54 protein-coding genes (1 of these 54 only partly in view) are annotated in these 57,171 nt (G+C 63.2%); 33 read left to right on the top strand and 21 right to left on the bottom strand.

Annotated elements, in window-relative coordinates:
- The 3 genes from JAB6_RS15185 to JAB6_RS15175 all read right to left on the bottom strand — a co-directional run.
- Positions 1-73: the 5' portion of a response regulator transcription factor gene (locus tag JAB6_RS15185; RefSeq protein WP_034750756.1), read on the bottom strand. It extends 587 nt beyond the left edge of the window; 73 of the gene's 660 nt are visible here — the first part of the coding sequence; its start codon is at positions 71-73; its stop codon lies beyond the left edge, outside the window.
- A gap of 31 nt (positions 74-104) precedes the next feature.
- Positions 105-1,619, bottom strand: a complete 1,515-nt coding sequence (locus JAB6_RS15180) for a Do family serine endopeptidase (RefSeq protein WP_070303488.1) — start codon at positions 1,617-1,619, stop codon at positions 105-107.
- A 274-nt stretch (positions 1,620-1,893) separates the two neighbouring features.
- The gene (locus tag JAB6_RS15175) at positions 1,894-2,361 is read right to left on the bottom strand and encodes an Hsp20 family protein (protein WP_070303487.1); all 468 of its coding nucleotides are present in this window, start codon (positions 2,359-2,361) and stop codon (positions 1,894-1,896) included.
- Positions 2,362-2,582: 221 nt separating this feature from the next.
- Between JAB6_RS15175 and JAB6_RS15170 the strand changes: the two genes are divergently transcribed.
- Positions 2,583-2,933, top strand: a complete 351-nt coding sequence (locus tag JAB6_RS15170) for a hypothetical protein (RefSeq protein WP_034783462.1) — start codon at positions 2,583-2,585, stop codon at positions 2,931-2,933.
- 74 nt (positions 2,934-3,007) lie between these two features.
- On the opposite strand, the gene JAB6_RS15165 is transcribed toward JAB6_RS15170, so the two are convergent.
- From JAB6_RS15165 to imuA, 4 genes are all read right to left on the bottom strand, one after another.
- Positions 3,008-3,766: a S9 family peptidase gene (locus JAB6_RS15165; RefSeq protein WP_070303486.1), complete on the bottom strand. Its 759-nt coding sequence runs from the start codon at positions 3,764-3,766 to the stop codon at positions 3,008-3,010.
- Between the two features lie 69 nt (positions 3,767-3,835).
- Positions 3,836-4,540 carry a glutathione binding-like protein gene (locus JAB6_RS15160; protein ID WP_070303485.1) on the bottom strand — a complete coding sequence of 235 codons (705 nt, stop codon included), beginning with the start codon at positions 4,538-4,540 and terminating at the stop codon, positions 3,836-3,838.
- An 81-nt stretch (positions 4,541-4,621) separates the two neighbouring features.
- Positions 4,622-6,109, bottom strand: a complete 1,488-nt coding sequence (locus JAB6_RS15155; protein ID WP_070303484.1) for a DNA polymerase Y family protein — start codon at positions 6,107-6,109, stop codon at positions 4,622-4,624.
- Positions 6,039-6,749, bottom strand: a complete 711-nt coding sequence (imuA, locus tag JAB6_RS15150; protein ID WP_070303567.1) for a translesion DNA synthesis-associated protein ImuA — start codon at positions 6,747-6,749, stop codon at positions 6,039-6,041. Before imuA ends, JAB6_RS15155 begins: the two co-directional genes overlap by 71 nt.
- A 206-nt stretch (positions 6,750-6,955) precedes the next feature.
- Here imuA and JAB6_RS15145 point away from each other — a divergent pair, with 206 nt between their 5' ends.
- Complete coding sequence (locus tag JAB6_RS15145; protein WP_070303483.1) at positions 6,956-8,221, top strand: putative Na+/H+ antiporter; 1,266 nt, start codon at positions 6,956-6,958, stop codon at positions 8,219-8,221.
- 51 nt (positions 8,222-8,272) lie between these two features.
- On the opposite strand, the gene JAB6_RS15140 is transcribed toward JAB6_RS15145, so the two are convergent.
- From JAB6_RS15140 to JAB6_RS15130, 3 genes are all read right to left on the bottom strand, one after another.
- A complete protein-coding gene (locus tag JAB6_RS15140) occupies positions 8,273-10,306 on the bottom strand; it encodes a GNAT family N-acetyltransferase (RefSeq protein WP_070303482.1) in 2,034 nt (677 codons plus the stop codon).
- Between the two features lie 83 nt (positions 10,307-10,389).
- Positions 10,390-11,604, bottom strand: a complete 1,215-nt coding sequence (locus JAB6_RS15135; protein WP_070303481.1) for an MFS transporter — start codon at positions 11,602-11,604, stop codon at positions 10,390-10,392.
- A 308-nt stretch (positions 11,605-11,912) separates the two neighbouring features.
- The gene (locus JAB6_RS15130) at positions 11,913-13,112 is read right to left on the bottom strand and encodes a PHB depolymerase family esterase (protein ID WP_070303480.1); all 1,200 of its coding nucleotides are present in this window, start codon (positions 13,110-13,112) and stop codon (positions 11,913-11,915) included.
- 399 nt (positions 13,113-13,511) lie between these two features.
- On the opposite strand from JAB6_RS15130, the gene JAB6_RS15125 reads away from it, so the two are divergent.
- Complete coding sequence (locus JAB6_RS15125) at positions 13,512-14,105, top strand: PRC-barrel domain-containing protein (RefSeq protein ID WP_070303479.1); 594 nt, start codon at positions 13,512-13,514, stop codon at positions 14,103-14,105.
- A gap of 193 nt (positions 14,106-14,298) precedes the next feature.
- Here JAB6_RS15125 and hrpA read toward each other — a convergent pair whose 3' ends face one another.
- Positions 14,299-18,534 (bottom strand): ATP-dependent RNA helicase HrpA, encoded by a 4,236-nt coding sequence (gene hrpA, locus JAB6_RS15120; protein ID WP_070303478.1) that lies wholly within the window; start codon positions 18,532-18,534, stop codon positions 14,299-14,301.
- A gap of 56 nt (positions 18,535-18,590) precedes the next feature.
- On the opposite strand from hrpA, the gene argA reads away from it, so the two are divergent.
- On the top strand, positions 18,591-19,901 hold the full coding sequence (gene argA / locus JAB6_RS15115; RefSeq protein WP_046685875.1) for an amino-acid N-acetyltransferase: 1,311 nt from the start codon (positions 18,591-18,593) through the stop codon (positions 19,899-19,901).
- 44 nt (positions 19,902-19,945) lie between these two features.
- Here argA and kdsA read toward each other — a convergent pair whose 3' ends face one another.
- A complete protein-coding gene (kdsA, locus tag JAB6_RS15110) occupies positions 19,946-20,791 on the bottom strand; it encodes a 3-deoxy-8-phosphooctulonate synthase (RefSeq protein ID WP_070303477.1) in 846 nt (281 codons plus the stop codon).
- A 219-nt stretch (positions 20,792-21,010) separates the two neighbouring features.
- On the opposite strand from kdsA, the gene JAB6_RS15105 reads away from it, so the two are divergent.
- The gene (locus JAB6_RS15105) at positions 21,011-21,283 is read left to right on the top strand and encodes an oxidative damage protection protein (protein WP_034750797.1); all 273 of its coding nucleotides are present in this window, start codon (positions 21,011-21,013) and stop codon (positions 21,281-21,283) included.
- A gap of 167 nt (positions 21,284-21,450) precedes the next feature.
- Positions 21,451-21,975: a DUF6622 family protein gene (locus tag JAB6_RS15100; RefSeq protein ID WP_070303476.1), complete on the top strand. Its 525-nt coding sequence runs from the start codon at positions 21,451-21,453 to the stop codon at positions 21,973-21,975.
- A gap of 20 nt (positions 21,976-21,995) precedes the next feature.
- On the opposite strand, the gene rpiA is transcribed toward JAB6_RS15100, so the two are convergent.
- On the bottom strand, positions 21,996-22,673 hold the full coding sequence (gene rpiA / locus JAB6_RS15095) for a ribose-5-phosphate isomerase RpiA (protein WP_034750801.1): 678 nt from the start codon (positions 22,671-22,673) through the stop codon (positions 21,996-21,998).
- Positions 22,674-22,880: 207 nt separating this feature from the next.
- Between rpiA and JAB6_RS15090 the strand changes: the two genes are divergently transcribed.
- From JAB6_RS15090 to JAB6_RS14990, 23 genes are all read left to right on the top strand, one after another.
- Positions 22,881-23,249: a response regulator gene (locus tag JAB6_RS15090; RefSeq protein WP_070303475.1), complete on the top strand. Its 369-nt coding sequence runs from the start codon at positions 22,881-22,883 to the stop codon at positions 23,247-23,249.
- Positions 23,250-23,251: 2 nt separating this feature from the next.
- The gene (locus tag JAB6_RS15085) at positions 23,252-23,878 is read left to right on the top strand and encodes a chemotaxis protein CheC (protein ID WP_034750807.1); all 627 of its coding nucleotides are present in this window, start codon (positions 23,252-23,254) and stop codon (positions 23,876-23,878) included.
- Between the two features lie 5 nt (positions 23,879-23,883).
- Entirely contained in the window at positions 23,884-24,843 is a 960-nt protein-coding gene (locus JAB6_RS15080; RefSeq protein ID WP_070303474.1) for a sensor domain-containing diguanylate cyclase, read from the top strand.
- Positions 24,844-24,992: 149 nt separating this feature from the next.
- Entirely contained in the window at positions 24,993-26,660 is a 1,668-nt protein-coding gene (locus JAB6_RS15075; protein ID WP_139143401.1) for a sensor histidine kinase, read from the top strand.
- Positions 26,657-27,358, top strand: a complete 702-nt coding sequence (locus tag JAB6_RS15070) for a response regulator transcription factor (RefSeq protein WP_254671641.1) — start codon at positions 26,657-26,659, stop codon at positions 27,356-27,358. Before JAB6_RS15075 ends, JAB6_RS15070 begins: the two co-directional genes overlap by 4 nt.
- A 242-nt stretch (positions 27,359-27,600) precedes the next feature.
- Positions 27,601-27,747 carry a hypothetical protein gene (locus tag JAB6_RS29345; RefSeq protein ID WP_157814672.1) on the top strand — a complete coding sequence of 49 codons (147 nt, stop codon included), beginning with the start codon at positions 27,601-27,603 and terminating at the stop codon, positions 27,745-27,747.
- An 82-nt stretch (positions 27,748-27,829) separates the two neighbouring features.
- On the top strand, positions 27,830-28,000 hold the full coding sequence (locus JAB6_RS15065) for a Flp family type IVb pilin (protein ID WP_070303472.1): 171 nt from the start codon (positions 27,830-27,832) through the stop codon (positions 27,998-28,000).
- A gap of 95 nt (positions 28,001-28,095) precedes the next feature.
- A complete protein-coding gene (locus tag JAB6_RS28485; protein ID WP_080698528.1) occupies positions 28,096-28,269 on the top strand; it encodes a Flp family type IVb pilin in 174 nt (57 codons plus the stop codon).
- Positions 28,266-29,336, top strand: coding sequence for a phosphatase PAP2 family protein (locus JAB6_RS15060; RefSeq protein ID WP_070303471.1), 1,071 nt, complete (start codon positions 28,266-28,268; stop codon positions 29,334-29,336). Before JAB6_RS28485 ends, JAB6_RS15060 begins: the two co-directional genes overlap by 4 nt.
- Positions 29,333-29,920 (top strand): prepilin peptidase, encoded by a 588-nt coding sequence (locus JAB6_RS15055; protein WP_217494633.1) that lies wholly within the window; start codon positions 29,333-29,335, stop codon positions 29,918-29,920. Before JAB6_RS15060 ends, JAB6_RS15055 begins: the two co-directional genes overlap by 4 nt.
- Positions 29,921-29,960: 40 nt before the next feature.
- Complete coding sequence (locus JAB6_RS15050; protein ID WP_070303470.1) at positions 29,961-30,581, top strand: isoprenylcysteine carboxylmethyltransferase family protein; 621 nt, start codon at positions 29,961-29,963, stop codon at positions 30,579-30,581.
- Between the two features lie 31 nt (positions 30,582-30,612).
- The gene (locus tag JAB6_RS15045) at positions 30,613-31,959 is read left to right on the top strand and encodes an ATPase (RefSeq protein WP_070303469.1); all 1,347 of its coding nucleotides are present in this window, start codon (positions 30,613-30,615) and stop codon (positions 31,957-31,959) included.
- Complete coding sequence (cpaB, locus tag JAB6_RS15040; protein WP_034750816.1) at positions 31,956-32,804, top strand: Flp pilus assembly protein CpaB; 849 nt, start codon at positions 31,956-31,958, stop codon at positions 32,802-32,804. Before JAB6_RS15045 ends, cpaB begins: the two co-directional genes overlap by 4 nt.
- Before the next feature lie 22 nt (positions 32,805-32,826).
- Positions 32,827-34,422: a type II and III secretion system protein family protein gene (locus JAB6_RS15035; RefSeq protein WP_070303468.1), complete on the top strand. Its 1,596-nt coding sequence runs from the start codon at positions 32,827-32,829 to the stop codon at positions 34,420-34,422.
- Between the two features lie 9 nt (positions 34,423-34,431).
- Positions 34,432-34,719 carry a hypothetical protein gene (locus JAB6_RS15030; protein ID WP_034750828.1) on the top strand — a complete coding sequence of 96 codons (288 nt, stop codon included), beginning with the start codon at positions 34,432-34,434 and terminating at the stop codon, positions 34,717-34,719.
- A gap of 46 nt (positions 34,720-34,765) precedes the next feature.
- Positions 34,766-36,316, top strand: coding sequence for a Tad domain-containing protein (locus JAB6_RS15025; RefSeq protein ID WP_070303467.1), 1,551 nt, complete (start codon positions 34,766-34,768; stop codon positions 36,314-36,316).
- A 7-nt stretch (positions 36,317-36,323) separates the two neighbouring features.
- Positions 36,324-36,791 (top strand): TadE/TadG family type IV pilus assembly protein, encoded by a 468-nt coding sequence (locus tag JAB6_RS15020; RefSeq protein ID WP_034750833.1) that lies wholly within the window; start codon positions 36,324-36,326, stop codon positions 36,789-36,791.
- 10 nt (positions 36,792-36,801) lie between these two features.
- The gene (locus tag JAB6_RS15015; RefSeq protein ID WP_051991109.1) at positions 36,802-37,320 is read left to right on the top strand and encodes a TadE/TadG family type IV pilus assembly protein; all 519 of its coding nucleotides are present in this window, start codon (positions 36,802-36,804) and stop codon (positions 37,318-37,320) included.
- 36 nt (positions 37,321-37,356) lie between these two features.
- The gene (locus JAB6_RS15010; protein WP_070303466.1) at positions 37,357-38,508 is read left to right on the top strand and encodes an AAA family ATPase; all 1,152 of its coding nucleotides are present in this window, start codon (positions 37,357-37,359) and stop codon (positions 38,506-38,508) included.
- A 27-nt stretch (positions 38,509-38,535) separates the two neighbouring features.
- Complete coding sequence (locus JAB6_RS15005; protein ID WP_034750845.1) at positions 38,536-39,903, top strand: CpaF family protein; 1,368 nt, start codon at positions 38,536-38,538, stop codon at positions 39,901-39,903.
- A 10-nt stretch (positions 39,904-39,913) separates the two neighbouring features.
- Positions 39,914-40,888 (top strand): type II secretion system F family protein, encoded by a 975-nt coding sequence (locus tag JAB6_RS15000; RefSeq protein WP_034750847.1) that lies wholly within the window; start codon positions 39,914-39,916, stop codon positions 40,886-40,888.
- A 19-nt stretch (positions 40,889-40,907) separates the two neighbouring features.
- Positions 40,908-41,855 (top strand): type II secretion system F family protein, encoded by a 948-nt coding sequence (locus JAB6_RS14995; RefSeq protein WP_034750850.1) that lies wholly within the window; start codon positions 40,908-40,910, stop codon positions 41,853-41,855.
- Between the two features lie 13 nt (positions 41,856-41,868).
- Entirely contained in the window at positions 41,869-42,885 is a 1,017-nt protein-coding gene (locus JAB6_RS14990; protein WP_070303465.1) for a LytR C-terminal domain-containing protein, read from the top strand.
- A gap of 8 nt (positions 42,886-42,893) precedes the next feature.
- Here the strand turns inward: JAB6_RS14990 and JAB6_RS14985 are convergent, their stop codons facing one another.
- Genes JAB6_RS14985 through edd form a run of 3 tightly spaced genes read right to left on the bottom strand, consistent with a single transcriptional unit; the run spans position 42,894 to position 46,019 of the window.
- On the bottom strand, positions 42,894-43,415 hold the full coding sequence (locus JAB6_RS14985; RefSeq protein ID WP_070303464.1) for a hypothetical protein: 522 nt from the start codon (positions 43,413-43,415) through the stop codon (positions 42,894-42,896).
- 57 nt (positions 43,416-43,472) lie between these two features.
- Positions 43,473-44,102: a bifunctional 4-hydroxy-2-oxoglutarate aldolase/2-dehydro-3-deoxy-phosphogluconate aldolase gene (locus JAB6_RS14980; RefSeq protein ID WP_070303463.1), complete on the bottom strand. Its 630-nt coding sequence runs from the start codon at positions 44,100-44,102 to the stop codon at positions 43,473-43,475.
- Positions 44,103-44,105: 3 nt separating this feature from the next.
- Positions 44,106-46,019 (bottom strand): phosphogluconate dehydratase, encoded by a 1,914-nt coding sequence (gene edd / locus JAB6_RS14975; RefSeq protein ID WP_070303462.1) that lies wholly within the window; start codon positions 46,017-46,019, stop codon positions 44,106-44,108.
- Positions 46,020-46,355: 336 nt separating this feature from the next.
- Here edd and pgi point away from each other — a divergent pair, with 336 nt between their 5' ends.
- Both pgi and JAB6_RS14965 read left to right on the top strand, forming a co-directional pair.
- Positions 46,356-48,020, top strand: coding sequence for a glucose-6-phosphate isomerase (gene pgi / locus JAB6_RS14970; RefSeq protein ID WP_070303565.1), 1,665 nt, complete (start codon positions 46,356-46,358; stop codon positions 48,018-48,020).
- Between the two features lie 14 nt (positions 48,021-48,034).
- Positions 48,035-48,931, top strand: a complete 897-nt coding sequence (locus JAB6_RS14965; RefSeq protein WP_070303461.1) for an SMP-30/gluconolactonase/LRE family protein — start codon at positions 48,035-48,037, stop codon at positions 48,929-48,931.
- Positions 48,932-49,171: 240 nt separating this feature from the next.
- On the opposite strand, the gene JAB6_RS14960 is transcribed toward JAB6_RS14965, so the two are convergent.
- A complete protein-coding gene (locus JAB6_RS14960; protein ID WP_034750860.1) occupies positions 49,172-50,125 on the bottom strand; it encodes a chemotaxis protein in 954 nt (317 codons plus the stop codon).
- Positions 50,126-50,688: 563 nt separating this feature from the next.
- On the opposite strand from JAB6_RS14960, the gene zwf reads away from it, so the two are divergent.
- A complete protein-coding gene (gene zwf, locus JAB6_RS14955) occupies positions 50,689-52,161 on the top strand; it encodes a glucose-6-phosphate dehydrogenase (RefSeq protein WP_034750861.1) in 1,473 nt (490 codons plus the stop codon).
- Positions 52,162-52,248: 87 nt separating this feature from the next.
- On the top strand, positions 52,249-53,103 hold the full coding sequence (locus JAB6_RS14950) for an SIS domain-containing protein (protein WP_034750862.1): 855 nt from the start codon (positions 52,249-52,251) through the stop codon (positions 53,101-53,103).
- Between the two features lie 178 nt (positions 53,104-53,281).
- Here JAB6_RS14950 and JAB6_RS14945 read toward each other — a convergent pair whose 3' ends face one another.
- From JAB6_RS14945 to JAB6_RS14925, 4 genes are all read right to left on the bottom strand, one after another.
- A complete protein-coding gene (locus JAB6_RS14945) occupies positions 53,282-55,384 on the bottom strand; it encodes a DUF2235 domain-containing protein (RefSeq protein WP_083292739.1) in 2,103 nt (700 codons plus the stop codon).
- Positions 55,381-56,004, bottom strand: coding sequence for a DUF3304 domain-containing protein (locus tag JAB6_RS14935; protein ID WP_070303458.1), 624 nt, complete (start codon positions 56,002-56,004; stop codon positions 55,381-55,383). Before JAB6_RS14935 ends, JAB6_RS14945 begins: the two co-directional genes overlap by 4 nt.
- Positions 56,001-56,900: a DUF4123 domain-containing protein gene (locus JAB6_RS28480; protein ID WP_083292738.1), complete on the bottom strand. Its 900-nt coding sequence runs from the start codon at positions 56,898-56,900 to the stop codon at positions 56,001-56,003. The genes JAB6_RS14935 and JAB6_RS28480 overlap by 4 nt, the downstream gene beginning before the upstream one ends.
- A gap of 47 nt (positions 56,901-56,947) precedes the next feature.
- Positions 56,948-57,171 (bottom strand): DUF2345 domain-containing protein (locus JAB6_RS14925; protein WP_139143400.1); only part of this gene is annotated, 224 nt, incomplete at its 5' end.

The following is a 57,171-nucleotide window of genomic DNA, read 5'->3' as shown; positions in this document are numbered from 1 at the left end:
AATGCTCGGCGCGCAGCAAATCGAGCACCACCTCGCCGATCATCGTATCGTCTTCTACCAGCAATAAGCGCATGGCTTGCCTCTCTATCTCGTTACTCTTGTTTTCAGCCCAAACGCACCGGAATAAAAATCTTGTCGGGTCCCCGCTGTATCAGCAAGGCGACCGACTTGGCGGATTTTTCCACCACGTCGCGCACCTGCTCGACCGTGTTGACGGGACGGCCATTGACCGACAATAGCACGTCGCCCGGCTGCACCCCTGCGTTGGCGGCAGCACCGCCAGCGTCTTCCACCAGCAGGCCGGCGCTGATGCCCGCCTCGCGTTTTTCATCCGATTGTAACGGACGCAGGGCCAGGCCCAGCTTTACCTTGCCAGCGGCGCTGTCGCTCTTCGCCACGTCGGCCACCTTGTCGGCCGCATTGCCCAAGGTTGCCGTCAGGCTGACGATCTTGCCGTCACGCCAGACATCCATCGTGATCTTGTCGCCTGGCAAGGACGTGCCCACCAGCGCCGGCAAGTCCGCAGAGCCGATGATGCGCTGGCCATTCACCTTGCGCACCACATCGCCAGATTTCAGGCCCGCCTTGTCGGCCGGGCTGCCCCGCTCCACGTTGGCGACCAAGGCGCCTTCCGGCGTGGCCAGCTTGAACGAGTCGGCAAAGCCCTGGTTCACTTCCTGCACCGTCACGCCCAGCTTGGCGTGGCTGGCCTTGCCCGTGGCGACGATCTGGTCCTTGATGCGGCCGGCCAAGTCGATCGGGATGGCGAACGACAGGCCCTGGAAGCCGCCCGTCTGGCTGTAGATCTGCGAATTGATGCCGACCACTTCGCCGCGCGTGTTGAACAGCGGGCCGCCCGAGTTTCCGGGGTTCACTGCAACGTCCGTCTGGATGAACGGCACATTGCTGTCGTCGGGCAGGGAACGCCCCTTGGCGCTGACGACGCCGGCCGTCACCGTGCTGTCGAAGCCATAAGGAGAACCGATGGCCAGCACCCACTCGCCTACTTTCAGGTCGCTCGAATGGCCGAGCGGCACGACGGGCAGGTTGTTGGCGTCGATTTTCAGCACGGCGATATCGGTCTTCGGATCCGTGCCCAGCACCTTGGCGCGGAATTCGCGGCGGTCGTTGAGCTTGACGGTCACTTCGCGCGCATCGCGCACCACGTGGGCGTTCGTCATGATGACGCCGTCGGGACTGACGATGAAGCCGGAACCAAGGCCATGCGTGGGCACGTCGCGGCCACCGCGCTGCCCGCCTTGCGGCCCCTGGAAGCGGCGGAAGAATTCGAAGAACGGGTCGTTGCCGAAGTCGTCATTGCCGGCTTGGGCCGAGGGGTCGTAAGCCACCTTGGTGCTGCCCGTCACGCTGATATTGACGACGGCCGGGCTGTTGCGCGCGGCGATCTGGCTAAAGTCGGGCAAGGCCACCAGCGGCGCGCTGGCGGCGGGCGCCACGGCGGCAGCCACGGGGGTGCCTGGGGCAGCGGCAGCGGCATTCGCGCCGGCATTGTTCTGATGCACCACCATGGCGCCACCGGCGCCCAGCACACCGATCGCGGCCAGCGCGGCTACGGTGCGTTTGATTTTCAGGGATGCGGTATTCGTTTGCTGTTCCATGAATTGCTCCTCATTTAATGAGATTTTGATGTCTGCAATAGTGGGCCACGAGTCTTAGGCGGTGCTTAACATTTTTCTATTTGGAAACAGGTATTTGCGCCTTTAAGCATGGCTTAATCTGGCCTGCAGCATGCACCTTGCATGGCGCTCAATGAAGGGCCCGAACAGGCTCCAGACGTGACACTGGCCGGATCAACCGGCCAGTATTTTACTGCATGGGGAGGAAGGGAACCCTCCCGGCTGCCAGGGCGCCCGAAGGGGCGCCACGATCAGATCAGGCCGCTTGACGCTGTTCCAGCGCATTGACGTTAGCGGCGGTGCCGCTGCCGGCGCCGATCTCGATCTTGCGCGGTTTCAGGGCTTCCGGCACTTCACGCACCAGGTCGATGGTCAGCATGCCGTTTTCAAACGTGGCGCCCGTGACCTTCACATGGTTGGCCAGCTGGAAACGCTGTTCGAAATCGCGGGCAGCGATGCCGCGGTGCAAGAACGTGCGCTCGACGCCATCTTTCTGCTTGCGGCCCGTGACGTGCAGGGAGTCGCGTTCGGTGATGATGTCGATCTCTTCGCGCGAGAAGCCGGCCAATGCCATCACGATGCGGTACTTGTCTTCCGATACCAGTTCGATGTTGTACGGCGGATAGCTCGGTTGCGCATCGGCGCGTTGTTCGTTGAGCAGCTGTGCCAGGCGGTCAAAGCCAATGGCGGAACGGTAGAGGGGAGCAAGGTCAAAAGTACGCATGATAAATATCCTTTTCAAATGAAGCGATAAGAGGGGCGGACCTCACGATGAGCATCCGCTTGTTACCGATATACGGCCTGTCCCGCCCCTTTCAAGGCCTTGAAATTGGCGAAAAGCGCCCCAGACGCCGCGAAATTTGTAAGAAAATTTTACATGACCCATCCCGGGGATTTTGCATGGCGCCCCCCATGCGGGGCCGGCTTTTGGTGTATGCTGACGGCATGAACAATGACACCGACATCCAGCTCAGCGGCCCCTTCAAGGCCACCGACGGCTCCGGCCGTGCCCACGACATCAAGGCCATCCGCATCTTCGACGAAGGCTACGGCATCATCGACGTCTACGTCGATTTCGCCGCCCCGCTCGAAGCGGGCGCCTACAAGGACAAGACCCTGGTCGGCCACATCCTAGCCCGCCTGCGCAGCCTCGGCTACGTGGGCCCCGACTTCGGCCATGGCGACCTGGGCTTGCAAGACAAGAAACTGATCGTTCTGGAAGCGCCCGAGGAATTCTCGGCCTTTGCCGTGAGCAAGGGCTGGAAGGATCTTTCGGCCGAGTTTGACGAAGACTGATCCGTTTTCTCCCCCATCTGCGCCGCGCCAGCTTCTGCTGCCGCGGCGTTTTTCATGGGCGGCCGCTTAGTTACTTAGCTGATATAGCGCGCACTCCACGCGGCAATCACGTTGGCGACATAGGCCGCGTCATCGCGCCCCGTCAACAGATGGTCGGCATCGTCGAGCGAAACGAAGCTTTTCGGGTGCTTGGCCGCCGTAAAGATATCCATCGCATTCGACAGGCTGACCGTCGTGTCGTTCGGTGCGTGCATCACCAGCAGAGCGCGGCGCAGGCCGGCGATGTGCTCTTTTAAGCTGTGGCTGCCCGCGTCGTCGACGAATTGCTGGCGGATGCGGAAGGGCCGCCCTTCCAGCTGCACCAGCGCTTCGCCTTCGGCGGCGATTTTCTCGAGGTGGTCGCTGAACATGCGCGTCACGTAGGCGGGCGTGCTCGGCGCGGCCAGGGTGGCGATGGCGGTCGCTTCCGGCACTTGCGACGCGGCGGCCAGCACGGCGGCACCGCCCAGGCTGTGGCCGATCAGCAATTGCGGCGCGGCGTGTCTGGCCCGCAAAAAGTCGGCGGCGGCGACCAGGTCGTCCACGTTCGACGAGAAATTCGTGGCGGCGAACTCGCCTTCGCTGGCGCCAAGCCCCGTGAAGTCGAAGCGCAGCACGGCAATGCCGTGTTCCGTCAAGCCTTGCGCGATGCGCCGCGCGGCCAGCACGTCCTTGCCGCAAGTAAAACAGTGGGCGAACAGCGCATAGGCGCGGATGGCGCCATCGGGCGCATCGAGGCGCGCCGCCAGCACATGGCCGTGCGCGCCGGGAAAGTCTTGCCGGGTGGATTTCATTGTCTCAGATCAAAGCTGCCGCGCAGCGCGGCCGATGGCGCATTGTAGCGCTGTCCGGCCACGGCTGTTTTAGCCACGCGATGGTATGTCGAGCCCCTTGATGACGGCAGGCCGGGCCAGGAAAGCATCCAGCACGCGCTGCACATTCGGGAAGTTGCTAAAACCGACGAGATCGCCCGCGCCATAGAAACCCACCAGGCAGCGCACCCACGGGAAGATGGCGATGTCGGCAATCGTGTATTGGCTGCCCATGATCCAGTCGCGGCCCTGCAGGCGCTGCTCGAGCACGCCCAGCAAACGCTTCGCCTCGCCGAGATAGCGCTCGAGCGGACGCTTGTCCTTGTAATCCTTGCCGGCGAATTTGTGGAAGAAGCCCACCTGGCCGAACATGGGGCCGATACCGCCCATCTGGAACATCAGCCACTGTATCGTTTCATAGCGCAGGCCCGCGTTCTCGGGAATGAACTTTCCCGTCTTTTCGGCCAGGTACAGCAGGATGGCGCCCGACTCGAACAGGGCCAGCGGCTTGCCATCGGGGCCGTTCGGATCGAGGATGGCGGGAATCTTGTTGTTGGGATTGAGCGACAGGAAGGCGGGCGATGTCTGGTCGTTTGTCTCGAAGCTGACCAGGTGCGGCTCGTACGCCAGGCCCAGCTCTTCCAGCAGGATCGAAACCTTGATGCCGTTCGGCGTCGGCAGCGAATACAGCTGCAGGCGCTCGGGATGCTGGGCAGGCCATTTTTGGGTGATGGGGAAGTCGGAAAGCTGTGTCATGGATATCCTTCGTTTCAATTAAATATGCGGCGCCGGGAAGCCAGTATAGCCAAGCATGGCAGTTTCAGCAGGACAGCCCATTCAGCCAAACAAGCCATGCAAAAACCAGCGCGGCGCGGCGTCTTCTCCGCTGCCGGCGATGCGTTCGCGGTAGACCCAGTAATGGGCGTGGTCGAGGCCTTCGGCGATGAAATAATCGCGCGCCTGCGACTGGCCCCACCAGCCCGCCTCTATGCGTTCGGCAACGGACACCATTTTCAGAGGCGAGCCATAAAACGGCCGGTGCTCGCGCATCAGCAGGGCGATGGGCTGGGCCAGCAGCCAGCCGGGACGGGGCATGCCGGGCAAGCCGGGCGGCAAGTCCGGCTGCGCGTTTTTTGCGCCGGCCTTGGCCGGCAGCGGCAGCCACTGGTTGGCCGCTTCGGGGCGGTAATCGGCGCGCGGCGCGGCCTGCAAGACATTGTCCGTGCCCAGGCGCGCCACCAGCAATTCCAGCAGGCGCTGGCGTTCCTGCGGCGTGCCGCCCGGCTCGGGAAACAGGCTGTCGCTGGGCGGCGCCATCGGCTGCACCTGCAGCGCTTCCAGGGTCAGGCCGATCACGGGCGCCTCCAGCACCAGCTGCGCCAGGCGCTCCTGGAGCAGGCGCACCAGGTGCTCGTCGCGCCACACGGCCTCGCCCAGCGCCAGGTCGATGACGGTGGGCGGGCGCGCCACCCTGCCCCGTTCGTGCGCCAGCAGCAATTGAATGCGCTCGACGGCAAATTGCCGCGCGCACAGCCAGCCCGTCATTTGCAGCAGCAGGCGGCGCGCGCCGAACAGCAGCGCGTCCGCGTGCTCCACGCGGTCGAACAATTCCAGGTTGGCGCGGAACGTGGGCGGCGCTTCGAGCCACACGAACAATTCCGTGCTGTGGCCATGCGCATCGTCGAGCATATCGAGCAAGGCTGCGCCGCAACGGCGCTGCAAGCCGGGCCGGGGCAAGTGGCGCAGTTGCCCCAGGGTGCGGCAGCCGATGCCCTCGAACCAGTCGAGGTAAGGGCGCGCGGGCGGCAGCAAGGCGCACGGCAGGCCGTCGAGGCGGCGGGTGAGACTGGCCATGCCCAGCACGCGGCGCCGGCGCGTAGCGGCGCGCGCCAGCAGCCAGGCGCCGCGCGCCGTGGGTGCGCACGATAACTGGGCCGTGTAGCCGAGCGCGCGCAAGCTGGCCTCGATGTGCCGGCACAGGGCGCGCACGCCGCCGAACAGGCGCAAGCTGGCGCCCGCATCGACCAGCAGGGTCGCTTCCTCGCCCTGCGCCACCAGCGGTGAATATTGCAGCAGCGCCAGCGCCACCGCTTGCAAGGCTTGCGCTTCCAGTTCAGGCGAGCGCTCGTGCAGGCGCGCCTGCGGCGCCAGCATCAGCGCACCGGCGCGGCGCATGCCCGGCTTGATGCCGGCCGCCCGCGCCAGCGGCGACACGGCCATCACTTGCTCCTGCTCCAGCACTACGCCCAGGCTGTCAGCCGACCAGCGCGGGCAAAACACTTCGAACGGGAGCCGGGGCAGGCACAGGCCGATCCAGAGTCGCATGGCGTCGCAATAATGAAGGAGGTTGCAGGGGCAGGAACAGGGGCGCGTCGCGCTGCGGTCCCCGGCGCTTGATGAAGCCGATCTCGATACCGCCGGCGGCCGGGCGCACGGACAGGCGCAGCGGCGCCGGCGACGCATCCTGGGCGGCGTGCAGCGGGCGCAGCATGCAGAACAGGGTGTTGCCGCTTTGCGCGGCCAGGTGCAGGCGGCGCAGGCTGTCGGCGCGCACGTGCGGCTGCCAGAACAGCAAGGCGCCGCAGGTACCACTGCGCAAGATGTTTTCCGCCGCCCACAAGGCATCCTTGCTGCCGGCGCTTTTGAGCCACAGCAGTTGCGATGGCGCCAGTCCCTGCGCGGCCAGGGCCAGCGCCTGCGGCGGATGGGGCGGCTGCAACAGCACGATGGGCAAGCCCGGCAGTTGCGCCAACGCGGGGGCCAGCAGCCGCAATTCGCCGCTGCCCGGCTGCTGCACCAGCAGATCGATCAGGCTGCCGCTGGGCCAGCCGCCGCCGGACAGCTGCGCGGACAGGGCGGCAAAGCCCGTGTCCAGGCAGCGCGTGGCGCCCTGCCCCAGCTGCGATGCACGCCACAAGGACGGGTGCAAGGCTTCCGGCGAGGCCATCAATTGAGAATGTTGCATCATTGGATAGATAGATGAATACTGTATGCATATACAGTACTATCCAGCTCCACTTTTGGCAAGGTTTATCTGACTGCCGCTACCGCCGGGGCCGCTCCGCCATGTCCGAAAAACCCCGTTTTCGGCATCGATTGCTGTACCATAAGCACTCTCCTTACCGGTTGGCAACGTACCAGCCGGCTTCCTCCGTCCATAAGGAAACGCATTTGACCACCATCCAAATCATCAGCGCCATCGTCTTCGGCCTTGCGCTCATCCACACCTTTGCCGCCAAGTCGTTTGAAACCTTGTCGCGGCGCCATCCCCGCCATGCGGGCCTGCTGCACTTGCTGGGCGAAGTCGAAGTCGTGTTCGGCTTCTGGGCCTTTATCCTGATCCTCATCATGGCCTTTGTCTCGGGCAGCGATGCGGCCATCGAGTATGCCGAGTCGCGCCATTACACGGAGCCCCTGTTCGTCTTTGTCGTCATGGTCGTGGCCGCCTCGCGCCCTGTGCTCGACGCCGTGCAGCGCCTGTTGAAAAGCGTGGCGCGCGTGATGCCGCTGCGCACGGAACTGGGCCTCGTCTGGCTGGGCCTGGCGCTCGTACCCCTGACGGGCTCATTGATCACGGAACCGGCCGCCATGACCCTGGCCGCGCTGATGCTGGCGCCGCAAATCTTCCGCCCTGGCATCCCTGAATGGCTGAAATACGGCGCGCTGGGCGTGCTCTTCGTCAACGTTTCCATCGGCGGCACCCTGACTTCGTACGCGGCGCCGCCCGTGCTGATGGTGGCCACCACGTGGAACTGGGACAGCGCCTACATGGCCAGCCATTTCGGCTGGAAGGCCGCCATCGCCGTACTCGTCAACGCCACGGGCGTGAGCATATTGCTGCGCAAATACCTGCACAGCAACACTTCCGACATCAAGCCGAAGGCCGGCGATGTGGAAGCGCCAAAAGTGCCGCTGGCCGTCAGCCTCGTGCACATGATCGTGCTGGCCGGCGTGGTGACCCTGGCGCACCATCCCGTGCTGTTCATCGGCCTGTTCCTGTTCTTCCTCGGCTTCGTGCAGGCGTACGAGCGCTATCAAAGCCCGCTGATCCTCAAGGAAGGCTTGCTGGTCGGCTTCTTCCTGGGCGGCCTGGTGGTACTGGGCGGCATGCAGCAATGGTGGCTGCAACCCATCGTCTCGAGCCTGAAGCCGCTGGCCCTGTTCTTCGGCGCCCTGGGCTTGACGGCCATTACCGACAATGCGGCCCTCACTTACCTCGGTTCGCTGATCGTCGGCATGACGGACGAAGCAAAATACATGCTGATGGCCGGCGCCGTGGCCGGTGGCGGCCTGACCGTCATCGCCAATGCGCCGAACCCGGCCGGCGTGGCCCTGCTGCGCCGCGGCTTCAAGGATGAATCGATCGGCGCCGTCGGCCTGCTGGCCGGCGCCCTGCTGCCGACGGCCGTGGCGGCCTTGGCCTTCCTCGCTTTGTAACGCTACTCACGGGGCGGCTGCCGGCCGCCCCCTGCTTCCTCAATTTCCTCCTCAGTTACCCTCATACACGAGAAAATGCAGCCGGTCATAGAACAGGCTGTAGGCATAGTCGAACGTGCCCACGCTGCGAAAGCCCTTGTGCAGATACACTTGCAGCGCTTCGCTCTTTTCCCACACCGTCAGAGTGATGCGCGCGCAGCCCTTGCGGCTGGCCAGGTCGCGGATTTCATGGAACATTTGCCTGAATAAACCCTGGCCCCGGTATTTCTCGTCGATGGCCAGGCTGCTGACGAAACAGTCGTCGGCATGCGCATGCGCGAGCACGAATTCATCATACGCATCGTCGAGCGCCTTCATGTCGTCACGGTAATAGGAGACGGCGCCGCAGGCCTGGAACTCGTCCATCGTCGCGGCCGTGAAAAAGCCGATGAAACGCCCGTCCTCGTCATGCAGGCCGTGGATGTGCGCCAGATACGGGTCGATGTTTTGCCGCCGCTGCAATTCGACGAATTGCAGATTCAATTTATTACCGAACGAGCAGTATTCGAGGTAGCTGGTGGCAAACAGCAGCTTCGCCATGCGGTTCTTCGTCTCGTCGTCCAGCAGTTCGCCCGGCACCAGCGTGAGCGGTGCATGCGACAGCAAATCCGCCTGCGCCTCGTCACCTGGCGGGGCGGCATCGCTGGCGGCCGGCATGCGGCTGCCGTGGCGGCCGACGGTCGGGCGCCAGAAAGCACCGGCGGCAATATGCTGCGAACGGTGGGCCAGCAGGTAGCGGCAAAAGACGCTATTCACGCGGTCGAGCTGCGGGTCGTCCGACAGCACCGAGTAATAGTGGAAATGGTCGATGTCGGCACGCAGCTGAGCCGCATAGGCCATACGCGGCACTTCCTCGATATCGAACACATCGACGATGTCGGGCAGGATCAAAGGATCGTCAAGCTGCCAGCCGATCTCGTCGAGCCGCGCCACGCAACGCGCATACGCGCGCCGTTCCTCGTCGCTCAAGGGAATGTGCATGTCGGTAATGATATCGTCCAGCAAGCGCATGCCGCGGATGCCGCCCGCCACCGCTTCCCGCGCACCGTCATACAGCACGCAATAGCGCTGGTAGAACTCGGCATGGCTGAGCACGGTCACGCCCAGGTTCTTCTTCCATTCCGCATAGAACTGGCCAAACAGCTGCGCCTCGAATTGCGGGCAGGAACGGGGAATCTGCGCGTCGATGCCCGCATAGGCGAGGTTCACATTGCGCTGGATCACGCGCAGCGCGGCATCGTTCTTCTTGGCGATCAGCATGCCCGTTTCATCGAGAAACAGATTCATCCAGCTGACATGCCGGCGCTCTTCGCTGCCATCCTCCTTGCGCTGGAAATAATCGGGCACTTCCGGCTTCATCAGGAAAATCGTCGCCGGATTATGCGGGATCGTATCGACATCCATATACATGCCCCCGTATTCGCACATGATGAGGATGCGGAAGTAATCGGACAAGGTGGCGAAGTAGCGCTGCGTATGCAGGATATCGAGGATATCGAAGCGGGCCGGCGCGAAATCGAGCGCCAGCGCGCGCAGCGAGTTGATATGCAGGGTCGTGCCGCCGATCGCGTAGCGGCCTATCGTGTAGCGCCCGGCGCCGCCCGTGGGGCTGAAGCGCTCGTCATTGCGCAGCTGCTGCGCATCCCATACCCACAGGATGGAGACATATGGCGCGCCGCCGTTGCGCCGCACCTCTTCCAGCGCCGCGCCCCACTGCCCGATCGCTTCGGCTGCGATGGCCGGCAATGGGCCGCCCATCCAGATGCGGTGCAGGTAGCGCTCGTCGTCGCCGAGCGCGCGCGTGGGAATGCAGCTGAGCGAGGAACAGCTTGCCGCGTTGAAATGGTTGAAGTTCAGGGCGACGAAGCTGCGCAGGGCGGCGATGCCCGTCTGGTGCTCCACGGCCAGTTGCTCCAGGTCGCTGCCGGCCGGCCGGACATCGGCCAGGGTGATGTAATCGAGTTTCAGCCGGTTGATGCGGAACTCGTATTCGAGGTTGAAAATCTTTGCTTGATCGTGTTTCGAGGCCAGGTCATCTATTTTCATGGGCGCACCATTTTCCGCAGGAGAGTGTCAATAAACTTCGCAGGAGGTAAAGCAAGGTCGAGAACAGGCGCATCGTTGCGCCATCAGTGCCGGGCCAGCCGCACCCCGCTTTCCCGGCGCCCCGCCATGCCCCGCGTAAACAGCAGCAGGCAGGCCGTGATGGCCACGATGACGGGAATATTGAGCAGCGCATACGTTTCCAGCGCATAGCCGAAGCGCTGGCACAGCACGTTGTACAGCTGCAGCCAAGCGGACAGATAAATGCAGTACAGCAAGCTCATGGCGGCCGTCGTCAAGGTCATCGCCTCCTTGCTGGCCGTGATCGCGCTGCGTATCAGCGCGCCGTTGAACAGGCCGAAACCAATGGAATAGACAAACATGCAGGCGGCAAACACGTCGACGTGATGGCGGCCCGCGCCGGCACCCAGCATGCCGGCGGCCGCGATCAGCCCGCCCAGGCGCAGCAGGGAGACGAGGGGAAAATCCTGGCGCAGGCGCTGGATGGCGATGCTGCTGAGGACAAAACCCGACAAGATCACGCATTGCAGGGCGATATACGTGGCGTAGGACGCGCCCATTTCCTGCAGCACGAAGATGGGTGAAAAGCCGATCCAGGCCGTCAGAGGCACGGTGGCCAGCCCGGCCGTGAACATGCCGAACATGAAGCGGCCATTGCTGAAAATGGCCGCGTAGCTGCGCATGATGGCGGCCAGGTCCGGGCGCGTGACCTTGGGGACCGCGCGCGGCATGGTCTTGAACAGGCCCAGCAAGGACAGCAGCGCCAGCAGAGCCGACAGGAAAAAGACGTAGCGCCAGTCCAGCCGGCTGATGATGGCGCTGCCGAGGATGGGGCCGGCCAGAGGCGCGAGGATGGTGGTGCTCGACAGAATGCTGCTCAGCTTGACGGCCGCCATGTCGTCGAACAGTTCATGGATCATGGCATAGCCGATGAAGATGAAGCAGCAGCCCATGCCCTGGATGAAACGCACGGCAAGAAATTGCTCGATCGAGGCGGTCAATGGCACGGCCAAGGTGGCCAGCAGGAACAAGGTATTGCCGGTCAACACCAGCTTGCGCTTGCCGATGGTGTCGGCCAAGGGCCCGAGGAAAATCTGCAGCGAGCTGCCGCCCAGCAGATACAGGCTCAGGGACAGGGGAACGAACTTTTTCTCCGCCTGGAACTCCTCGACGATGCCCAGCATCGCCGGCATGATCATGTCGTTCGACAGATAGATATTGAGTTCAAAGACAAGGAAAAACGCAAAAAACCACAGCAACTGCTTCGACTTGATGGACATGGCGCGTTCCGTAACGTGGGTGGCTGCCGTCAGTGCGTATCAGCCGTCGGGGCATGGGACGGCGGACACGGTTTCACACTGAAAACGTGTACCAATTGTATACCAGTTCGCATTTTTAGCGCCTGTTTTTGTGATTTTTAAATACCGCAGCAATACCACTTGAGTGAAATCCATGGTACTGCGGTATTCAGAATTCAGGCTGAAAAGGGCGCGGCCAGCGTGCCGGCGCGCTGGCCGCGGCCCTGCGGGGAAAGGGAGAACGGTGCGTACCAGTGCCAGCGCACCGTTGCGGCGCGCGGCACGCTGGTTTAGCGGCGGCGGTGGCTGGCGAAGAAATCGAGCAGCATCTTGCTGGCGTCGGGCTTGGCCTTGTCGTTGAACGGCAGGCTGGCGTCACCGCCGCTCCACGCGTGCTCGAGGTGCTCGACCTGCGCCACGCGCAGCAGCACATCCTTGCCCACCTGATAATCGTGCAAGGCATACGCATGGGCCGGATTGCGCCCGCCCGCAGCGCCGCCAGGCAGGCGCTGCGCCGTCACCACGGTATCGAACGGCAAATGGTTGACGCGCACACTCTGGCGCACCAGCTGCGTCTGATTGATGGGCCGCACCACCTTGTCGGCCAGCCCTTGCAGCAGGATGGTGGGCAGGCGGGGAAACGCGGGCTGGCGCGCCAGTACTTCATCGATGGCCGCGTCGGCGCGGGCGGCAGCGCCATGCTGCATCACGCCCAGCGCGCCGATCAGATTATGCCCGGCGCCAAAGACGGGTCCGGAATGCAGGCCCAGCGCCGCGAACAGATGGGGATGGTTCAGGGCCACGATATGCGCCATGCCGGCGCCGGCGGAAATGCCGCAGATATAGATGCGCGCGCGGTCGATCGCATAACGGGCCGCCACCTGCTCGATGGCGCCGATGATCAGGCGCACGTCGCCGCCGCCCTCCTGCGTCAGCTTGTCGTACCACTTCCAGCAGCGGCGCGCATGCGAGCGCAGCGATTGCTGCGGATACAGCACGGCGTAGCCCTTGCGCTCGGCCAGGCGGTTCATGCGCGTGCCATCGGCAAACTGCGTGGCGCTCTGCTCGCAGCCGTGCAGCATCACCAGCAGCGGCCGGCCCCGGCTGCGCATGGCGACGCTCGGCGCCTTCTCGGGCAGGTACAGGAAATACGGCAGGCGCCGGCCCGGCATCTGCCCCAGTTCCGGCAGCGGCGCATAGTGGGCGGCCAGCCACTTGCCCGGCGGGGGCGCCGTTCGCTTGCGCACGCGCGGTGGCGACAGGGGCGTGGCAAAGGGCGCCAGCGAGGGTACGGCGTCGCTGGCGGGCCTGGCGCGCGGCTTGACGATTGTTTTGGCCTTGGTTTTGACCACGGGCTTGCTGCGGGGTTTGGCCCTGGGCTTGGCTGGCACGGGCCCGAACAGCACCTTGGCCAGCTTGGTCGCCGTGCGCTGCTGCGCCTTACCGGCGCGCAATAGCCCGCGCAGCCATTTGGTGGCGGGCTTTACCATGGCACACGGCGTGCGTGCCGTTGTGGAGCGTACCGCAAGTTCATCCCACTGCATCGTTGCGTCATCAGCATGTGCGGCCTCCTCCTTGGAACGCATAGAGTACCGCAATTGGCTGACAGCACCGTACGTTTGCACACCGATAAAAGTGCCGCTAAGTAATCCTCAGGAAATTATTGTGAATTTATGACGAACAGAACCGGATGCTATGCAAGGCGCCCACTGCGACGCAGTGCGAGCACTGCTAGCAGCGGGCAACGCCGCAGAGCGCCGGTTATGGAAGTCAGAAATCATAATAATTTATTGGGGGTTACTTAGCACCATTGAGGCAGATCAAACGCCACATAGTGCGTATGCTTAATCTGGATGTTCGAACAGCACTTCACACGAGGAGAGAACACCATGAGCTATCTGGACCGCGACATCCTGGGCATGTACCGTAACCACGACGGCCCGGGGCCGGCCCTGATGGGGGCCGATACCCTGATCGGGGACGATGTCTACAATCACGAAGACGAGGAGCTGGGCGACATCAAGGAAATCATGCTCGACATGCGCACGGGCCAGATCGCCTACGCCGTGCTGTCCTTCGGCGGCGTCCTTGGCATGGGCGACAAGCTGTTCGCCGTGCCCTGGGAACGCCTGACCCTGGACACCGTCAACAAGCGCTTCCTGCTGAACGTGGACAAAGACTTGCTGAAAAACGCTCCCGGCTTCGACAAGGACAACTGGCCCGACATGGGCAGCGAAGCCTGGAACCAGCAGATGGAAGCATTCTATGGCAGCGGCACGCGCTACGGCAGCATGGCAGGCCATATGCCATCCGGCAGCGACCTGCGCAGCGGCGCCAGCCTGCAATCGGGCAGCGAAGGCAGCCTGACCGGCAGCTCCATGAGCGGCAGCCGCGCCGGCACGGGCAGCAGCCAGGGCGATCTGGGCAACTTGGGCTCGCGCTCAACGCTCAGCGATGATGATGATCTCAACAAGCGCACTTGAGCCGGGTAGGCCAGGTAGGTAGGTCGGGTAGGTCGGATTAGCGGCGCAGCCGCGTAATCCGACACCACCAGAGGCACGGTTAACACCGCAAAACTATTAACACCGTTGGCACCGCTAACACCACAGCACCACACCACCATCGCGCCAACGATATTGTCGGATTACGCGCGCCCTTCGGACGCGCTAATCCGACCTACCGCTGCATCGACTCCCAAACTTTCTGTAAACGTTTGGCCGACACCGGCATTGGCGTGCGCAACTCCTGCGCAAACAGCGACACGCGCAGCTCTTCCAGCATCCAGCGGAAGTCGACCAGTTTCGGGTCCGTGTTCTTGCCGGCTTGGCGGTCCTTGGCCTGGCGCAAGTACGGCGCAGCGGCTGATTGCCATTCGGCCATCAACTTGGTGTCGCGCGCGGGGTCGGCGCGCAGCTTTTCCAGACGCACGTTGATCGCCTTCAGATAGCGGGGGAAATGCGCCAGCTGCGTGTAGTCGTTTTCCGTCAGGAAGCGTTTATGCACGAGGCCTTGCAGCTGCGACTGGATATCGCTGGCCGCCGCTGCAGGAATATTCTGCAGGCGCTTGGGCAAACCGTGGAATTCCGTCAGCACTTGCGACAGCAAACGGGCGATTTCATTGACCAGCAAGACCAGGCGCGACTTGCCCTCCGCCTGGCGCTTGGCGAACGAGGCGGCGTCCAGCGGCAGCGGATCTTGCAGGCAGGCGATGTCGAGCGCCTTGTTGATGATTTGCTCGCGCAGCTCTTCCTGCGACCCCAGGGCCATGAATTGCATACCCATCTGCTGCAAACCGGGGATGCTTTTCTCGACGTATTTGATCTGCTCCTTCATTTGCAGCGCGAACAGGCGGCGCAAACCGATCTTGTGCGTACGAGCGGCCACGGTCGGGTCGTCAAACACTTCCAGGTCGCAATGCGTGCCCTTGTCGACCAGCGCGGGGAAGCCGATCAGGGTCAGCTTGCCCTGCACGATTTCCAGCAACTCCGGCAATTCGCCAAAGGTCCAGCCCGTCAAGCCCATGTGCTGCGAAACGGTGGCATTCGCGGAAGGCTGCGCGGCAACGGCAGCACCCTTGGCCGGCGCGCCGCCCTTGCCTGCTGCCGCATTGGCGGCGGCGCCCTGCGCTTGCGCCTGCAGCCGCGACGCCACTTGCGCACCCGCCACCTTGGCACCCGGTGTGCCTGAGCCAGAGACGCCCGACACTTCGGCCAGCTTCTGGAAACTCTGGCGCGCCTGGCCGCCAAATTCCGCTTGCAGAGTGGCCAGGTTGCGGCCCATGTCCAGCTGGCGGCCATGCTCGTCGATCACCTTGAAATTCATGAAGTGATGGGCAGGCAGGGTTTCCGGCTTGAAGTCCGTCGTCAGCACATTGATCGTGATCTGCGTACGGATGTCTGCGATGATGGCGTCGATCAGGTCGCCTCGGCCAAACACGCCCGCTGCATGCACGCGCTCGCAGAATTTCGCCGCGTAATCAGGCAGCGGCACGCAGTGGCGGCGCAGCTTTTGCGGCAGGGATTTGAGCAGCAGATGCACCTTTTCCTTCAGCATGCCCGGCACCAGCCATTCGCAGCGCTCGCGCGGCAACTGGTTCAAGGCATACAGCGGCACGGCCAAGGTCACGCCATCGCGCACGCTGCCCGGCTCGAAGTGGTACGTCAGGCCCATTTCCAGGCCCGTCACGGACATGGTTTTCGGGAACAGGTCCGTCGTCACGCCGGCTGCCTCGTGGCGCATCAGCTCTTCGCGATTCAGGTACAGCAGCTTCGGATTGTCGCGCGTGGCTTCCTTGTGCCACTTTTCAAAACCGGCGCCATTGCACACGTCGGCCGGCAGCAGCTGGTCGTAGAAGGCGGCGATCAGTTCATCGTCGACCAGCACGTCCAGGCGGCGCGACTTGTGCTCGAGGTTTTCGATGTCCTTGATCAGCTTGTGGTTGTGCGCAAAGAACGGCGCGCGCGTATCGAAGTCGCCGCCGACCAGCGCATCGCGGATGAAAATCTCGCGCGCTTCCGGCAAGTTGAAATTGCCGTAATTGATGCGGCGCTGGCTGTACACCACCAGGCCGTACAGGGTCGCCCGTTCGGACGCCGTCACCTGCGCCGAGCGTTTTTCCCAGCGCGGTTCGCCCCACGATTTCTTCAGCAGGTGCACGCCGACTTTCTCCAGCCACTCGGGCTGGATCTGCGCCACGCAGCGCGCGTACAGACGCGTCGTGTCGACCAGCTCGGCCGCCATGATCCACTTGCCCGGCTTTTTCAGCAGCGAGGAACCGGGCCAGATATGGAACTTGATGCCGCGCGCGCCCAGATACCCGGCGCCCGGCTCGTCCTCGCCCTTGAAGCCGATATTGCCGAGCAAACCGGTCAGCAAGGCCATGTGCAGGTTGTCGTAGGTGGCCGGCGCTTCGTTCAATCGCCAGCCCTGCTCCTTGACGATGGTCAGCAGCTGCGAATGCACGTCGCGCCATTCGCGCAAGCGCATCTGCGACAGGAAATTCGTGCGGCAGTTGTCTTGCAGCTGGCGGTTGGTTTTCTTGTGCTCAATGGCCGATTCGAACCAGCGCCAGATTTTCAGGTAGCTCAAGAATTCCGACTTTTCATCGGCGAATTTCTTGTGCGCTTCGTCAGCCGCCTGCTGGTGTTCCATTGGGCGGTCGCGCGGGTCTTGCACGGACAGGGCGGAAGCGACGATCAGCACTTCCGTCAGGCACGCGTTGTCGAGCGCGGCGAGGATCATGCGGCCCACGCGCGGATCGAGCGGCAGCTTGGCCAACTTGTTACCCAGCGGCGTGAGTTTATTCACCTCATCGACGGCGCCCAGTTCCTGCAGCAACTGGTAGCCGTCGGCGATCGCGCGCGCCAGCGGCGGCTCGATGAAGGGGAAGGTTTCCACGTCCGTCAGGTGCAATGACTTCATGCGCAGGATGACGGCCGCCAGCGAGGAGCGCAGGATTTCCGGCTCCGTGAATTTCGGGCGCAGCAAATAATCCTGCTCTTCGTACAGGCGGATGCAGACGCCATCGGCCACGCGGCCGCAACGCCCGGCGCGCTGGTTGGCGGCCGACTGGGCGATCGGCTCGACCTGCAACTGCTCGACCTTGTTGCGGTAGCTATAGCGTTTCACCCGCGCCAGTCCAGCATCGACCACGTAGCGGATGCCGGGCACGGTCAGCGACGTTTCCGCCACGTTGGTGGCCAGCACGATGCGGCGCGCATTGCTGGTTTTAAACACGCGCTCCTGCTCTTCGGCCGACAGGCGGGCGAACAGGGGCAAAATCTCCACGTGCGGCGGATGGTGCTTGCGCAGCGCTTCGGCGCAATCGCGGATTTCGCGCTCGCCCGGCAAGAACACCAGCACGTCGCCCGAGCCGATCCGGCACAGTTCTTCCACGCCATCGACGACGGCATCCATCAAATCGCGCTTTTCGCGCGCAGCTACACGTACATTCGCCGTGCGCTGGCCAGGTTTGTCAGGGTTGGCGGCACCGGGCATGGCCACCTGCTCGCGCTCGACGGGACGGTAGCGCACTTCCACCTGGTACAGGCGGCCCGACACTTCGATCACGGGGGCCGGTTTTTCCGGCGTGCCGAAATGGCGCGAGAAGCGTTCCGCATCGATGGTGGCCGACGTGATGATGATTTTCAGATCGGGCCGGCGCGGCAGCAATTGCTTCAGATAGCCGAGCAGGAAGTCGATGTTCAGGCTGCGTTCGTGCGCTTCGTCGATGATGATGGTGTCGTAATTTTTCAACAACGGGTCGGTCTGCGTCTCGGCCAGCAAGATACCGTCCGTCATCAGTTTGACGGACGCGCCACGGCTCAGGGTATCGGTAAAGCGCACCTTGAAGCCCACGGTTTCGCCCAGCGGCGTGCCCAGCTCCTGCGCAATGCGCTTGGCCGTCGACGAGGCGGCGATACGCCGCGGCTGCGTGTGGCCGATCATGCCCTTCTGTCCGCGTCCCAGTTCCAGGCAAATCTTCGGCAATTGGGTCGTCTTGCCGGAACCCGTCTCGCCCGAGACGATGATCACCTGGTTTTCCAGCAAGGCCTTGGCGATTTCCGCGCGCCGGCCCGAGACGGGCAAGTCTTCCGGATACGTAATCGGTGGCAGTGGATTGCGGAACGCCTTTTCCGCTTCGCGCGCGGCGCGGGCTGCGTCACGGCTTTCGCGCTCTTCGCGGCTAGCCTGGTCATTGCGCGGCGGCTGCCCCTCACGCGGCGGGCGCGGCGCACGCTGCTGCTGTTGCTGTTTCTGTTGTTCCGCGCGCGGCGGCTGCTGCCTTTGCTGGCTCACGGGCGGGCGCTGGCGGCCCTGCGCAGGCGTGGCGGCAGGCGCGGCGACATCCCCGCTGGCGGGCACATTTGCAACGTTGGAAGGAGGGGAAGACTTATTGCTGGCTGAAGACATTGTTTTTTACAGGTATTTTAAGCGCGCACATCGCGCAGCGAATTATAATGCGCTTAATGGAAAACCCTACCCAATTCGTCCAATGGCTGCGCTCCGTCGCGCCCTACATCCACGCCTTTCGCGGCAAGACCTTCGTGGTCGCCTTCCCCGGTGAACTCGTCAGCGCCGGGGCGCTGCAGGTGCTGGCCCATGATTTGTCCCTGCTGCATGCGCTGGACATCAATGTCACTGTTGTCTACGGCTCGCGGCCGCAGGTGGCGGAACAGCTGGCCTTGCGTAACGTCGAAGGCCGCTTCCATAATGGCGTGCGCATCACGGACATTGCCGCGCTGGAATGCGCGAAGGAAGCCGCCGGCGAGCTGCGCCTCGATATCGAGGCCGCGTTCAGCCAGGGCTTGCCGAACACGCCCATGTCGCATGCGGCCATCCGTATCATTTCAGGCAACTTCATCACGGCGCGCCCGCTGGGCGTGATCGATGGCGTGGACCTGGAACTGACGGGCATCACGCGCAAGGTCGACGCCGAAACCATCCATTCCATCCTCGGTTCGGACGGCCTGGTGCTGCTCTCGCCGCTGGGCTTCTCGCCTACCGGTGAAGCGTTCAACCTGACCATGGAAGACGTGGCTTGCAGCGCCGCCATCGCCCTGCACGCGGATAAACTGATTTTCATTACCGAAACGCCAATGATGGAAGACGCCACGGGCGTGGAAATCCGCGAACTGTCGTCGCACCAGGCCGAAGCCGTGCTGATGGCCGGCTTCCTGCCCGACGCCACGGCGTTTTATTTGAAACATTGCGTCAAGGCCTGCCACAACGGCGTCGAGCGCTCGCACATCGTGCCGTTCTCGATGGATGGCTCGGCCCTGCTGGAATTGTTTACCCATGATGGCGTGGGCACCATGATCAGCCATGAAAACCTGGAAAGCCTGCGCCAGGCCACCATCGAAGACGTGGGCGGCATCATCAAACTGATCGAACCGCTGGAAGCGGACGGCACCCTCGTCAAACGGGGCCGCGAGCTGATCGAACGCGAAATCGATTATTTCTCCGTCATCGAGCATGACGGCGTGATCTTCGGCTGCGCCGCCCTGTACCCGTTCCCCGCGCAAAAGATGGCGGAAATGGCATGCCTGACGGTCAACCCGGAAGTGCAAGCCCAAGGCGACGGCGAACGCATCCTGAAACACATGGAAAACCGCGCGCGCGCCGCCGGCCTGAACAAACTGTTCGTGCTGACCACGCGCACCTCGCACTGGTTCAAGAAGCGCGGTTTCGTGCCAGCCACCGTCGACGACTTGCCGAAGGACCGCCAGCATATGTATAACTGGCAGCGCAAGTCGCAGGTGCTGATCAAGACCCTGTAAAACTGAAAAAGCCCGGCATGCCGGGCTTTTTTACATTGGAACCATTATTTGATATTCAGCGGCGCAAACGATTTGACTAGGTCGTCGAGCGCCTTCAATTGCGCCAGGAATGGTTCCAGCTGGTCCAGCGGCAAGGCGCTGGGGCCGTCGCAGCGGGCATTGTCGGGATCAGGGTGGGCTTCCAGGAACAGGCCGGCGATGCCGACGGCCAGGCCGGCGCGGGCCAGGTCCGCCACTTGCTGGCGGCGGCCGCCCGACGCTGCGCCACCGGGGTCACGCTGCTGCAGCGCGTGCGTGACGTCGAAGATGATGGGCAAGTCGTCGCACGTCTTCTTCATGACGCCAAAGCCCAGCATGTCGACCACCAGGTTGTCGTAGCCGAGGCAGGTGCCGCGGTCGCACAGGATCAGCTGATCATTGCCCGCTTCCTTGAATTTCTCGACGATATTGGCCATCTGGCCAGGGCTCAAAAATTGCGGCTTCTTGATGTTGATGACTTTGCCCGTTTTTGCCAGGGCCACGACGAGGTCCGTCTGGCGCGCGAGGAAAGCGGGCAGTTGCAGCACGTCGACCACTTCGGCCACCTGCTGCGCCTGCCATGGCTCATGCACGTCGGTAATCACCGGCACGCCGAACGCCGCCTTGACGTCCTGGAAGATGCGCATGCCTTCTTCCAGGCCCGGGCCGCGGTAGGAATGGATCGATGAACGGTTGGCCTTGTCGAAGCTGGCCTTGAATACATAGGGAATGCCCAGTTTTTGCGTCACGCGCACATATTCTTCGCAGGTGCGCATGGCAAGATCGCGCGATTCGAGCACGTTGATGCCGCCAAACAGCGCAAAGCTGCCAGTATTGCTGACGTCGATGCCATGGACTTTCACTGAGGTCATAGGGATTCCATATTGGTTAATTGTTACTACTTGCTTGGAAGAGGCGCAGCCAGCGGCTGGCGCGATAAGGCATCTTACTAGCTGGGGCGGCGCAGATCAAATTTGATCCAGCGCAAGGGCGTGGCAAACGGCGTGTCGCCAGGCCGCGACGGCCCCGCGAGGGCAGGCGCAAAGTGCCTTATAATCACGCTTTATCTCTACACTGATTCAGGAGCACAGATGGCCCGCACGATCCACTGCATCAAACTCAACAAGGAAGCCGAAGGATTGGATTTCCCGCCGTACCCGGGCGAACTGGGCAAGAAGATTTACGAATCCGTGTCGAAGGAAGCATGGGCTGCCTGGCTCAAGCACCAGACCATGCTGGTCAATGAAAACCGGCTGAACCTGGCCGACGCGCGCGCCCGCAAATACCTGGCCACGCAAATGGAAAAGCATTTCTTCGGCGATGGCGCCGATGCCGCCATGGGCTACGTGCCGCCAACGGAATAAGTTTTATCGCTTGCCCGTGACCACGTCGCGGGCAGTTTCGCCTGCGTTTCACGCCCGCCTCCGCCGTTTCACGGCACCGCCTCCCCGTTTCGTCGCACACCGCTCGCCGCCCATGCCGCCGGCTGGCACAGTACGTCCATCGACAACCTCATTCCAAGGCGGACACCATGTTGCAGCAAATCTTCAGCCACACTCCCCTCTACGTCTGGGCCATCCTGGGCTTTCTCGTCTACCGGGGCGTGCTGGCCAGCCGCGCGCGCGAAGTGACCTTGCGCAAGCTGTGCATCATTCCCATGGTGATGCTGGCGCTGTCGCTGAGCGGCGTGCATGGCAGTTTCGGCTTCGATGGCGTGGCGCCGTTCGCCTGGGCAATCGGCGCCCTGGCCGGTGCAGCGCTGGCGTGGACGCTGACCGATGCGCGCAAGATCGTCGCCATTCCCGAACGGAGCAGCGTGCAGCGTCCCGGCAGCTGGGTGCCGTTGATCTTGATGATGAGTATCTTCTGCATGAAATATGCGGTGGCCGTGACCCTGGCCATCGCGCCAGCCTATGCCCACGCGACCGGCTTCACCGCACCTGTGTGCCTCGCCTATGGCTGCTTCAGCGGCCTCTTCATCGGCGGCTTGCTGCGCACTGTGGCCGTGTACCGGGCGGTGCAAATGGAAGGCTGGGGTCAGACCCGGCGGGTCTGACCCCGGATTTCTGCTGCGTATCAGTAGGCCAAAGTACGCACGCCTTCCGGCATGCCCAGCAGGCAGACATTCGCGCCGCGCACGGCGAACAGGCCGACGGCGATGACGCCGACGATCTGGTTGATCTGCTGTTCCAGCGCCACCGGGTCGGCAATTTTCAAGCCCAGCACGTCGATGATCTCGCCGCCGTTATCCGTAATGAACGCTTGATCGCTGCCCGCCTTCAGGCGCAAGCGGGGCGTGCCGCCCAGCGCGGCCAGCTGGCGCGAGACGGCGGCGCGCGCCATCGGCACCACTTCCACGGGCAGCGGGAAGGCGCCCAAGGTTTCTACCAGCTTGGAGCCGTCGGCGATGCAGACGAACTGTTTCGCGACGGAGGCAACGATCTTTTCACGCGTCAATGCCGCGCCGCCGCCCTTGATCATGGCGCCGCTGGCCGTGATTTCATCGGCGCCGTCGATGTAGACGGCGATCGATTCGACGTCGTTCAAGTCGAAGACGGGAATGCCATGGCCTGCCAGGCGCGCGGCCGTCGCTTCGGACGACGCGACCGTCCCCTTGATACGGTCCTTGATCTTGGCCAGTTCATCGATGAAAAAGTTGGCGGTGGAACCGGTGCCGACACCGATGATTTCACCGTCCACCACATAGTTAATGGCGGCGCGGGCTACGGCTTGCTTCAATTCGTCTTGGGTCATGGCAAAAAAAGGCTAAAGTGGGGAATGCCGCTATTTTAACGGATTGCCAGCCCGGCCAGCCGGCCATGATGACGGGCCATGCGATGGAATACAACAGCCAAGCTGGAAACCTTTGCCCCAGGGCAATTCCCAGCCAATTCCTCTCTATGCACTCTAAAATATGCGAAAATGGCACGATTGCCCGATATGACGTTCCAGGAATAGCACATGAATCACAGTAAACAGGTACTTGTTGTCGATGACAGCCGGGTTTCACGTTTGATGTCGCATCAGTTCATCCTCAGCAAACATGCCGACTGGCAAGTGATTGAGGCGGCGACCGGTGAAGAAGCCCTGGAAAAAGTCAAGACCATCAGCCCTGTGCTGATATTACTGGATGTCAACATGCCCGGCATGGGCGGCGTGGCGGCGGCGGAACAATTGCGCGCGCTGTGCCCGCAAACGCACATCATTCTCGTCACGGCCAACGTGCAAAATGCCATCCGCAACCGCGCCACTGAGCTCGGCGTCGGCTTCATGGAAAAACCGATCACGGAAACGCGCATCCACCAGCTGATCGCGTCACTGGGACTGTGAGCATGGTCAATCTCTCCGAACTCGAGAACGATGCCCTCGTAGAGATATTCAACATCGGGGTGGGCCATGCGGCCGCCGCGATGAGCGAAATCGTCAATGAAGAAGTCACCATGTCGGTGCCGTCGATCACCTTCCTGAACCGTGCCGACGCGGCTGCCTTGCTGGGCAGCAAGAAGGATGGCGAACGCATCTGCGGCGTCAGCCAGCATTACGATGGCGCCTTCGCCACCGAAGCCATATTGATGTTCCCCGAAGACAAGAGCCTGGAAATCGTGCGCCTGATGGTGGGCGACGCCATGCCGCTGCAGGAACTGACGGAAATGGAACAGGAGGCGATGAGCGAAATCGGCAACATCATCCTCAATTCCTGCGTGGGAACTTTGGCCAACCTGTTCGACAGTGAACTGCACGGCTCGCTGCCCCTGTACCACGTGGGCACCAGCGCGGAAATCCTGTCCTCGTTCGGCGGCGACGATGACGACGCCGTCGTGCTGATGCTGCATATCGACTTCGTGCTGTCCAAGCACCAGATCCACGGTTATGTGGCATTCGTGCTCGACCTGTCCGCCTTGCACGACCTGAAGCAGCAGGTCAGCCGCTATCTGGCCAAGGTTCTGGGACAGGCGTGACGATCATGCCGGAGGCCTTGCACCGACTCGCCCTGCTCGAGAGCATACTCGGCGCCGTCAACCTGGGCGCCATCGTGCTCGACGAACAGCACCGCATCGTGCTGTGGAACCACTGGATGGCGCGCCACTCGGCGTGCCAGGCCGACGCCGTGCTGGGCCAGGATTTCTTTGCCGTCTATCCGGAACTGTGCCACAAGCGCATAGCTTCGGCCATCACCCAGGCCCTGCGCGACAATTTCCAGTCGCTGCTGTCGCAAACCCTGCACAAGGCGCCATTCCCCCTGTACACGCATGGCGCGGCCGAAGGGCGGGAGCGCATGCAGCAGGCGATCGCCGTCACGCCGATCAATTTGCCCGGTTCGCCGCGCCACTGCCTGATCCAGATCAATGATGTGACCATCGCCGTGGGCCGCGAAAAGCTGCTGCGCGAACAAACCATGGTGTTGCGTTCACAAACCTTTGCCGACGGCTTGACGGGCATCGCCAACCGCCGCCACTTCGACGTGGCGATCGAAAAGGAAATGCGGCGCGCCATGCGCACGGGCAGCCCCCTGTCGCTGCTGATGATCGACATCGACCATTTCAAGGATTACAACGACCATTACGGTCACCAGCAAGGTGATGATTGCCTGATACGAGTGGCGGCCGAACTGGCCGCCATGCTGCAGCGCCCCACCGACTTGCTGGCGCGCTATGGTGGCGAGGAATTTGCCGCCATCCTGCCCGACACGGACGCGGCGCAGGCGCTGCGCATGGCCGAGGCGATCCGCGAACGGGCGGCCGGGCTGCGCATTCCGCATGCCAAGACGGGCAATGAGGTCAAGCACATTACGGTCAGCATCGGCATCGCCACCCAGCACCCGCAGCAGCAGCCGACCATCGCCGCCCTGATCGGCGCCGCCGACCGCGCCCTGTACCTGGCCAAGGGCGCCGGGCGCAACCGCGTGATGGTGCAGCCGCTATAAAAAAAGCAACGCCGGACAAAGGATTCCAGTAGACATCTTTACGGCGTGTGCGTAGACTCGTCAGTGATTGCAGCAACAACAACAAGAATTTATCTGTGGTATCTATCCCTGCGCATGGCTCACCATGCGGGACACGGCCAGGAGCGCTTGTGAAACTCGATCCTCCCCTCAAATCCGGCTTGCCGGGTGCTGGCATGGATACGACCATGGTGAACGGCATGCGCCTGCTGCTGTCGAGCGCCACCTTGCTGACCCTGTTCATCGATCCCGAAAGCGCCGGCAAGCTGAGCAAGATTACCTGGCTGATCTTTTCCGCCTACACCATGCACAGCCTGCTGCTCTACGTGCTGGCCGTGCTGGGCCTCAGCCTGCCCCAGGATATCTTGCTGTACTGGCTCGACGTGGCCTGGTATGCGCTGATCGTGTTTTCCACCAGCAGCCACAACACTTTATTCTTCCTGTTTTTTTTCTTTGCCATCCTGACCTCGTCGTTCCAGCGTGGCTTCGAGGAAGGCGCGCGCGTCACCCTCGCTTCGGCCGGCCTGTTCGCCGCGACTGCCCTGTTCGGCGAAACGGATGCGGAACTGTCGCGCCTGCTGCTGCGCACCACCTTCCTGCTGGCGCTCGGCTACATGATCGCCTACTGGGGCGGTTCGGCCATCACGCAGCGCAGCCACCTGGCGCTGCTGCGCGATGTCAGCCAGCTGTCCAATCCGCGCTTCGGCGTCGACCAGACCATTACCTCGGTGCTGGAAAAAACCCGCAGTTATTTCAACGGCCGCAGCTGCCTGCTGATCATGCAGGACAAGGGCACGCGGGTCTGGTCGCTGCGCAGCGTGCTGCAAACGGCAACGGGCGTCGTACACACCAGCTCGCTCCTCAGCGACGACGCGGCCAGTCCCCTGCTCGCTTTCCCGCACGATAAAATCGCGCTGTACAACCAGCCCGCCGGCCCCTGGCTGCCGTGGATAGGCGGCGCGCGCATGCTCGAGCCCGACAGCGGACGCTGGCTGCGGCATGACGACGCGGCGGGCGCCCGCCTGGCCGAGCTGCTCGAAGCGCACGCCTTCATCAGCGCGCCACTGCCCCTGCGCAATGGCAAAGGCCGCATCTTTATCGTCTCCGCCACCAGCATGAGCAAGACGGACGCCCTGTTTCTCAGCCATATCGGCGCGCAGGCGTTTCCCGTCATCGAAAACATCAACCTGCTCGACCGGCTGGCGTCGCAGGCGGCCTCGCGCGAACGCGAAAAGATCGCGCGCGACCTGCATGACACGGCCGTGCAGCCGTATATCGGCTTGCGCCACGGCCTGGCCGCCTTGCGCAACGAAGCCACGCCGGGCAATCCGCTGCTGCCGGAACTGGAAAAACTGATCATCATGTCGGGCCAGGTGATCGCCGACCTGCGCAGCTACGCGCGCACGTTCAAGAACGGGCAAGTGCAAAGCGAGCCGGAACTGCTGGTGGCGCTGCGCCGCCAGGCCACGCAGATCCGCGAATTCTATGGCATCGACATCGCCCTGCAGATCGAAGGCGACCTGCACATCAACGACCGCCTGGCGGCCGAGGTGTTCCAGATCGTCAACGAGGGCATGAGCAATATCCGCAAGCATACGTCGGCGCGCCACGGCGCCGTCAAGCTGACCTGCGTGCAGGGCGCGCTGCACATCAGCATCGACAACGAATGCGCCGCCGCGCACGTCCCCGATTTCCTGCCCGACTCGCTGGCCGAGCGCGCCGCCGCCCTCGGCGGCACGGCCCGCGTCACGCATGGCATGCTGGGCAACACCTCCGTGCAGATCGAGATCCCCATATGAATGACTTACGCCACATGCCACCGGCCAGCCATGTCATCAGCGTCATGCTGGTGGACGATCACAAGACCATGCTGTGGGGCCTGGAGCGGCTGATCGGCGGTGAGCACTCGGGCATGCGCGTGGTCGCCACGGCCTCCGACGGCACCGAGGCGCTGGAGCAGGCAAAAGCGTTGCAACCCGATGTGATCGTGCTGGACCTGGACCTGGGCGGCATCAGCTCGCTGTCCATCCTGCCCGCGCTGGCGCAGAGCGGCGGCACGCGCGTGCTGGTGCTGACGGCCAGCCACGACCAGGCCGTCCTGGACCAGACGGTGCTCAAGGGCGCGCGCGGCATCGTCAGCAAGGATGCGCCGGCGGAGATGGTCCTGAAGGCCATCGAAAAGGTCTACCAGGGCGAGCTGTGGCTGGAACACGCGATGCTGGGACGCATGCTGACGCAGCTGACCCAGCCCGGTGGCGGCTCGGCGCAAGCGATCGCCATCGCCAGCCTGACCCTCAAGGAAAGAAAGATCATCGCCGCGCTGGTGCACGGCAGCGGCACGCCGGCCAAGCTGCTGGCGGACCAGCTGTTCATCTCCGAACACACCTTGCGCAATCACCTGACGTCGATCTACCGCAAGCTAGGCGTGTACAACCGCCTGGAACTGTACGCCTACGCCACCAAGCACCAGCTGGGCCAGTTGCCGCCCGGCGCCTGATCCTGCTGCATCCCCGCGCGGCCACGGCCGCGTATTTCCTCCCCGCCTCCCCTTCGCCAGCCAGCGGCACGGCCGTTGCGTCTGCGCGCCAGACTCGACCATGACAATTGTCACGAAAAAAACAAGCAGTTCCTCCTTGCAATAAAAGGATGTTCTTCTGATGTAGATCAAGGTGCCAACTTCTATAGTGGATTTACCGGAGTGCAAATCACCGCACGGCCCACCACGACACGGAGCACAGCATGCGCCTTGACAAGTTTCTTCCGACCGCCCTGATCACCTATTTGCAGGGCAAGGAAAAGGCTGCGTTCTACCGCTATGCCCTGGTGGCGGCCCTCATGGCGGTGGTATGCATCATCGGACTGCTGGCACTGGGCGAAAGCCCATGAGAACGCCTAGTCGTAGCAGCAGGAAGCAACACTGTCATGCCGTTTCATCCACCGCCGTACCTTAACCACACCAGGAGTTGTCATGAACCTCATCAAAAACTTTATCCGCGAAGAAGATGGCGTCACCGCAATCGAGTACGGCCTGATCGCTGCCCTGATTGCCGTCGTGATCATCGCCGCCATCACCATCGTCGGCACGCAGCTGAAAAAAACCTTCAGCACCATCGGCACCAAGCTCACCGCTGCGAACTGATGCGGTGCTGTCCGGACCGGCCCTGCGCCGGCCCGGACTACGCTTTCCAGTCTCCCCCGGCACCCCCACCTTGACGACGCATAGCGAGGCCCATCGTGAAATCTCTCTTCAGCCGTGTATCCGACGAGTCCGCCGTCACAGCGATCGAATACGCGCTGCTGGCGGGCCTGATCGCGGTCGTGCTGGTCATCACGATCACCGTGCTTGGCGACCAGGTCAAGCTGCTGTTTGTCTACGTCAAGGACCAAGTGGTCCTGGCCCTGTCATGAATACCCTGCGCCTCTCGCTGCGCACCCACCGCGCCCTGCTGCTGATCGTGCTGCCGTACGCCGCCGTGGCGATGCTGCTGGCCGGCGGCCTGCCCAGCGCAGCGGACATCCTCAACGTGCTGGCCGGCTTCCTCGTGGCCATCCTCACCGGTCCCGTCTTCATCCTGTGCGGCTACACCATCCACGTCATGGTGATGAAACGCCCGCACCGCCTGTGCCATTATCTGTACCACGATCTGCGCCGCTACCTGAGCAACGAGCGCCTGCTGCACGCGCTGCCGGCCATGCTGCTGATCCCCGTCTTCGCCTCCAGCTTCACCGTCATCAAGGGCGCCATCCCGCGCCTGCATCCCTACACCTGGGATGCCACCCTGTCCGCCTGGGACATCGCGCTGCATGGCGGCAAGGCCCCATGGGAAAGGCTGCAGCCGCTGCTGGGCCACCCACTCGTCACGGGCTTGCTCAACTTCAGCTACCACTTCTGGTTCTTCCTGTTCTACGCCATCCTGTACTGGCTCATCCTCGACACGCGCCGCCCGCTGCTGCGCATGCAGTTCCTGCTCAGCTTTGCGCTGACGTGGATCGTCCTGGGCAGCATCATGGCCGTGCTGTTTGCCTCGGTCGGCCCCTGCTACTACGGCCACCTGCACGCCAGCGATCCGTATGCGCCGCTGATGGCTTACCTGCATGAGGCCAACCAGCACGTCCCCGTCTGGGCCCTGCAGGTGCAGGAGATGCTGTGGCAAGGCTATCAAAGCAAGGGCGCGAACGGCGAGCTGGGCATCTCCGCCATGCCCAGCATGCATGTGGCCACGGCCGTGCTAATGGCCATCGTGGGCTGGAACGCCAACCGCGCCGCCGGCATAGCCCTGTCCGCCTTCGCCGTACTGATCCTGCTCGGCTCCATCCACCTGGGCTGGCACTATGCGCTCGACGGCTATGTCGGCGCGGCCGGCGCGGCGCTCGTGTGGCACCTGGTGGGACGGCTGCTGGGCAGCCAGGCCGCGACACCGGCCGTGCACATGGCCACGGCGCCCTGCATGGGCAAGGAAGGACTGACATCATGAACGCCCACCTGCCCATGCTGCTGTGCCTGGCCGTGCTGGCCACCCTGCTCGCTGCCGCCCTGTGGCACGACCTGCGCACGCGCCGCATCCCGAACCGGCTGGTGCTGTGGGGCACCCTGGCGGGACTGATCCTGAACAGCTTCGTGCCATCGGGCGCCAGCCTGTTCGACGCGGCCTTCGGCGGCCTGGGACTGCTGCAGGCGCTGGCCGGCGCCGCCGCCGGACTGGCCCTGCTGCTGCCCATGTATCTGCTGCGCGCCCTGGGCGCAGGCGACGTCAAGCTGATGGCCATGTGCGGCGCCTTCCTCGGCCCCGACGCCGTGCTCGAAGCGGCCCTGCTGACCTTCCTGTGCGGCGGCGTGCTGGCCCTGGCCGCCGCACTGGTGGGACAGCGCCTGCGCCAGGTGCTGAAAAACACCTATCACATGATGCTGGGCGCGCTGCTGCACAGCCTTGCCGGCGGCGCCGCCACGATCGCCGAACCGCCGCCCACCACCGGCAAACTGGCCTACGCCTTCGCCATCGCCAGCGGCACCCTGCTGCAGGTATTCCTGCACTACACCCACCTGTGGAGCCTGCGCTGAAACGCGCCGCTCCGACGACCCGCCACCATAGGAACTGACCATGGACACCCTCGCCACCTTCTGCCACTCGCGCCACGCCAGCCTGCTCACCAGCATCGCCATGGCTTGCCTGTGGGCGTTCTTCGCCAGTGCCCACGTGGTCGGTTATCTGCACAGCGGCGACTGGAGCTATCTGCTGTTCTGCGTCGCCGAAACCCTGGCCGCCCTGTTCTTCATCGTGCGTTCGGCCCCCGTCAGCGTTTCCACCGATGCGGGCGACTGGCTGCTGGCCATCGGCGCCACCTTCGCCCCCTTCCTCTTCGCGCCAGCCGACATGGCCATCTGGCCAGGCGCGCGCTACCTGCTGGCCGTCGGCAGCCTGCTGCAGATCGCCGGCCTGCTGTCGCTGAACCGCAGCTTCGGCCTGGTGGCGGCGCAGCGCGAGATCAAGACGGGCGGCGTGTACCGCGTGGTACGCCATCCGCTGTATGCCAGCTACCTGATTTCCCTGAGCGGCTACCTGCTGGCCAATACCTCGCTCGCCAACACCGTTATCTATGTGGCGACGATGACGATGATGGTGATGCGCCTGCTGCGCGAAGAGCGCTTCCTGTCCACCGACGTGCGCTATCGCGTCTACATGCGCCAGGTGAAGTACCGCCTGCTGCCCTTCATTTTCTGATATCCGGCCACCCGAGCGAGGAGCATCCATCATGCCTGACACCTATCCAGAACGCAACGACGGCGGCGGCGTCGAACCGGCCGCCAAGCGCGCGCCACGTACGGTCGAGGAAACGGGATTGCCCTTCCTGTTCCTCGTCGAACTACTGGTCAAGATACTCTTCCAGCGCGGCCAGATCGGCCTGCCCGCCCTGTCGACGCACGTGAAACTGGGCGCCGGCGTGCTCGAGCCGCTGCTCACTTTCATGCGCGCCGAAAAACTGTGCGAAGCGCGCCGCAACGGCGGCAGCGGCACCGATGCCGACCTGTCTTATCTGCTGGGCGACCAGGGCCGCCTGCGCGCCGCCGAATACATGCGCCGCAATGCCTACAGCGGTCCCGCTCCCGTCACCCTGGCCGATTACAGCAACCAGGTGCTGGCGCAAAGCGTGGCGGACATGCAGGTCACCCGCGACGACGTGCAGCGCGAATTTCGCAACGTGGTGGCCAGTTCGGCCGTGCTCGACCAACTGGGCGCGGCCATGAATTCCGGACGCGCCCTGTTCTTCCACGGCCCCGCCGGCAGCGGCAAGAGCTACCTGGCCGAGCGCCTGAACGGCCTGCTCAGCGGCGCCATCGCCCTGCCCCATGCCGTGATGGTCGACGGCGAAGTGCTGCCCTTCCTCGACCCCATGCTGCACACCGTGTCGCACGGCGGCCCCGTGCCATCCGACCCGCGCTGGGTGCGCGCCGAACGCCCCGCCGTGCTGACGGGCGGCGAGCTGACGCTCGACATGCTGGACCTGCAATTCGACCAGGGAACGCGTTTGTACCAGGCGCCGCCGCACCTGAAGGCCAACAACGGCATCTTCATCATCGACGACCTGGGCCGCCAGCGCTGCTCGCCCGTGGAGCTGATGAACCGCTGGATCGTGCCGATGGCGCGCCACATCGATTACCTGTCGCTGCACACGGGCTACAAGTTCCCCGTACCCTTCGACGTCATCGTCGTGTTCTCGTCGAACCTGGCGCCGCAGCACCTGGCCGACGATTCCTTCCTGCGCCGCATCGGCTACAAGATCCATGTGGGGCCCTTGACCGCCTACCACTACCTGGCCGTGTTCCGCAGCACCTGCGCCCAGCTGGGCATCAATTTCGACGAAGCCTCCTACACCTATCTGCTGCACCTGCACAGCCAGTACGGACGACCCTTGCTGGCATGCTATCCGCGCGACATCCTCGCGCAGATCTGCGACCAGGCGCGCTATGAAGACCACGCGGCGCAGCTGTCGCCGGAAGGGCTGCTGTGGGCATGGAAAAACTATTTCGGCAGCGATGACGACCTTGCAAGCACACATAACGGACCGGAAGCGGTCCAGCACAAAGGGGAAGCAAAATGAGAAACGCACGCGCTCTGACGATGATGGCCATTGCGGTCATCCTGGCGTTCGCCGCGGTCATCGTGGCCGCGCGCTGGATCAATGCCCAAGCCTCGGGCAACATCAACAAGGTGGCCGTGGCCCAGGTCGACATCAGCCTGGGCGCGCGCCTGACGCCCGACATGGTGCGCATGGTGGACTGGCCGTCGAACGCGCTGCCACCCGGCGCCATCAACGATCCGAAACTGCTGGAAACGCGCGTCACGCGCACCAGCATCCAGCACGGCGAACCGATCATGGAAGGCAAGCTGGCGCCTCCCGGCACGCAAGGCGGCCTGTCGGCCGTCGTCGCCGAAGGCAAGCGCGCCATGACCGTGCGCGTCAACGATGTGGTGGGCGTGGCCGGCTTCGCCCTGCCCGGCAACTTCGTCGACATCCTCGTCAACACCCAGGGCGAAGGGGCCCGCAAGACGCCGGACCGCGATCCGAACATTTCCAAGATCGTGCTCGAACGCATCCTCGTGCTGGCCATCGCCCAGGAATCGAGCCGCGACGACACCAAGCCCAAGGTGGTCAACGCCGTGACCCTGGAGCTGACGCCGGACCAGGCGGAAAAACTCGACCTGGCACGCAGCGTGGGCACCCTGTCGCTGGTGCTGCGCAACCAGATCGAGGACAAGCCCGTCAACACGGAAGGCGCCACCAAGTCCAGCCTGCTCGATGAAAAAGTCGCCATGGCAGCCCCCGCCGCCATGGTGCAAGCCAAGCCGCTGCCACGCCGCCGTCCCGCCGCCGCACCCGCGCCAACGGCCGGTCCAAAGGTCGATGTCATCAAGGGGCTGGAACGCAGCTCCCAACAATTCTAACCTGCACCAGAGGAGTCACGCCATGAGCACATATTGCACAGCAAGCGGAAGCCGGGTACTCAGCCTGGCGCTTGCCCTCGCCATGATCGGCGCCCTGGCGCCCCAGGCACGCGGCGAACCCGTCGCCGCCACCGCCGCTGCCGCCGACACCGGGGCAGCCAAAAGCAGCCGCGCCACCACCCGGCCCAAGGCCACGCCGCCGCAAAGCGAATCGCGCGCCGGCCGCACCGAGATGGCGCCGCAAATGAGCCTGGCCGAAGGCAAGTCGACCCTGATGCGCCTGCCGTTCGCCGCCAGCCGCATGTCCGTCGGCGACCCGCGCATCGCCGACGTCATCCTGCTTAACCCCAACGAGGTCTACCTGCTGGGGCGTTCCGTCGGCACCACCAACCTGATCCTGTGGAACAAGAGCAATGACGCCACCATCATCGACCTGGCCGTCGGCATCGACAGCAGCAGCCTGCAGGCACGCATGGCCGAACTGCTGCCGAACGAAAAGATCAACGTCACGGTGGCGGGCGACACCCTGATCCTGTCGGGCATGGTCAGCGATGTCGTCAAGGCCGACCAGGCCCTGTCGCTGGCCAACGCCTATGTGCAGCGCAGCGCCCGCAGCGGCGGCGCCGCCTCGGGCGCAGCACCCGCCGCAGCCGCAGGCGCTTCCGCTCCGGCTCCCGCCGCAGCGCCCGATGCGAACATGCCGCGCGTGATCAACCTGCTGTCGATCGCCGCGCCGCAGCAGGTGATGCTGGAAGTGAAGGTGGCCGAAGTGTCGAAGGTGCTGGTCGACCAGCTGGGCGCCAGCCTGGGCATCAACAAGACCATCGGCAGCTGGTCGTACTCGCTGCTGTCGAGCCTGCTCAGCAACAATCCCAGCGGCTTGAGCGGCGCCAGCAAGAACAACTTCTTCAACCTCGACGCGCAAAAACGCGATGGCCTGATCAAGGTGCTGGCCGAACCGAACATCATGGCCATCAGCGGCCAGGAAGCCAGCTTCCTGGCCGGCGGCAAGATATTCATCCCCGTCAGCCAGAGCAACAATAACGGCGTGCCCACCATCACCCTGGAAGAAAAGGAGTTCGGCGTGGCCGTGAAATTCACGCCCACCGTGCTCGAAGGGGGACGCATCAACCTGAAGGTGGCGCCGGAAGTGTCGGACCTGAACAAGGACGGCATCGGCATCACCGCCACCGGCATCTCGGCCACGGCCATCCTGCCCTCGTTTACGACGCGGCGCGCCACCACCACGGTGCAGCTGTTCGACGGCCAGAGCTTCGCCATCGGCGGCCTGATCAAGAACAACGTGACCAGCAATATCAAGGCCCTGCCAGGCCTGGGCGAAGTGCCCGTGCTGGGCGCCCTGTTCCGCAGCACGGACTTCCAGACGGACCGTTCGGAACTGGTCTTCATCATCACGCCGCACCTGGTCAAGCCGCTGCCGCCCGACTACAAGCTGCCCACCGACGGCTACATCCAGCCGACGCGCGGCGACATGTTCATGCAGGGAAAAATGGAAGGCAGCGCACCGGCGCGCGCGCCCGCAGCGGCACCGGCACCAGCGCCCATGCAGCCGCAAGCGGCCGCGCCCCAGCCTGCCGCCGGCTTCGACCTCAAATAGGAGAACACCATGAAAACCGCACATCGCCTGCCTTGCGCCACCCTGCTGTCGCTGCTGGTCCTGCTGGCCGGCTGCGCCGCCACCACCACGCCCGTGCTCGATTCGCACTTCGGCGAATCGGTGGCCCTGCTCAAGGCGCAGCAGATCATGTATCCGGACGCCTACCGCAATGCCAACCCGGTCAGCGGCATCGACGGCAAGGCCGGCGTCAGCGCCTACCAGCGCTACCAGAAATCGTTCGCGGCGCCGGAACCGCAACCGAATGTCTTCACCATCGGCGTGGGCGGACGCCAGTAGGCGCCGGTCCCGCGATGCACTTCCCCCAGGCCACCAGGAGACAGCCATGAACACCGCATTTCGCAGGCACGACAAGCAGCAGGGCGCGATCGCCATCGTGCTGGGGCTGACCCTGGTGGTGCTGTTTGCCATGGGCGGCCTGGTGCTGGACCTGGGCCACCTGTACATCGCCAAGGCGGAACTGCAGAACGGCGCCGACAGCGCCGCCCTGGCCGGCGCCGTGGAACTCAATCAAAGCGCGGACGGCATCGACAACGCGCAGGCCAAGGCCATCGCCATCGCGCAAAAGAACCGCTACGACTTTTCCACGGCGCTGACCATCACGGCCGCCAACATCGAGTTCGGCCCCAGCCCGGACGGTCCCTGGTCGTCCGGCGCCAGCGCCCGCACCAGCCCCCAGGGCCAGACCTTCATCCGCGTCGACACGGGCAGCAAGACCTTCGCCACCTACCTGATGGGCATCGCCGGCATCGCCAGCACCAGCACCTCGGGCGTGGCCGTGGCGGGCCGCTTCGTCAACGACGTCACGCCGATCGGCGTGTGCGCCGTCGATCCGGCCAACAAGACGGCGCAATACACGTATCCGGCCGCGCCGGCCGGCACGGGCCTGACGGAACTGCTGGAATTCGGCTTCCGCCGCGGCGTCACCTACAACCTGTTCGGCCTCAATCCGCTGGGCGGCCCGTCCGATCCCTATCTGATCAACCCCGTCGACGCGCCGCCCGGCACCTGCAGCGCCTCGCATTCGAGCGCCGCCTCCACCGCGCCATTCATGTGCACGGGCAGCAGCGCCGTCATCACCAGCGGCACGGGCCAGGTCTACACGAACACAGGGCTGACGGCGTCGCTGGCCGCCTCGCTCAATTCGCGCTTCGACGATTACGGCGGCCCGTCCGTGTGCGACCCCGCGACGGCGCCGCCCGACACCAACATCAAGGAATATCCGTGCGTGGGTGCCGCGTCGCCCTGCGCCGCCACCGCCGCCAGCTCGCCGCCCGCCAGCTGGATGGAACCGGGCGCCAGCACCCTGCCCAGCCAGCAGCCCGTCAGCCTGGCCGGCAACAAGCCGAATTACCAGCTGCCGTCGGCCGGCACGGTTCCCGCGCCATCGGCCACGTTCGCCCAGTTCTCCGGCTACGGCGTGCTGTGGTCCTACGGCCCCGCCTACCAAAGCAATGGCGCCACCCCGGCCAAGGCCGGCACGGCCTACAGCGTCGCGGACGGCAACGCCAACCCCATGTACAGCACGGCCAAGGCGAATTACTTCGACACGGCCAGCTACCCCGTCAGCGCCGGCGCAGGCTTTCCTGCCAGTACGCCGCCTTCGCCGTACAACCAGACCAGCGGGCCCACGTTCCAGGCGCCTTCGCCGGCCCATCCGGGCCAGCGCAACCGGCGCATCCTCAACGTGGTGCTGGTCGACTGCCGTACGGCGCCCGTGGGGCCCGCTTCGTGCGGCACCATGAACGCGGTGGGCATCGGCAAATTCTTCATGACGATGAAGGCCGATTTCAGCGGAGGCACCAAGCGCCTCGACGTCGAATTCGCGGGCCTGATCGAGCCCGTGCCGAATTCCGAAATCAAACTCTACAAGTGAGGCGGCCATGCGCATCCACCACTCCCCCCTCAGGCAGCGCGGCGGCGCCGCCGTCGAATTCGGCATCGTGCTGGCCCTGCTGATCACCCTGCTGGCAGGCATCTTCGGCTTCGGCCGCGCCTTCTGGTACTACGACGCGCTGACCAAGGCCACGCGCGACGCGGCGCGCAACATGTCCGTCAAGGCCAAGGCCGGCATCGCCTCGCAGGGCGTGCCGGCGGCCAGACAGACCGTGGTCGATGCGGCCCTCAGCGCCGGCATCAGCGACTTCACCACGGCCAACGTGACGGTCACCTGCCTGGACGCGGCGTTCAACGACAGCAACTGCAACGATGGCACGGCGCCGGGCGGCATCCGTGTCGAAGTCGTCAACTACACGCTGTCCGTGGGCCAGTACCTGCCCTTCGTGATCGGCGCGGCCAGCAGCTATGCCACGCCGCTCTCGCCGCGCACCACCATGCGCTACATGCTGTAAGGAGAACGCCATGCGCCATCGCCTTTCATCTTCTCCTCCAGCCGGGCGCCAGCGCGGCGCCGCCGCCGTCGAATTCGCCCTGGTGTCGCTGCTGTTTTTCACCCTGCTGTTCGGCATCCTCGAATTTGGCCGCATGCTGTACCTGTACAACACGGTGCAGGAAGTGAGCCGCCGCGCCGCGCGCGAAGCCGTGGTGCGCTGGGTCGACGAGACCGACGCCATCAAGACCCTGGCCCTGTTCGGCGGCACGGCACTGCCGGCCGCGCCGGAACTGACGGCCGCCAACATCACCATCCGCTACCTGAACAAGAGCGGCGCCGAAGTGACCTTGCCGCCGACGGACCCGGGCGACAACCTGTCGGCCTGCGGCGACATCACGCGCACGGCCAGCTGCATCGACAGCGTGCGCGTCTCGATCGACAACGTCAGCTACACGCCGATGGTCAGCCTGTTCGGTTTTCTCAATATTGCCGTACCAGCCTCGGTGGTGGTCATGCACGCCGAAAGCCTGGGCTTCCAGATCAACTGAACGCCTTTACCGAACACTTTTACCGGGGAGTACCAAGTGAATATCGTCATCGTCTCGAAGAGTGAAGCCCAGCTCAAACGGCTGACCCGCTTGCTGCGCGAACGCAGCACGGCCGACCGCGTGACCCTGCTGGCGAGCATACCCGATGTATTCGACAACGGCGTCACGCCGGACTTGCTGCTGCTGGAGCAGGAGCAGACGGGCGAGGCGGAGCTGGAACAGCTCGAGCTGCTGGGCGGACGCCATCCGAGCCTGGCCATCATCGTGCAATGCCCGCAGCAAAGTCCGCAATTCCTGCTGCGCTCGATGCGCGCCGGCGTGCGCGAAGTGCTGCAGCCGGACGACGACGCGGCCCTGTGCGCCGCCTTGCGCCGCATCGAGGAAAAACTGCAGAAGCAGGTCACGCGCAAGGGCCAGGTGCTGGCCTTTGTCTCGTGCAAGGGCGGCAGCGGCGCCACCTTCATCGCCGCCAACCTCGGCTACGCGCTGGCCGCCGGCGAACAGCGCAAGGTGGCGCTGTTCGACCTGAACCTGCAGTTCGGCGACGCCGCCCTGTTCGTCTCGGACCACAAGCCGGCCACCACCCTGTCGCAGCTGTCGCAGCAGATCGTGCGCCTCGACGCTTCGCTGCTGAGCGCCAGCATGATCCAGATCACGCCCGCCTACAGCGTGCTGGCCGCCGCCGACGACCCGGCCCACGCGGCCGACGTCGAAGCCGACCATATCGACCGCTTGCTGACCCTGGCGCGCAGCCAGTACGACTACATCCTGCTCGACGTGGGACGCGGCCTCGACCCTGTCAGCGTGCGCGCGCTGGACCGGGCCGACCTGATTTTCCCCGTGCTGCAGGCAACGTTGCCGTATGTGCGCGACGGCAAACGCCTGCTCGACGTGTTCCGCGGCCTCGGCTACCGCGAAGACAAGATCCGCCTGATCCTGAACCGCTATGCGAGCAGCGACAGCATCCGCGTGGCCGACCTGGAAGCGGCATATGGCAAGCACGTCTACAAATCCATCCCCAACCACTACGAAGCGGTGGCGGCCTCCGTCAGCCAGGGCGTGCCCATCCTCAAGCTGACGCCGCACAACGCCGTTTCGCGCGCCCTGCAGGAGCTGGCCGCCAGCATGGCCGGCGAAACCCCGCCCGCCGCGCAAGGCTGGGTTTCGCGGCTGCTGGCGCGCGCTTGATCCCCCTACATTTACCGGAGACCGATCATGACTGTCGAAAAACTCACCCTGCGGGACCGCCTGGGCTATGCCCAGGACGACGCCAGCCTGAATGACGATGCCGCGCACCAGGGCGCATCGAGCCAGAGCTACCAGCAGCTCAAGCACCGCACCCACCAGGCGCTGCTCGACCGCGTCGACCTGGAAGGCATGCAGCGCCTGTCGCGCGAGCAGATCCGCGAAGAGCTGAAAATCCTCGTCAGCGACGTGCTCACGGAAGACAATGTGGTGATCAACGAGCTGGAACGGCGCTCGCTGATCCGCGACATCCAGGACGAGGTGCTCGGCTTCGGCCCGCTCGAACCGCTGCTGGCAGATCCCGGCGTGTCCGATATCCTCGTCAACACCTACCGCCAGGTGTATGTCGAGCGCCATGGCCGCCTGGAGCTGAGCGACGTCTGCTTCACCGACGATGCGCATTTGATGAAAATCATCGACAAGATCGTCTCGCGCGTGGGCCGGCGCATCGACGAGTCGAGCCCCATGGTCGATGCGCGCCTGCCCGACGGCTCGCGCGTCAACGCCATCATCCCGCCGCTGGCCATCGACGGCCCCGTGATGTCGATCCGCCGCTTCTCGGCCCAGCCCCTGCGCCTGGCCGACCTGCTGCTCAAGCACAGCCTGACGGAAGAAATGAGCACCACCCTGCAGGCGCTGGGCAAGGCCAAGGTCAACATCCTGATCTCGGGCGGCACGGGCAGCGGCAAGACCACGATGCTCAATGCGATTTCCGGCTTCATCAGCACGGCCGAGCGCATCGTCACCATCGAGGACGCGGCCGAACTGCAGATGCAGCAACCGCACGTGGTGCGCCTGGAAACGCGCCCGCCGAATATCGAGGGCAAGGGCGAAGTGACGCAGCGGGCGCTGGTGCGCAACGCGCTGCGCATGCGCCCCGACCGCATCATCCTGGGCGAGGTGCGCGGCGCCGAGGCGCTCGACATGCTGGGCGCCATGAACACGGGTCATGAAGGCTCGATGGCCACCATTCACGCGAACACTCCGCGCGACGCGCTGACGCGGCTGGAAAACATGATCAGCATGGCTTCCGCGGCCCTGCCCGTGAAAGCCATGCGCCAGCAGATCAGTTCGGCCATCAGCGTGGTGGTGCAGGTGTCGCGCCTGACGGACGGCAAGCGCAAGGTCACGTCGATCCAGGAAATCACGGGCATGGAGGGCGAGATGATCACCATGCAGGAAATCTTCACCTTCCGCCAGACGGGCATCGGCGAGGACGGCACGGTGCAGGGCCATTTCCATGCCAGCGGCGTGCGGCCGCGCTTCCTGGAACGCCTGCGCGCCTTCGGCATCAGCCTGCCGGAAACCCTGTTCGATCCCGCCCGCCAGTACCATTAAGGGGAGCATCATGGACTATCTCTATTACGTATTCGCCATCCTCACCTTCATCGCCGTGGTACTGCTGATCGAGGGCGTGTACCTGGCGTGGAATACCTCGCGCGGCCCGGAAGCGGAAAGGGTCGCGCGCCGCCTGCGCATCATGTCGGCCGGCGCGCATGGCGACGCGGGCAGCTCGATGATCAAGAAACGCCTGCTGAGCGACACACCGTCCCTGCAGCGCGTGCTGCTCAGCGTGCCCCGCGTGCATGCACTCGACCGCCTGCTGGAACAGTCGGGCATGACCTGGAGCGTGGCCAGCTTCGCCGGCGTGATGCTGGCCTCGGCCGGCGCCGCGTTTTTGCTGCTCAGCTACTTCAGCGTGCCGTGGCTGCTGCTCCTGCCGCTGGTGGCCGGCGCGGCCCTGCTGCCGCTGCTGGTGGTCTTGCGCGCCAAGGCCAAGCGCCTGCAGCGCATCGAACAGCAATTGCCCGATGCGCTCGACCTGATGGCGCGCGCCCTGCGCGCCGGCCACGCCTTCCCCACGGCCCTGAAGATGGTCGGCGATGAAATGAACGCGCCGCTGGCCGTAGAATTTCGCGCCACCTTCGATGAAGTCAATTTCGGCATCGCCATGCAGGACGCGCTGATGAACCTGGCCACGCGCGTGCCCAGCACGGACTTGCGCTACTTCGTCATCGCCGTGCTGATCCAGCGCGAAACGGGCGGCAACCTGGCCGAGCTGCTCGACAGCATCAGCCGCATCATCCGCGAGCGCATCAAGCTGCTGGGACAGGTGCGCGTGCTGTCGGCCGAAGGCAAGCTGTCGGCCTGGATTTTGTCGCTGCTGCCCTTCGGCGCGGCGGCCATGATCCAGCTGACCAATCCGCAATTCCTGGAAATGCTGTTCGTCGATCCGGGCGGACGCAAGATGCTCGTCGGCGCACTGGTGATGATGGTGTGCGGCATCCTGGTCATGCGCAATATCATCCGCATCCGTGTCTGAGCCCGCAAGGAGAATCCTCATGAATCCCGTCCATTTCGCCTTTCTCGCCCTGCTCTTCATCGCCGTCTTCGGCACGGTGCTGGTGGCCATGCGCAGCTTTGCCCCCGATCCCTTGCGCCAGCGCATGGACAACGCCACCGGCAAGAGCGCGGCCGCGCCTGGCGCCTCCGCGCCCAGCCCCTGGCTGGCGCGCATGGTGCGCCTGAGCGGCCCGCTGGCCAAACTGTCGCTGCCCGACCAAGGCTGGGAAGGCTCCGTGATGCGCCGGCGCTTCATGAATGCCGGCCTGCGCCAGGCGTCCGCGCCCATCCTGTTCTTTTCCGCCAAGACCATGCTGGCCATCGGCCTGCCCCTGCTGCTATTCCTGGGACTGAGCGCGTCAGGCAGCCAGATGGCGGGCAAAGCTCTCTTGTTCTGGCTGCTGATCGTGGCCGCCATCGGCTACTACCTGCCCAATATCGTGCTGGCGCAAATGATCAAGCGGCGCCAGCGCGACATCTTCGAAAGCTTTCCCGATGCGCTCGACTTGATGACGGTGTGCGTGGAAGCGGGCCTGGCCATGGATGCGGCACTGGCCAGGGTGGCGGCCGAGATCGCCCTGAAAAGCGCCGTGCTGGCCGAGGAATTGCACTTGGTGATGCTGGAACTGCGCGCCGGCAACACCAAGGAGCGGGCGCTGCGCAACCTGGCCCTGCGCACGGGGGTCGAGGATGTCGACGCGCTGGTGGCCATGCTGATCCAGGCCGAGCGCTTCGGCACCAGCATCGCCGCCTCGCTGCGCGTGCAGTCGGACCAGCTGCGCACCAAGCGCCGCCAGCTGGCCGAGGAAGAAGCGGCGAAGATCGCCCTCAAGCTGCTGTTCCCGCTGATCTTTTTCATCTTCCCTTCGCTGCTGGTCGTCCTGATGGGACCAGCCTTCCTGCAAATCTACCGCGTGCTCCTGCCCAGCATGGGCAGCGGCAGCTGACCGGAGAACCGCCATGTCACAGCACACCACCCTGATGCTCATGTTCGCCTGCGCCGGCCTGCTGCCCGCCTGCGGCCACCTGCCCGGCCCGGCCACTCAGAGCAACCATGCTGCGCCGCCCCAGGCGCGCATCGACGACAGCCCCGCCACCCGCAGCGCCGCTTTCTGCAAGCTGGGCAAGCGCATGCAGGAACTGGGCGACCCGCGCGCGGCGATGGCAGCGTACAGCGAAGCCCTGCTGCTCACGCCCGACTCGGCCGACGCGCGCAATGGCGCCGCCGTGCTGCACGCGCAGCTGGGCCAGCTGGAAACGGCGCGCAGCATGCTGCAGGCGCTGAGCAGCGAAGCGCCGACGGCCAGGACCTACAACAATCTCGGCTACGTGCTGTACCTGCAGGGCGATTACGCGCAGGCGGCCACCGTGCTGCGCCAGTCGCTGCAGCTCGACAACGGCCAGCAGCCGGCGCGCGCCAATCTGGATCTCACCATCGCGGCGCTGGCGCGCAGCATAGTCACGGTCGATGCCACCGCTGAGGCCATCGCGCCCGACCTGGCCCCGGCGCCAACGCCAGCGGCGCCGGCCAGCCGCCTGCAGCTGACGCAATCGCAGCCGAATATCTTCACGCTGAGCTGGCGCGACGCGCCCGTGGCGGCGCACGCCGCATTGCCAGCCCCGGCAAAGCCGGTGGCACCGGTGGCAGCCCTGCCACGGCTGAAAGTCATCAACGGCAATGGCGCAACGGGGATGGCAGCGCGCATGCGCGGCATGCTGGGCGGCATGGGCATCAGCGTGCTGCGGCTGGGCAACCAGCGGCCGTACGGCGTCCAGGCCAGCAGCATCGTCTACCGCTCCGGTCATGCGCAGGCGGCAGCCGCCCTGGCCCTGGCCTTGGGCGGCATGCCGCAGGTGCAGGCGGCGGACGACAGCGGCATCGGCGCGGGCGCCGACCTGCGTATCTTGCTGGGCAAGGATGCGGCAGCCAGCCTGCGCGCGCCGGACGTGCGCCTGGCGTCTAACCTGGCGCAGTAACGGTGAAATCAGCGCGGCAGCAGGCGCCGGTCGGCGGGGTTGATCAGGAAGCCTTGCAGGATATCCTGCAGCTGCGGCAGCGTCGCCACGTAGGCGGGAATGCCCAGCTGGCGCGCGCCGAAGTAATGGGCGATGATGTCGCCCTGCTGCTCCATGTTGAAGTCGGACAGGACGCCGCCCGTTTGCGCATCGTAGCGGTAGGCGCGTTGGCCGATGTAGCCGCCGCGCAGCGCCAGCAGCACGCCATGCAGCAGCACGCTGTAGCCAAGCTGGTACTGCCACACGTGCACCATTTCGTGGATGAAGAACAGCTTGCCGCCATTGCCTTCGCGGGAAAAATCGTCGCGGTACTGGGCCGGCATGAAGTGCAGGCTGCCGCGCGGCGTCATCGCCGTGTTCTGGTCCTGCAAGCCGAACGGTAGAAAGGAGCCGCGCACGACGCGCACGCGCGCGTAGTCGATGGCGCCCTGGAAGACGCTGCGGGCCATGGCGGTTTCGCCGATGGTGAGGGGGCGGCGCAAGACGCGCATGGCACTCCGTCAGAAGAAAGAAGCGGCAAGCATGAGAGCTTGCCGCACAGGTACCGATTAAACCGAACGTAAGCCGCTGGCAGCTTTGGCGATTTCCGTGATGCGGTCCCAGTTGCCGGCCGCGATCGCGTCTTTCGGTGTCAGCCAGGAGCCGCCCACGCAGGCGACGTTTTTCAGCGCCAGGAACTGCGACGCCGTCTCTTGCGAAATACCACCGGTCGGGCAGAACGTCACGTCCGGCAGCGGGCCGTAGATGGCGTTGAGCATGCCGATGCCGCCGGCTGGCACGGCCGGGAACAGTTTTAGCTGCTGGAAGCCGTTTTCACGCGCCGCCATCACTTCGCCCGGCGTCATCACGCCTGGCAGCAAGGGCAAGCCGCTGCTTTTGGCCGCCGCCACCAGGGCCGACGTCAGGCCTGGCGACACGCCGAAGACGGCGCCCGCATCGCGCGCTTGCACGAATTCCTCGGGACGGGTCAAGGTACCCACGCCGACGATGGCGCCCGGTACTTCCGACATGGCGCGGATCGCTTCCAGGCCGTGCTTGGTGCGCAAGGTTACTTCCAGCACGCGGATGCCGCCCGCCACCAGCGCGCGCGCCAGCGGTACGGCGTGTTCAGGATCGTCGATCGCAATCACGGGGATCACGCTCGATGTGCGCATAATTTCCAGTAGTGTCATGGTCATCTCTTATTTCCTAGCCAAAAAGTCTTCATCGGAACCCGGTACGGTGTCACCGACATTGTCGGCGTCGTGCAAGGCGACGGTGGTGGGAATCGGCGACGGCAGGCCGAAGGTGGTTGCACCTTCTTCCGCCGCGCTGACGGTGGAACGGAACATGGAAAACAGCTCGCGGCCCATGCCGATGTGGTTCGGCGACAGGTCGGCCGTGACCAGCGAACGCGCGTGCCAGACGTCGGCCGGCACCAGCGCCTCGAGCACGCCGGTAAAGGCGTCGAGACGGATGATGTCGCCGTCGCGCACGAGGCCCAGCGGGCCGCCGGCGAGAATTTCAGGCGACACGTGGATGGCGGCCGGCACCTTGCCCGACGCGCCCGACATGCGGCCATCGGTGACCAGCGCCACGTGGCGTCCCGCATCCTGCAGGTTGGCCAGCGCAGGCGTCAGCGCATGCAGTTCCGGCATGCCGTTGGCGCGCGGGCCCTGGAAGCGCAGCACGGCGACAAAGTCGCGGTCCAGGGTGCCCGCCTTGTAGGCGGCCATGAAATCTTCCTGCGAATTGAACACGAGCGCCGGCGCTTCGACCGTGCGGTGCTGCGGCTTGACGGCCGAGACCTTCATCACGGCGCGGCCCAGGTTACCTGCGACCAGGACCATGCCGCCGTCCGGTGCGAACGGATTCGAGGCGGGGCGCAGCACGTTTTCATCGGCGCTGGTGGCCGGTGCATCTTTCCAGAAGACCTTGCCGTCTTCGCCGAGGAACGGCTCCATGCAGTGCGCGCGCAAGCCGTGGCCCAGGATGGTGTTGACGTCTTCGTGCAGCAAGCCCGCGTCCAGCAATTCGCGGATCAGGTAACCGGTGCCGCCGGCCGCGTGGAAATGGTTCACGTCGGCGTCGCCGTTCGGGTAGATGCGCGTGAGCATCGGCACGATGGCCGACAGCTCGTTGAAATCGTTCCAGTCGATGACGATGCCGGCCGCCTTGGCAATCGCCACCAGGTGCAGGGTGTGGTTGGTCGAGCCGCCCGTGGCCAGCAAGCCCACGACGGCGTTGACGATACATTTTTCGTCGACGATATGGCCGACGGGCAAATAGCTGGCGCTTTGCGCCGTGATGGCGGCGGCGCGCTGGGAGGCGGCCACAGTCAGCGCATCGCGCAGCGGCGTGTTCGGCGTGATGAAGGCGGCGCCCGGCATGTGCAGGCCCATTACTTCCATCAGCATCTGGTTGCTGTTCGCCGTGCCGTAGAAGGTACAGGTGCCGGCGCCGTGGTAGGCTTTCGATTCGCCTTCGAGCAAGTCTTCACGCGTGGCCTTGCCTTGCGCATACAACTGGCGCACCTGGGCTTTTTCCTTGTTCGACAGGCCCGACGTCATCGGGCCGGCCGGCACGAATACGGCCGGCAAGTGGCCGAAGTGCAGCGCGCCGATCAACAGGCCCGGCACGATCTTGTCGCACACGCCCAGGTACAGGGCGGCGTCGAACATATTGTGCGACAGCGCCACGGCCGTCGACATGGCGATGGTGTCGCGCGAGAACAGCGACAGTTCCATGCCCGGCTGGCCTTGCGTCACGCCATCGCACATGGCGGGCACGCCACCGGCGAACTGGGCGACGGCGCCCACTTCGCGCACGGCTTGCTTGATGATCTGCGGGAAGCCTTCGAAAGGCTGGTGCGCCGACAGCATGTCGTTGTACGAGGACACGATGGCCACGGACGGCTTCTTGTATTCCTTCAGCGACAGCTTGTCGTTGGCGGGAAAGGCGGCAAAGCCGTGCGCCAGGTTGGTGCACGACAGGGCGCCGCGCTGCACGCCCTGGATGCGGGCCGCATCCAGATGCGCCAGGTAGGCGCCGCGCGATGGCCGGCTGCGCGCGATGATGCGCGCTGTTACGGATTCGACTACTGGATGCAGCGCCATATGGATTTCCTTAAAAATGAGTATTTCGTGAAATTTTACTACAAAATGGTGAAGAAGAAGCGCTCTTGCATGGGCCAGCAACACAAATAAGCGACAGATTGCGGCATATCAAGGCAAACCCGGCAAATATCGCATAGCCGTACCGGCCAATATGGCTCTTATATGTCATGGGCGCGATCGCTAAAAAAAGCACAACAAAATCCGCTTCGCGTCACAAACTGTAGTGAAATTACGTTTTTCTGATGTATTATTCTCATACCAATGCCGGATCCGCTGTTCGCCACGACGAACGCGCCGCGCTCCTTTCAACCGAGACAAGCACCCAAGCCGACCGCCATGCGCCAGCCAGCACCTACTCCTGCCATCACCGCCACCGCCAGTTTCCAGTCCCTGCAAGCGCATAGCGCCAGCCTGCGCGAAGTGCATCTGCGCCAGCTGTTCGCGGCCGACCCCGCCCGCTTTTCCAGCATGACCGTCGATGCGGCCGGCCTGCTGCTCGATTACTCGAAGAACCGTGTCGACGCCACCGCCATGGGCCTGCTGATGGACCTGGCCCGCGAGCGCGGCGTGGAAGCGCAGCGCGAAGCCATGTTCACTGGCGAGAAAATCAATCTTACCGAACATCGGGCCGTTCTGCATACGGCTTTGCGCGCGCCGCGCGGCACCAAGCTGGTCGTTGATGGCCAGGATATCGATGCCGACGTGCAAGATGTGCTGCAACGCGTCAAGGCATTTACAGACAAGGTGCGCAATGGCAGCTGGCTCGGCTACACGGGCAAGCCGATTTGCGACATCGTCAACATCGGTATCGGCGGCTCGGACCTGGGCCCGAAAATGGCGTGCCTGGCCCTGCGCTCCTACGCCAACCCGGGCCTGGAAATGCACTTTGTTTCCAACGTCGACGGTCACGACATGGAAGCGACCTTGTCCAAGGTCGATCCGGAAACGACGCTGTTCATCGTGGCTTCGAAAACTTTTGTTACGGCTGAAACCATGCTCAACGCCAACACGGCGCGCGCCTGGTTCCTGCTCGAAGGCGAAGAAAAGGATCTGGCCCAGCATTTTGTGGCCGTCTCGACCAACACGCAAGCCATCGTCGACTTCGGCATTTCGCCAGACAATATGTTCCCGTTCTGGGACTGGGTCGGCGGCCGCTACTCCGTCTGGTCGTCGATCGGCCTGGCCGTGGCCCTGTCCGTCGGCTTCGAATACTTCAGCGATTTCCTCGCCGGCGCACATGCGATGGACCAGCATTTCCGCCAGGCCCCGCTGGAACAGAACATGCCCGTCGTGCTGGCCATGGTCGGTTTCTGGAACCGCCAGTTCCTCGACTGCGGCTCCGTCTCCATCGCGCCGTATCACCAGGACTTGAGCCGCTTTGCCGCCTATCTGCAACAGCTGGACATGGAAAGCAACGGCAAGCGCGTCACCAAGGATGGCGTGCCCGTCGGCGTGCCGACCGGCCCCGTCATCTGGGGCGATTGCGGAACGAATGCGCAGCATGCGTATTTCCAGCTGCTGCACCAGGGCACGGACATCACGCCGATCGATTTCATCGCCGCCCTGCGCGCCACGCACGACTTGCCGGGCCACCACGACGCCCTGCTCGCCAACTGCTTCGCCCAGTCGGAAGCCTTCATGACGGGCAAGACGGGCGATGAAGTACGTCTTGATCTGCAGGCGCAAGGCTTGCCGGAAAGCGAGATCGAAGCGCTGGTGCCGCACAAGACTTTCCCAGGCAACCGCCCCAGCAACACCATCCTGATGGACCAGCTGACCCCGACCACCCTGGGCGCCCTGATCGCGTTGTACGAACACAAGACCTTCGTGCAGGGCGTCTTGTGGAACGTCAACAGTTTCGACCAGTGGGGCGTGGAACTGGGCAAGGTGCTGGCCAAGAAAATCCAGGCCGAACTGACGGGCGAAGCCCGTCCCGACCACCACGACAGCTCGACCAATGGCTTGATTGCCTTGGCGAAAGCCGCCAAAGCGGCGTACTAACTTAATTGAGGTTTATGAATATTTACGAAATCAAAGTAGTGAGCGACAAGCCCATGCAAGTGGGCGAATGCCCGCTCTGGCATGGCAAGGAAGCGGCCCTGTACTGGGTCGATATCGATGGCCGCGCCGTGCACCGCTTGCACCCGGCCAGCGGCAAGCATGACCAATGGAGCATGCCGACGGAACCGTCGGCGCTGGCCATCAATGCGGGCGGCGGCCTGATCGTGGCCTTGCGCAGCGGCTTTGCCCACCTCGACACGAAGACGGGCAGCCTGGCGGAAATCGCCCCGGCGCCGTTCGACATGAGCACCACGCGCTTCAACGATGGCAAGGTCGATCCGGCAGGCCGCTTCTGGGTCGGCACGATTTTCGAGCCGCGCAGCGCCGACGCGGCGGAAATGTTCGTGCTGGACAAGGGACAAGTACGCAAGGTCTGGTCGGGCGGCATGACCGTGTCGAACGGCCTGGGCTTCAGCCCGGACAAGCGCACCATGTACCACTCGGATACCACCACGCACCGCATCGACCGCTTCGATTTCGATGCGGCCACGGGTGCCATTTCCGCGCCACAACCGTTTCAGCGTTTCTCCACGGACAAGAAAGCGTTTGATTACGGCGGGCGCCCCGATGGCGCGGCCGTCGACAGCGAAGGCAATTACTGGTCGGCCATGTTTGAAGGCGGCAAGATCTTGCGCTTCGCCCCCGACGGCCATCTGCTGGGCGAAATCACCGTGCCCGTGCGCTGCCCCACCATGGTGACGTTCGGCGGCCCCGACCTGCGCACCCTGTACATCACCAGCGCCAGCCACAACCGCTCCGCCGCCGAAATCGCCGACTACCCGTTGACGGGCCACGTGCTGTCCGTGCGCGTGGACGTGGCGGGCCAGCCGGAAACAGCTTACCAGGCGTAATCCGACACCATTGTTGACCGTGACGGCGTCGGATTACGCGCAGCTTCGCTGCGCTAATCCGACCTACCGGACTGCCACGTGCCCAGAGGCGTGGCGGACCAGCCGTAATCGTTTGCCAGCAAGAAAAAGCGCCGGCACCCGCAAGGGTCCGGCGCTTTTTCTTGCGCAACGGCGTAGGTCGGATTAGCGGGACGAAGGCCCGCGTAATCCGACAACAGTGTTGACCATGGCCGCGCCGGATTACCGCGACAATACCTTGCGTATCGTCTCGGCCAGTTCAGCCGCCACAAACTTCGCCACATAGCCATCGGCGCCCACGCCCTTGACGTGGTCTTCGTTGGTCGAGCCCGTCAGCGACGAGTGGATCACCACGGGGATGTTGGAGAAACGGCCATCGTTCTTGATGTTGCGCGTCAAGGTAAAGCCATCCATTTCCGGCATTTCCAGGTCGGTCAGCACCAGCGCGACCTTGTCTTTCGCCGTCTTGCCTTCCGTGGCCGCCTGGGCCGAGATGGCCTGCAGGCGTTCCCACGCTTCCTTGCCCGTCTTGGTCATGATGAAAGGCACGCCCATCGCTTCGAGGCCTTTTTCGATCAGCGAGCGGGCCAGCGAGGAATCGTCGGCCGCAAGGATCACGGCGCCGGCCGGCAAGCGCACTTGCGGGCCGATGCTGTTCTCGTCCACGTCCGGGTCGCCCGACGGCAGCACGTTGCGCAGGATTTGCTCCACGTCCAGCACTTGCGCCAGACGCGTCTTGTCCGTGTCACCATCGAGGCGCGCGATACTGGTGACGAGGCCGCCACCGACGCTCGACTCGGCCGACAGCACCTGGTTCCATTCCAGGCGCACGATTTCATCGACCTCTTCCACGGCAAACGCCTGTGTCGAGCGGGCAAATTCGGTCACCATCAGTATCTTCAAGCCGCTGCTCTTGCAGCCGACCGCCATCGGCAAGTCGATCACGGGCACGATCTGGCCACGGATATTGACCACGCCCAGCATGTGCGGGTGCGAACCGGCCACCGCCGTGATGGCAGGCATTTCCATGATTTCACGGACTTTGAACACATTGATGCCGAACAGTTCGCGGCTGGTCGAGTGATCACTGGTGCCGAGCTTGAACAGGAACAGTTCGAATTTGTTATTGCCTGTCAGGCTGGTGCGTTCATCGACATCTTGCTGCATTGAATTCATTGTGTCCCCTTGAGCCGTCTTGTAAAGTTAAGTCGCCTGCCCCTGATGCTGCGGACAGTGCGGACTGCACGTCGCATGGACGTCGGATGGCGGGTTCGGGGCATGGCCGGCGCTAGCGGTGCAGTGTGTATCGTACAATTTCTTACAACCAATAGTTGCTATCGATTCGAGCTTGAATTATACGGTTTTTTACTTTCTCCAAAGCTACTTTACGCTGCCAACGGCGATCCTGACAGCATTTCTTGCTTTGCCTGTTGCTACAGCGCAAATGATGACGTAGAGAACTAGAAATTTCCCTGGCAACCATGGTTACTTTGAAACGCCGCGTGCAAATCGCGATAGCCTACCAAGGCCAGCGAACGGCATATAATGGCCATGCCGGCACCGCTGGCAGGCATACAGGGCAAAATGGCGACGGCAGCCGTTGGAATGTAGTAAAATTTCTTGCAATTGCCTGTTCTACGTAGTAAATTTACACCACCGATTATAGTAGCGACAGACTGGCACTTCCGGTCGGCTTCCTCCCCGCTCCGGCCCTTTTACTTTTGCGACGACACTCACTTATGGCACTTACCGATTTTGACCTGGTCCTGTTTGGCGGCAGCGGCGATTTAGCAATGCGCAAGTTGTTGCCTGCAATGTATGCGCGCGACGTCGCGAACGATTTGCCGCCGACGGCGCGCATCATCTGTGTGGGCCGCCAGGACAGCGGCCAGGATGCCTTCCTGAAAATGGTGGAAACCAACTCGCGCCCGCATATCAAGGCCAGCACCCTGAATGCCGCCACCTGGAGCAAATTCTGCGCGCGCATCGTGTATGTGTCGCTCAACGCCAGCGATGCGGCCACGTACGCGCCGCTGGTCGAAGCGCTGCGCGGCGATGCCGACCTGACGCGCGTGTACTACCTGGCGACGCCGCCGCATTTGTTCGCGCTGATCTGCGACAACCTCGAAGACAACGGCCTGGTGACGCCGAATTCGCGCGTGGTGCTGGAAAAACCGCTGGGCCGCGACCTGGCCAGCGCCAAGCAGATCAATGCCGAAGTGGGCAAGGTCTTCCAGGAATCGCAGATCTACCGTATCGACCACTACCTGGGCAAGGAAACCGTGCAGAACTTGCTGGCCCTGCGCTTCGGCAATATCCTGTTCGAACCGCTGTGGCGCCGCGAATGGATTTCCGACGTGCAGATCACCATCGCCGAAAAGCTGGGCGTGGGCAACCGCATGGGTTACTACGACACCTCGGGCGCGCTGCGCGACATGCTGCAAAACCACTTGCTGCAACTGCTGTGCATCGTCGCCATGGAACCACCGACCTCGATCGCGCCGGACGCCGTGCGCGATGAAAAGCTGCAAGTGCTGCGCTCGCTGAAAAAATTCACGCCCACCACCCTGGCGCAAAACATCGTGCGCGGCCAGTACCGCGCCGGCCACGTCGACGGTGCCACCGTGCCGAGCTACCGCGACGAACCGGATGCGCCGGAACATTCGCGCACCGAAACCTTCGTTGCCCTGAAGGCGGAAATCGACACCTGGCGCTGGGCCGGCGTGCCGTTCTACCTGCGCACAGGCAAGCGCATGGCCGACAGCCTGGCCGAGATCGTCGTGCGCTTCAAGCAGATCCCGCACTCGATCTTCAACCAGCCCACGTCGAGCTTCCAGCCGAACTGCCTGGTGATCCGTTTGCAGCCGGACGAAGGCTTGCGCATGAACCTGATGGCGAAAACCCCGGGCGACGGCATGCGCTTGAAACCGGCGGAACTGGAACTCGATTTCCGCGAATCGTTCAAGACCCCGCGCATGGATGCCTACGAGCGTTTGCTGCTCGACGTGCTGCGCGGCCAGCTGACCCTGTTCATGCGCGGCGACGAACTGGAAGCGGCCTGGGAATGGGTCGAGCCGATTCTCGACAACTGGGAACAGAACGACAGCGCGCCGATTCCGTACACGGCAGGCACCTGGGGCCCCGCGGCCGCCAGCGCCCTGATCGGCCGCGATGGCTTGCAGTGGCGTGAAGAAGCATTACCCGAGGATTAACAGGCAAAACAGGGGCCTGCCCGCAGATGGGCAGGCCCTTTACCTATTATCCCCACACTCCTGAACACCTACCAGAAAACTACCCTGATGCTGCTTGATTCCATCCGCACCCAGCTCGATTCGCTCTCCAAGTCGGAGAAAAAGGTCGCGCTAGCCGTGCTTGACCAGCCTAACCAGACGGTCAGCCAGAACATCACGGCGCTGGCGAAAAGCGCGCAGGTGTCGGAACCGACCGTGGTGCGCTTTTGCCGCACCCTGGGCTATGACGGCTGGCATGAATTCAAGCTGAAGCTGGCGCAGGGCTTGGCCCTGGCCATGCCCGGCGCGAACGAGCAGCCGGCGCAGGATGACCTGGCGGCCGACCTGGTGAACAAAATCTGCAGCCGCTCGATCAACACCCTGCTCGACCTGCGCAACAACCTGAATCCGGAAGCGATCCAGCGCGCGCTCGACATCCTGTCGCGCGCCAGCAAGATCGAATTCTATGGCCAGGGCACGTCGGGCATCGTGGCGGCAGACGCGCAGCACAAGTTCTTCCGTTCGGGCGTGCCGACAGTCGCCTACAGCGATCCGAATATCCACAGCATCGCCGCGGCCCTGCTGCGCGGCGGCGACTGCCTGGTGGCCATCTCGCAGCGCGGCAACAGCCCCGCCCTGGTCCGCTCCGTGAAACTGGCGCGCCGCGGCGGCGCCGACGTCGTCGTGCTGGCCCCATCGGGCACGCCGCTGGCCGACCTGGCGACCGTGCTGATCCCGATCGACCTGGTCTTCAACACCGACCCCTACACCCCAATTTCCGCGCGCCTGGCCTACCTGGTCGTGATCGACGTGCTGGCCGTGGGCCTGGCCCTGCAACGGGGACCGGAATTCCGAAAGAAGATGCAGAATGCGCAGAAAGCGCTGCAGGAATTCGACATGCAGTTCGATTCTTTCATCGGCTGATCCGGCTGATCCCCTGCCGGCTCCAGCCCTGCTGGGGCAGCTCCTTAGCCGGGGTGGCGGAATGAAATAGATCGGGCTCAGCAAATGCACGGACTGCGTTAGTCAAGGCTGCCAGCAAGGCCGGCAATGTGCGGCTATCGCCCAAGTGCACGGGTAGCTCAATGGATTGGCATTTGACTTACACCATCTTCAGCGACTCCACGGCATCGGCAGATATATGATGGGCCATCGCGATAATGCGCTGTTCCTTGTGCAAAACAGGCAGCATGCCCGCATACTGAGCGCCTGACGGCTTGAAGGTATCCGATCCCATGTAAATTGACCGGAAACGCAAATAACCACCTCCCAAAAGTCTGTTCTCGCGTCCGCCCTTGTCCGGCTCGATCGCATCCATTTCGTTTTCGGTACCTTTGACAGCTTTGTATCGCAGCAATTGCTCTTTTTCCTTCTTGCTCAAACTATAGGGATTGGGCTTCCCAGGGTCTGCCTCCGGACCGTTCTCCCATTCACGGGCTCGCTCTTCCTGAGCCACAAGCAATTCCAGCGCGTACCACAAGTCAGGAATGTCTTTCCCCAACGGTTTGAACCACGCACGCGAGTCATGCACGAACTGTTCAAAAAAGTTGTTTACTTCGGCGGGTGGTACCGGCTTATCCCAAAATTCGGCGATAGGTCCCCATTCGGGATTACGGGGCCGCCCTCTACTGCCAGTCGTGCGCTGATCGGTGCGCCATTTTTCAAAGCTCGCAACCTCTTCCTCCAACTCCTTGTCCGCCATCGTGAGATCAGTAAAATCGAATTTCCCGCTTTTATAGGTGGCTGCCAAATTCTTGACATTCGGCAAATCTCCCATCTTGCCAAGCATTTTCTTGCGCCACTGTATGTACAGCATGTGCTGGAATTCCATAATCCTATGTAGCCGCAATGATGGCTCAGCTCCTTGCTGCGCATGGCAAAAGCCGATATAGGCATTGAAGGTGGCTATTGTGCGCGGATCGATGCGAAAGGCCCGCTTCGTCGCTTCACTGGCCTCTTCCAGCTTCAGCGGCACCCCAGCCAGGCGCGCCGCCCGGTACATCGTGGCCAAGGTAATGCGCGACATCAAGTCACCTCCGCTTGGATCTGTACCGCGCCCTTGTTCTTGCGGTAAATAGCCGCCTCCGATGTCCGAATGAACACCGGGGAAAACAATTTCAGTGCAATTAGGGGGAATATTGCCCAGGTGAGCAACGGAGTCCAAGGGAAAAGACCGGCGTACTTCATGCGCCGACACCAGATGCAGGCATTTGGTTGGCCCCGGTGATGTGGGTATTCTGAGCGACACTTCGGTGTCGGCCCAGCCACCATGTCCGTCCACCATCCTGTTCGGGAGGGGCACTGAAGCCGCCAAGCCAACCGAAGCGACGGTATCGAACAGGCCCATAAAGTCAAACGTCACCTCGATAGTGCCCATACTTAACTGGCGAGCCTTGACGCCTTTGCTAACGGTCAGTTGCGCATCCAGCTTGCATAACCAGATAAACCAGTTGGCAAACGAGCGCGCTTCGGCCGCGCCACGCGAGAAACCGAACATCGACACGAAGATATTGAGCACCCTGCCTTTATTAACGCTTTTCGCAGGCCCATCGGTTGGCACAAATGATCGCAAATTGCTGTGCAACTTTTGCAAGGCCTGCGTAAAAGCGTTCACCAGCGCCTGTGAAGGCCGCACTTTACTGGGTAAACTGAGCGTATTGAAGTCTTGTTTAAACGTCTTGTCATCCACCAAGGGAGCATCCGTATAATATCTGTGCACATTATTGAGTGCCTCCACCAATGCCCAGATGATGCGATTTTCTCCCTTGTAAGCGAAGGCCAGGCCGCGCGCCCGGTCGCTGGTGAGAGCGCTAAATCCCTCGCCCGTATCGCCAACCTCGTCGAAACGTGTTCCCACTCCGGGAACATAGGTGCGAAAGTAACTGTTGTGGTATTTTGTTTCCAAGTCCGGCCAGGCCTCGCTGCCATGCGTATCTTTACCGCCGGGAAATGCACGGTACAAGCGCGCCACGTTGCTGTGACAATGAAGCGGCACATCCCGCTTCATATTATTGTTGGTGCCGTCAAAGAAGAAACCGAAAAACAGATTGACATCACATGGTGGAGGAAAACCTGGAAGTGGGCATTCACGCTTCTTTATAAATTCTATAATTTCATCCATTTCATTAGCGCCGTCAAAAAAACGGTCTTTGTCAGATGGATCAGTTTTATCAACAGAATAGTTTTCGGCTAAAAAAGCTGTCATCTCACATCTCCCTCTAAACTCTGGACAATTTTTTTTTGAAATTCAATAATTTCTTTTTTTTCTTTTATCTTTTCATCTGATAATGTATCAAAGTCACGCAGTAATCTTTTCTCCAAAAAATCGAGCGTATTTCTCTCTCTCTTTAGTTTATCCTTGCGACGCTCATCCCGATACTCCTTCGTCGGTACCGGATACCCCTTGATTTTCCCCGGCCATTCCGGCCGACTTGGTCCGTAATGCGATACGACGGCCCCCACGCTGCCATCTTCATAGACGATCAGCCAGATATCGCCCGCCTTCCCATTCGGATACGGCGGGATGCTGACTGTCTCGCGATGCAGGGTCGGGGCTGGATAAAACTGATAGACCACCACGACCTTCAAATCCGCATGCCATTTTTCCGGCACGCTGAAACAGCATATCGTGCCGCCTTGGCCATAAGGATCGATCGCATCGCCACCGCCGCCGCTGTTGGTATTGCCCGGATTTTCAACCGCGATGTAATTGACTTCGCGCGAAGAATAATTCAGCGCCTGAATGCTCGCGGCCATAGCAACGCCGGGCAAACATGCGGCCAGCAAGATACCTCGCCACAGCCACTGCCTGAACAAGATAATCATGACTTTGCCTCCACTGATAAGGTCGGCACATCAGCAGAGGATTGCTCTGCCATCCAGAGTTCAAACAATGAATCGGGTGTTTGCGCCCTAGCAGGCTCTGCTAGCCAGGACGCAATTTGCGGCCGTGTTTGCAGACCTGGGTTTTCGAGGCCAAATATGCATACGTCAAATCGATCTGGCGGTGTTTCGAGCCGCGCATGATCGGCACAACCCAGCCAATATTCGATCAGGGCATGGGCATGTTCGGCAGTATGTGGTTCCAGCAAGCGAGGACTGGTTGCGCGCACTTGAAACAAGATGCCGTCGCCTTCCGCCGCCCGCATCAGTTGAGCGCATTGCTGCTCACTTAACGATATACCAAGCGCCGCCGGTAGCGCTTCACCAGGCAAGGTCAAATCACTCCAGTCGGCTTTGCGCGTGACGTATTGCCAATGGTGTGCCGGCCCGCAAAACTGGCCCAACTGCTGCGCCGTCAATATATTGAAAAGCTGCGGCAAAATGCGGGTATCGGCAAACGACAACGCCACCGTATAGTCTGCGGCATCGACGATGCACCATGATGCCAAACGGGCAGCCAGTTGTTGCAACGGCTCCGGCGTGACAATCAGGCTGAGCGCCGGATGACCATTGGTTTTTTCAAGTAGTCGTTCCCAAGTAAAACGAGCTGTATCGTCAAATTCAACAAGCAGCGGCGAGATGGACAAAGTTTCTTCATTCGCACCTGGCGCACCGGAAAACAGCGCCTCATATCGCAGATACTGCGTGCGCTTAAGCAATGGATAACACGACTCGTCAAAAACACCATCGATCAACGCATAAATGTGCGCCTCGGGAAACTGACGGCGAAACGCCTGCAAGCGCGTGTGCAATGACACTTTCCAGCCAGAAGGAAACATATTAATATCCACTTAGTCATGCTCCTCTAACTGTTGTTTTTGGCTATTCACTCTTCCACCATGGAAAAAGGCGAACCTGATTCGGCTGCGCTACGCCTGCATCGTTTACATATGGAACGGGAGAATCTGGGCAACGGATAAGTCAGCCGCTCCGGCCCGATAAAACTTTTCTTCCCGGCAAACACGGTGATCTTGCCCGGGCACTGGATCGTGATATTGCCGCCCTCGATCGTGATGTTGGCGCCGCCCGCCGTCGACAGGCGGATGCTTT

The organism is Janthinobacterium sp. HH104, assembly GCF_001758715.1.
Lineage (GTDB): Bacteria > Pseudomonadota > Gammaproteobacteria > Burkholderiales > Burkholderiaceae_D > Janthinobacterium > Janthinobacterium aestuarii.
This window is presented reverse-complemented; position numbering and strand designations above follow the sequence as displayed.

Bases quoted from the DNA above. Each gene is read 5' to 3' on its own strand.
- JAB6_RS15180 (WP_070303488.1), bottom strand. From the start codon at position 1,619: ATGGAACAGCAAACGAATACCGCATCCCTGAAAATCAAACGCACCGTA.
- JAB6_RS15175 (WP_070303487.1), bottom strand. From the start codon at position 2,361: ATGCGTACTTTTGACCTTGCTCCCCTCTACCGTTCCGCCATTGGCTTT.
- JAB6_RS15170 (WP_034783462.1), top strand. From the start codon at position 2,583: ATGAACAATGACACCGACATCCAGCTCAGCGGCCCCTTCAAGGCCACC.
- JAB6_RS15165 (WP_070303486.1), bottom strand. From the start codon at position 3,766: ATGAAATCCACCCGGCAAGACTTTCCCGGCGCGCACGGCCATGTGCTG.
- JAB6_RS15160 (WP_070303485.1), bottom strand. From the start codon at position 4,540: ATGACACAGCTTTCCGACTTCCCCATCACCCAAAAATGGCCTGCCCAG.
- JAB6_RS15155 (WP_070303484.1), bottom strand. From the start codon at position 6,109: ATGCGACTCTGGATCGGCCTGTGCCTGCCCCGGCTCCCGTTCGAAGTG.
- imuA (WP_070303567.1), bottom strand. From the start codon at position 6,749: ATGCAACATTCTCAATTGATGGCCTCGCCGGAAGCCTTGCACCCGTCC.
- JAB6_RS15140 (WP_070303482.1), bottom strand. From the start codon at position 10,306: ATGAAAATAGATGACCTGGCCTCGAAACACGATCAAGCAAAGATTTTC.
- JAB6_RS15135 (WP_070303481.1), bottom strand. From the start codon at position 11,604: ATGTCCATCAAGTCGAAGCAGTTGCTGTGGTTTTTTGCGTTTTTCCTT.
- JAB6_RS15130 (WP_070303480.1), bottom strand. From the start codon at position 13,112: ATGGTAAAGCCCGCCACCAAATGGCTGCGCGGGCTATTGCGCGCCGGT.
- JAB6_RS15125 (WP_070303479.1), top strand. From the start codon at position 13,512: ATGAGCTATCTGGACCGCGACATCCTGGGCATGTACCGTAACCACGAC.
- hrpA (WP_070303478.1), bottom strand. From the start codon at position 18,534: ATGTCTTCAGCCAGCAATAAGTCTTCCCCTCCTTCCAACGTTGCAAAT.
- argA (WP_046685875.1), top strand. From the start codon at position 18,591: ATGGAAAACCCTACCCAATTCGTCCAATGGCTGCGCTCCGTCGCGCCC.
- kdsA (WP_070303477.1), bottom strand. From the start codon at position 20,791: ATGACCTCAGTGAAAGTCCATGGCATCGACGTCAGCAATACTGGCAGC.
- JAB6_RS15105 (WP_034750797.1), top strand. From the start codon at position 21,011: ATGGCCCGCACGATCCACTGCATCAAACTCAACAAGGAAGCCGAAGGA.
- JAB6_RS15100 (WP_070303476.1), top strand. From the start codon at position 21,451: ATGTTGCAGCAAATCTTCAGCCACACTCCCCTCTACGTCTGGGCCATC.
- rpiA (WP_034750801.1), bottom strand. From the start codon at position 22,673: ATGACCCAAGACGAATTGAAGCAAGCCGTAGCCCGCGCCGCCATTAAC.
- JAB6_RS15090 (WP_070303475.1), top strand. From the start codon at position 22,881: ATGAATCACAGTAAACAGGTACTTGTTGTCGATGACAGCCGGGTTTCA.
- JAB6_RS15085 (WP_034750807.1), top strand. From the start codon at position 23,252: ATGGTCAATCTCTCCGAACTCGAGAACGATGCCCTCGTAGAGATATTC.
- JAB6_RS15080 (WP_070303474.1), top strand. From the start codon at position 23,884: ATGCCGGAGGCCTTGCACCGACTCGCCCTGCTCGAGAGCATACTCGGC.
- JAB6_RS15070 (WP_254671641.1), top strand. From the start codon at position 26,657: ATGAATGACTTACGCCACATGCCACCGGCCAGCCATGTCATCAGCGTC.
- JAB6_RS29345 (WP_157814672.1), top strand. From the start codon at position 27,601: ATGCGCCTTGACAAGTTTCTTCCGACCGCCCTGATCACCTATTTGCAG.
- JAB6_RS15065 (WP_070303472.1), top strand. From the start codon at position 27,830: ATGAACCTCATCAAAAACTTTATCCGCGAAGAAGATGGCGTCACCGCA.
- JAB6_RS15060 (WP_070303471.1), top strand. From the start codon at position 28,266: ATGAATACCCTGCGCCTCTCGCTGCGCACCCACCGCGCCCTGCTGCTG.
- JAB6_RS15055 (WP_217494633.1), top strand. From the start codon at position 29,333: ATGAACGCCCACCTGCCCATGCTGCTGTGCCTGGCCGTGCTGGCCACC.
- JAB6_RS15050 (WP_070303470.1), top strand. From the start codon at position 29,961: ATGGACACCCTCGCCACCTTCTGCCACTCGCGCCACGCCAGCCTGCTC.
- JAB6_RS15045 (WP_070303469.1), top strand. From the start codon at position 30,613: ATGCCTGACACCTATCCAGAACGCAACGACGGCGGCGGCGTCGAACCG.
- cpaB (WP_034750816.1), top strand. From the start codon at position 31,956: ATGAGAAACGCACGCGCTCTGACGATGATGGCCATTGCGGTCATCCTG.
- JAB6_RS15035 (WP_070303468.1), top strand. From the start codon at position 32,827: ATGAGCACATATTGCACAGCAAGCGGAAGCCGGGTACTCAGCCTGGCG.
- JAB6_RS15030 (WP_034750828.1), top strand. From the start codon at position 34,432: ATGAAAACCGCACATCGCCTGCCTTGCGCCACCCTGCTGTCGCTGCTG.
- JAB6_RS15025 (WP_070303467.1), top strand. From the start codon at position 34,766: ATGAACACCGCATTTCGCAGGCACGACAAGCAGCAGGGCGCGATCGCC.
- JAB6_RS15020 (WP_034750833.1), top strand. From the start codon at position 36,324: ATGCGCATCCACCACTCCCCCCTCAGGCAGCGCGGCGGCGCCGCCGTC.
- JAB6_RS15015 (WP_051991109.1), top strand. From the start codon at position 36,802: ATGCGCCATCGCCTTTCATCTTCTCCTCCAGCCGGGCGCCAGCGCGGC.
- JAB6_RS15005 (WP_034750845.1), top strand. From the start codon at position 38,536: ATGACTGTCGAAAAACTCACCCTGCGGGACCGCCTGGGCTATGCCCAG.
- JAB6_RS15000 (WP_034750847.1), top strand. From the start codon at position 39,914: ATGGACTATCTCTATTACGTATTCGCCATCCTCACCTTCATCGCCGTG.
- JAB6_RS14995 (WP_034750850.1), top strand. From the start codon at position 40,908: ATGAATCCCGTCCATTTCGCCTTTCTCGCCCTGCTCTTCATCGCCGTC.
- JAB6_RS14990 (WP_070303465.1), top strand. From the start codon at position 41,869: ATGTCACAGCACACCACCCTGATGCTCATGTTCGCCTGCGCCGGCCTG.
- JAB6_RS14985 (WP_070303464.1), bottom strand. From the start codon at position 43,415: ATGCGCGTCTTGCGCCGCCCCCTCACCATCGGCGAAACCGCCATGGCC.
- JAB6_RS14980 (WP_070303463.1), bottom strand. From the start codon at position 44,102: ATGACCATGACACTACTGGAAATTATGCGCACATCGAGCGTGATCCCC.
- edd (WP_070303462.1), bottom strand. From the start codon at position 46,019: ATGGCGCTGCATCCAGTAGTCGAATCCGTAACAGCGCGCATCATCGCG.
- pgi (WP_070303565.1), top strand. From the start codon at position 46,356: ATGCGCCAGCCAGCACCTACTCCTGCCATCACCGCCACCGCCAGTTTC.
- JAB6_RS14965 (WP_070303461.1), top strand. From the start codon at position 48,035: ATGAATATTTACGAAATCAAAGTAGTGAGCGACAAGCCCATGCAAGTG.
- JAB6_RS14960 (WP_034750860.1), bottom strand. From the start codon at position 50,125: ATGAATTCAATGCAGCAAGATGTCGATGAACGCACCAGCCTGACAGGC.
- zwf (WP_034750861.1), top strand. From the start codon at position 50,689: ATGGCACTTACCGATTTTGACCTGGTCCTGTTTGGCGGCAGCGGCGAT.
- JAB6_RS14950 (WP_034750862.1), top strand. From the start codon at position 52,249: ATGCTGCTTGATTCCATCCGCACCCAGCTCGATTCGCTCTCCAAGTCG.
- JAB6_RS14945 (WP_083292739.1), bottom strand. From the start codon at position 55,384: ATGACAGCTTTTTTAGCCGAAAACTATTCTGTTGATAAAACTGATCCA.
- JAB6_RS14935 (WP_070303458.1), bottom strand. From the start codon at position 56,004: ATGATTATCTTGTTCAGGCAGTGGCTGTGGCGAGGTATCTTGCTGGCC.
- JAB6_RS28480 (WP_083292738.1), bottom strand. From the start codon at position 56,900: ATGTTTCCTTCTGGCTGGAAAGTGTCATTGCACACGCGCTTGCAGGCG.